The 57,671-nt window shown below is 59.7% G+C and carries 51 protein-coding genes (1 of these 51 running past the window's edge); 26 read left to right on the forward strand and 25 right to left on the reverse strand.

The features are described 5' to 3' along the window. Positions 1-182 precede the first annotated feature (182 nt). The gene (gene tyrS, locus FHK92_RS05490; RefSeq protein ID WP_181287185.1) at positions 183-1,382 is read right to left on the reverse strand and encodes a tyrosine--tRNA ligase; all 1,200 of its coding nucleotides are present in this window, start codon (positions 1,380-1,382) and stop codon (positions 183-185) included. 212 nt (positions 1,383-1,594) lie between these two features. Here tyrS and FHK92_RS05495 point away from each other — a divergent pair, with 212 nt between their 5' ends. Together FHK92_RS05495 and FHK92_RS05500 are read left to right on the forward strand one after the other, a co-directional pair. Beyond that, complete coding sequence (locus FHK92_RS05495) at positions 1,595-3,016, forward strand: peptidoglycan DD-metalloendopeptidase family protein (RefSeq protein ID WP_181287399.1); 1,422 nt, start codon at positions 1,595-1,597, stop codon at positions 3,014-3,016. A 3-nt stretch (positions 3,017-3,019) separates the two neighbouring features. After that, positions 3,020-4,111, forward strand: a complete 1,092-nt coding sequence (locus FHK92_RS05500; protein WP_181287186.1) for an anhydro-N-acetylmuramic acid kinase — start codon at positions 3,020-3,022, stop codon at positions 4,109-4,111. Positions 4,112-4,178: 67 nt separating this feature from the next. Here the strand turns inward: FHK92_RS05500 and erpA are convergent, their stop codons facing one another. Both erpA and argC read right to left on the reverse strand, forming a co-directional pair. Beyond that, on the reverse strand, positions 4,179-4,529 hold the full coding sequence (erpA, locus tag FHK92_RS05505) for an iron-sulfur cluster insertion protein ErpA (protein WP_003177727.1): 351 nt from the start codon (positions 4,527-4,529) through the stop codon (positions 4,179-4,181). Positions 4,530-4,678: 149 nt separating this feature from the next. Beyond that, entirely contained in the window at positions 4,679-5,713 is a 1,035-nt protein-coding gene (argC, locus tag FHK92_RS05510) for an N-acetyl-gamma-glutamyl-phosphate reductase (RefSeq protein ID WP_181287187.1), read from the reverse strand. A gap of 133 nt (positions 5,714-5,846) precedes the next feature. Between argC and hemJ the strand changes: the two genes are divergently transcribed. The 6 genes from hemJ to coq7 all read left to right on the forward strand — a co-directional run bounded on the left by hemJ (position 5,847) and on the right by coq7 (position 10,280). Then, positions 5,847-6,278: a protoporphyrinogen oxidase HemJ gene (hemJ, locus tag FHK92_RS05515; protein WP_122566709.1), complete on the forward strand. Its 432-nt coding sequence runs from the start codon at positions 5,847-5,849 to the stop codon at positions 6,276-6,278. A 35-nt stretch (positions 6,279-6,313) separates the two neighbouring features. Continuing rightward, the gene (locus FHK92_RS05520; RefSeq protein ID WP_181287188.1) at positions 6,314-7,282 is read left to right on the forward strand and encodes an NAD(P)H-dependent flavin oxidoreductase; all 969 of its coding nucleotides are present in this window, start codon (positions 6,314-6,316) and stop codon (positions 7,280-7,282) included. A gap of 44 nt (positions 7,283-7,326) precedes the next feature. Further along, a complete protein-coding gene (locus FHK92_RS05525; RefSeq protein WP_181287189.1) occupies positions 7,327-8,289 on the forward strand; it encodes a DUF805 domain-containing protein in 963 nt (320 codons plus the stop codon). A gap of 61 nt (positions 8,290-8,350) precedes the next feature. Continuing rightward, positions 8,351-9,139: an SDR family NAD(P)-dependent oxidoreductase gene (locus tag FHK92_RS05530; protein WP_181287190.1), complete on the forward strand. Its 789-nt coding sequence runs from the start codon at positions 8,351-8,353 to the stop codon at positions 9,137-9,139. A gap of 81 nt (positions 9,140-9,220) precedes the next feature. Beyond that, entirely contained in the window at positions 9,221-9,559 is a 339-nt protein-coding gene (locus FHK92_RS05535) for a histidine triad nucleotide-binding protein (protein ID WP_181287191.1), read from the forward strand. A gap of 73 nt (positions 9,560-9,632) precedes the next feature. Beyond that, positions 9,633-10,280, forward strand: coding sequence for a 2-polyprenyl-3-methyl-6-methoxy-1,4-benzoquinone monooxygenase (gene coq7 / locus FHK92_RS05540; protein WP_181287192.1), 648 nt, complete (start codon positions 9,633-9,635; stop codon positions 10,278-10,280). A gap of 93 nt (positions 10,281-10,373) precedes the next feature. On the opposite strand, the gene speD is transcribed toward coq7, so the two are convergent. Next, complete coding sequence (gene speD, locus FHK92_RS05545) at positions 10,374-11,168, reverse strand: adenosylmethionine decarboxylase (RefSeq protein WP_181287400.1); 795 nt, start codon at positions 11,166-11,168, stop codon at positions 10,374-10,376. A 238-nt stretch (positions 11,169-11,406) separates the two neighbouring features. After that, positions 11,407-11,829, reverse strand: a complete 423-nt coding sequence (locus FHK92_RS05550) for an OsmC family protein (RefSeq protein WP_008061600.1) — start codon at positions 11,827-11,829, stop codon at positions 11,407-11,409. Between the two features lie 233 nt (positions 11,830-12,062). On the opposite strand from FHK92_RS05550, the gene crp reads away from it, so the two are divergent. Then, positions 12,063-12,707, forward strand: a complete 645-nt coding sequence (gene crp / locus FHK92_RS05555) for a cAMP-activated global transcriptional regulator CRP (protein ID WP_030139205.1) — start codon at positions 12,063-12,065, stop codon at positions 12,705-12,707. Here the strand turns inward: crp and FHK92_RS05560 are convergent. The 14 genes from FHK92_RS05560 to FHK92_RS05625 form a co-directional block, all read right to left on the reverse strand. Continuing rightward, entirely contained in the window at positions 12,704-13,396 is a 693-nt protein-coding gene (locus FHK92_RS05560) for a lipoate--protein ligase family protein (protein WP_181287193.1), read from the reverse strand. The two genes, crp and FHK92_RS05560, sit on opposite strands and share 4 nt — an antisense overlap. 4 nt (positions 13,397-13,400) lie before the next feature. After that, the gene (trpC, locus tag FHK92_RS05565; protein WP_181287194.1) at positions 13,401-14,237 is read right to left on the reverse strand and encodes an indole-3-glycerol phosphate synthase TrpC; all 837 of its coding nucleotides are present in this window, start codon (positions 14,235-14,237) and stop codon (positions 13,401-13,403) included. After that, entirely contained in the window at positions 14,234-15,283 is a 1,050-nt protein-coding gene (trpD, locus tag FHK92_RS05570) for an anthranilate phosphoribosyltransferase (RefSeq protein WP_181287195.1), read from the reverse strand. The genes trpC and trpD overlap by 4 nt, the downstream gene beginning before the upstream one ends. A gap of 9 nt (positions 15,284-15,292) precedes the next feature. Then, positions 15,293-15,886 carry an aminodeoxychorismate/anthranilate synthase component II gene (locus FHK92_RS05575; RefSeq protein WP_181287196.1) on the reverse strand — a complete coding sequence of 198 codons (594 nt, stop codon included), beginning with the start codon at positions 15,884-15,886 and terminating at the stop codon, positions 15,293-15,295. A gap of 84 nt (positions 15,887-15,970) precedes the next feature. Beyond that, complete coding sequence (trpE, locus tag FHK92_RS05580; protein ID WP_181287197.1) at positions 15,971-17,452, reverse strand: anthranilate synthase component I; 1,482 nt, start codon at positions 17,450-17,452, stop codon at positions 15,971-15,973. A gap of 70 nt (positions 17,453-17,522) precedes the next feature. Beyond that, positions 17,523-18,341, reverse strand: a complete 819-nt coding sequence (locus tag FHK92_RS05585) for a phosphoglycolate phosphatase (RefSeq protein ID WP_030139211.1) — start codon at positions 18,339-18,341, stop codon at positions 17,523-17,525. Next, positions 18,338-19,012: a ribulose-phosphate 3-epimerase gene (gene rpe, locus FHK92_RS05590; RefSeq protein WP_181287198.1), complete on the reverse strand. Its 675-nt coding sequence runs from the start codon at positions 19,010-19,012 to the stop codon at positions 18,338-18,340. Before rpe ends, FHK92_RS05585 begins: the two co-directional genes overlap by 4 nt. Before the next feature lie 78 nt (positions 19,013-19,090). Beyond that, positions 19,091-20,239: an iron-containing alcohol dehydrogenase gene (locus FHK92_RS05595; protein WP_181287199.1), complete on the reverse strand. Its 1,149-nt coding sequence runs from the start codon at positions 20,237-20,239 to the stop codon at positions 19,091-19,093. 216 nt (positions 20,240-20,455) lie between these two features. After that, positions 20,456-21,280 carry an ABC transporter permease gene (locus tag FHK92_RS05600; protein ID WP_181287200.1) on the reverse strand — a complete coding sequence of 275 codons (825 nt, stop codon included), beginning with the start codon at positions 21,278-21,280 and terminating at the stop codon, positions 20,456-20,458. A 12-nt stretch (positions 21,281-21,292) separates the two neighbouring features. After that, positions 21,293-22,540 carry an ABC transporter permease gene (locus FHK92_RS05605; protein WP_181287201.1) on the reverse strand — a complete coding sequence of 416 codons (1,248 nt, stop codon included), beginning with the start codon at positions 22,538-22,540 and terminating at the stop codon, positions 21,293-21,295. Between the two features lie 226 nt (positions 22,541-22,766). Further along, positions 22,767-23,810 (reverse strand): ABC transporter substrate-binding protein, encoded by a 1,044-nt coding sequence (locus FHK92_RS05610; RefSeq protein WP_181287202.1) that lies wholly within the window; start codon positions 23,808-23,810, stop codon positions 22,767-22,769. A gap of 49 nt (positions 23,811-23,859) precedes the next feature. Continuing rightward, on the reverse strand, positions 23,860-24,984 hold the full coding sequence (locus FHK92_RS05615) for an ABC transporter ATP-binding protein (protein ID WP_181287203.1): 1,125 nt from the start codon (positions 24,982-24,984) through the stop codon (positions 23,860-23,862). 344 nt (positions 24,985-25,328) lie between these two features. After that, a complete protein-coding gene (locus FHK92_RS05620) occupies positions 25,329-25,958 on the reverse strand; it encodes a response regulator (protein WP_003206156.1) in 630 nt (209 codons plus the stop codon). 123 nt (positions 25,959-26,081) lie between these two features. Beyond that, entirely contained in the window at positions 26,082-28,478 is a 2,397-nt protein-coding gene (locus FHK92_RS05625; RefSeq protein WP_181287204.1) for a PAS domain-containing sensor histidine kinase, read from the reverse strand. A 74-nt stretch (positions 28,479-28,552) separates the two neighbouring features. On the opposite strand from FHK92_RS05625, the gene FHK92_RS05630 reads away from it, so the two are divergent. Next, positions 28,553-29,542, forward strand: a complete 990-nt coding sequence (locus tag FHK92_RS05630) for an alpha/beta hydrolase family protein (RefSeq protein ID WP_181287205.1) — start codon at positions 28,553-28,555, stop codon at positions 29,540-29,542. Positions 29,543-29,706: 164 nt separating this feature from the next. Here the strand turns inward: FHK92_RS05630 and FHK92_RS05635 are convergent, their stop codons facing one another. The 3 genes from FHK92_RS05635 to FHK92_RS05645 are packed head-to-tail and all read right to left on the reverse strand — an operon-like array spanning position 29,707 to position 32,169. Then, on the reverse strand, positions 29,707-30,474 hold the full coding sequence (locus FHK92_RS05635) for a TerB family tellurite resistance protein (protein WP_181287206.1): 768 nt from the start codon (positions 30,472-30,474) through the stop codon (positions 29,707-29,709). Between the two features lies 1 nt (position 30,475). Continuing rightward, positions 30,476-31,147 (reverse strand): N-acetylmuramate alpha-1-phosphate uridylyltransferase MurU, encoded by a 672-nt coding sequence (gene murU, locus FHK92_RS05640; RefSeq protein ID WP_181287207.1) that lies wholly within the window; start codon positions 31,145-31,147, stop codon positions 30,476-30,478. Beyond that, a complete protein-coding gene (locus FHK92_RS05645) occupies positions 31,144-32,169 on the reverse strand; it encodes an aminoglycoside phosphotransferase family protein (protein ID WP_181287208.1) in 1,026 nt (341 codons plus the stop codon). Before FHK92_RS05645 ends, murU begins: the two co-directional genes overlap by 4 nt. Before the next feature lie 130 nt (positions 32,170-32,299). On the opposite strand from FHK92_RS05645, the gene FHK92_RS05650 reads away from it, so the two are divergent. From FHK92_RS05650 to FHK92_RS05700, 11 genes are all read left to right on the forward strand, one after another. After that, positions 32,300-35,113, forward strand: coding sequence for an LPS-assembly protein LptD (locus FHK92_RS05650; RefSeq protein ID WP_181287209.1), 2,814 nt, complete (start codon positions 32,300-32,302; stop codon positions 35,111-35,113). Next, positions 35,094-36,410 carry a peptidylprolyl isomerase SurA gene (gene surA, locus FHK92_RS05655; protein ID WP_181287210.1) on the forward strand — a complete coding sequence of 439 codons (1,317 nt, stop codon included), beginning with the start codon at positions 35,094-35,096 and terminating at the stop codon, positions 36,408-36,410. The genes FHK92_RS05650 and surA overlap by 20 nt, the downstream gene beginning before the upstream one ends. Next, positions 36,407-37,396, forward strand: a complete 990-nt coding sequence (pdxA, locus tag FHK92_RS05660; RefSeq protein WP_181287211.1) for a 4-hydroxythreonine-4-phosphate dehydrogenase PdxA — start codon at positions 36,407-36,409, stop codon at positions 37,394-37,396. The genes surA and pdxA overlap by 4 nt, the downstream gene beginning before the upstream one ends. After that, positions 37,393-38,211: a 16S rRNA (adenine(1518)-N(6)/adenine(1519)-N(6))-dimethyltransferase RsmA gene (gene rsmA / locus FHK92_RS05665; protein ID WP_181287212.1), complete on the forward strand. Its 819-nt coding sequence runs from the start codon at positions 37,393-37,395 to the stop codon at positions 38,209-38,211. The genes pdxA and rsmA overlap by 4 nt, the downstream gene beginning before the upstream one ends. 107 nt (positions 38,212-38,318) lie before the next feature. Beyond that, on the forward strand, positions 38,319-38,699 hold the full coding sequence (gene apaG, locus FHK92_RS05670; protein ID WP_181287213.1) for a Co2+/Mg2+ efflux protein ApaG: 381 nt from the start codon (positions 38,319-38,321) through the stop codon (positions 38,697-38,699). After that, on the forward strand, positions 38,699-39,574 hold the full coding sequence (locus FHK92_RS05675) for a symmetrical bis(5'-nucleosyl)-tetraphosphatase (RefSeq protein ID WP_181287214.1): 876 nt from the start codon (positions 38,699-38,701) through the stop codon (positions 39,572-39,574). Before apaG ends, FHK92_RS05675 begins: the two co-directional genes overlap by 1 nt. A 33-nt stretch (positions 39,575-39,607) precedes the next feature. Continuing rightward, positions 39,608-39,937 carry a thiosulfate sulfurtransferase GlpE gene (gene glpE / locus FHK92_RS05680; RefSeq protein WP_181287215.1) on the forward strand — a complete coding sequence of 110 codons (330 nt, stop codon included), beginning with the start codon at positions 39,608-39,610 and terminating at the stop codon, positions 39,935-39,937. 299 nt (positions 39,938-40,236) lie between these two features. Then, positions 40,237-42,159: a PrkA family serine protein kinase gene (locus FHK92_RS05685; protein WP_109754979.1), complete on the forward strand. Its 1,923-nt coding sequence runs from the start codon at positions 40,237-40,239 to the stop codon at positions 42,157-42,159. A gap of 120 nt (positions 42,160-42,279) precedes the next feature. Further along, a complete protein-coding gene (locus FHK92_RS05690) occupies positions 42,280-43,551 on the forward strand; it encodes a YeaH/YhbH family protein (RefSeq protein WP_181287216.1) in 1,272 nt (423 codons plus the stop codon). Further along, entirely contained in the window at positions 43,548-45,113 is a 1,566-nt protein-coding gene (locus tag FHK92_RS05695) for a SpoVR family protein (RefSeq protein ID WP_181287217.1), read from the forward strand. Before FHK92_RS05690 ends, FHK92_RS05695 begins: the two co-directional genes overlap by 4 nt. Positions 45,114-45,177: 64 nt before the next feature. After that, a complete protein-coding gene (locus FHK92_RS05700; RefSeq protein ID WP_181287218.1) occupies positions 45,178-46,404 on the forward strand; it encodes a multifunctional CCA addition/repair protein in 1,227 nt (408 codons plus the stop codon). Positions 46,405-46,548: 144 nt separating this feature from the next. Here FHK92_RS05700 and folK read toward each other — a convergent pair whose 3' ends face one another. Together folK and folB are read right to left on the reverse strand one after the other, a co-directional pair. Continuing rightward, the gene (gene folK / locus FHK92_RS05705; protein WP_181287219.1) at positions 46,549-47,067 is read right to left on the reverse strand and encodes a 2-amino-4-hydroxy-6-hydroxymethyldihydropteridine diphosphokinase; all 519 of its coding nucleotides are present in this window, start codon (positions 47,065-47,067) and stop codon (positions 46,549-46,551) included. Next, the gene (gene folB / locus FHK92_RS05710) at positions 47,058-47,411 is read right to left on the reverse strand and encodes a dihydroneopterin aldolase (protein ID WP_181287220.1); all 354 of its coding nucleotides are present in this window, start codon (positions 47,409-47,411) and stop codon (positions 47,058-47,060) included. Before folB ends, folK begins: the two co-directional genes overlap by 10 nt. A gap of 74 nt (positions 47,412-47,485) precedes the next feature. Between folB and plsY the strand changes: the two genes are divergently transcribed. Next, positions 47,486-48,055 (forward strand): glycerol-3-phosphate 1-O-acyltransferase PlsY, encoded by a 570-nt coding sequence (gene plsY / locus FHK92_RS05715; protein ID WP_181287221.1) that lies wholly within the window; start codon positions 47,486-47,488, stop codon positions 48,053-48,055. A gap of 8 nt (positions 48,056-48,063) precedes the next feature. On the opposite strand, the gene tsaD is transcribed toward plsY, so the two are convergent. Then, entirely contained in the window at positions 48,064-49,089 is a 1,026-nt protein-coding gene (gene tsaD, locus FHK92_RS05720; protein ID WP_181287222.1) for a tRNA (adenosine(37)-N6)-threonylcarbamoyltransferase complex transferase subunit TsaD, read from the reverse strand. Between the two features lie 199 nt (positions 49,090-49,288). On the opposite strand from tsaD, the gene rpsU reads away from it, so the two are divergent. From rpsU to FHK92_RS05740, 4 genes are all read left to right on the forward strand, one after another. Next, the gene (gene rpsU, locus FHK92_RS05725) at positions 49,289-49,504 is read left to right on the forward strand and encodes a 30S ribosomal protein S21 (RefSeq protein ID WP_002551877.1); all 216 of its coding nucleotides are present in this window, start codon (positions 49,289-49,291) and stop codon (positions 49,502-49,504) included. Positions 49,505-49,983: 479 nt separating this feature from the next. Continuing rightward, the gene (dnaG, locus tag FHK92_RS05730) at positions 49,984-51,942 is read left to right on the forward strand and encodes a DNA primase (RefSeq protein ID WP_181287223.1); all 1,959 of its coding nucleotides are present in this window, start codon (positions 49,984-49,986) and stop codon (positions 51,940-51,942) included. A 67-nt stretch (positions 51,943-52,009) separates the two neighbouring features. After that, the gene (rpoD, locus tag FHK92_RS05735) at positions 52,010-53,857 is read left to right on the forward strand and encodes an RNA polymerase sigma factor RpoD (protein WP_181287224.1); all 1,848 of its coding nucleotides are present in this window, start codon (positions 52,010-52,012) and stop codon (positions 53,855-53,857) included. Between the two features lie 121 nt (positions 53,858-53,978). Continuing rightward, positions 53,979-57,671, forward strand: the 5' portion of a protein-coding gene (locus FHK92_RS05740; RefSeq protein WP_181287225.1) for a bifunctional diguanylate cyclase/phosphodiesterase. 51 nt of this gene lie beyond the right edge of the window; 3,693 of the gene's 3,744 nt are visible here — the first part of the coding sequence; its start codon is at positions 53,979-53,981; the stop codon falls past the right edge of the window.

Genomic DNA, 57,671 nt, shown 5'->3' on the forward strand with positions numbered 1-57,671 from the left:
TCGCCGATAGAGCCAAACAACACCGCTCTATCAACTCCTTCAGCGCTTCGATGAACTGAAGCGCCTGACCTATCGAAACTTACTTAACTAATTGAAACTCAAGGAGTTTTCCGTTTCGACTGCGCCGGAAGTGGGGCGAATTATAGACACCTGGAATCTGCCGTCAACCCTTTATTTCAGTTTTACTCAGATTTCAGCGTGATACGTGCGAAAGCTTTCTTGCCGGCTTGGCATACATGGGTCGAACCCAGCTCATATATATAGGAGCGATCCACAACCTCTCCATCTATACGCACACCACCCGAGCCCAAGAGATCTCGCGCCACTGCTGCATTCTTGACCAAGCCAGCCTTATTAAGAACCGCCGCAATCGGCATATCCTCAACAGCAGTCAGCTCGATCTCTGGCAGATCATCCGGCAGCTCACCGTCCTTCATGCGATTACCCGCCGCACGATGAGCGTTGGCCGCAGCTTCCTCACCATGGAAACGAGCAACGATCTCCTCAGCCAACTTGATCTTGATGTCCCGTGGATTGGCGCCCGCCTCTACATCAGCACGGAACGCATTGATCTCATCCATGGACCGGAAGCTCAACAGCTCAAAGTAACGCCACATCAGAACATCGGGAATGGAAACCAGCTTGCTGTACATGACGCCCGGCGCTTCCTGGATACCTACGTAGTTGCCCAGCGATTTGGACATCTTCTTCACGCCATCCAGACCCTCAAGCAATGGCATGGTCAGAATGCACTGCGCCTCTTGGCCATAACCGCGCTGCAACTCACGCCCCATCAAGAGGTTGAACTTCTGGTCTGTACCACCGAGCTCTACGTCGGCACGCAACGCAACCGAGTCATAGCCCTGCACAAGCGGATAGAGGAACTCATGAATGGCGATGGGTTGATTGGTCGTATAACGCTTGTCGAAATCATCGCGTTCGAGCATGCGAGCCACAGTGTACTGAGACGTCAGGCGAATGAAATCCGCCGGCCCCATCTGATCCATCCAAGTGGAGTTGAACGCCACTTCGGTCTTGGCCGGATCAAGAATCTTGAAAACCTGAGTCTTGTAGGTCTCGGCGTTATCGAGAACCTGCTCGCGGGTGAGGGGTGGGCGCGTAGCACTCTTCCCGCTCGGATCACCGATCATGCCGGTGAAGTCCCCTATAAGAAAGATGACCTGATGCCCAAGATCCTGGAACTGGCGCAGCTTATTAATAAGCACGGTATGACCCAGGTGCAGATCAGGCGCCGTCGGATCGAAGCCAGCCTTGATACGCAGCGGCTGCCCGCGCTTGAGCTTTTCGATCAGCTCGGACTCGACCAACAGTTCTTCCGCACCACGTTTGATCAGCGCTAGCTGCTCTTCAACCGACTTCATAACAGACCCGTAAGGCTCAGATTCAAAGGGCCCCAACCATACAAGATCGCGCACCAAATACAAGGTTTGCCCGGCGCACGGACGCCGATCCATAGAACAGAGCGTTCGCGGGCTTGCTTCGCAGGGGTTTTGGTTATATTTTATACAGTTATTTCGTCTTCATCATGTCATTCATCTTTTCCAATTCATTTTTTCAAAAGCCAAAATTACTTATGACCACCGAACCGTCTAAAGCGCCGCCGCTTTATCCGAAGACCCACCTGCTTGCCGCAAGCGGCATCGCAGCCCTCCTTAGCCTGGCACTGCTGGTGTTTCCCTCCAGCGATGTTGAAGCAAAAAAGACGACTCTGAGTCTTGAACTGGAAAGTCCTGCTGAACAACTGACACAAGAACAAGACGCCGCCGAAGCCGTTCAAGCCACAAACGAGCCGGCCGCCTCTCCATTCGCGCAGATTGAAAATAGCGCGGAAGACGCTGCCACGGCCGCCGCCCAGGCAGAAGCGCCCGCAGTCGCAGAAGAAAAGAAAGGGCCTGACCATCGCGAAGTGATTGTCGCCAAAGGCGACACACTTTCCACTCTGTTCGAAAAGGTTGGCCTGCCCTCGGCCTCGGTCCATGAGATCCTGGCCAGCGACAAGCAAGCCAAGCGATTCACTCAACTGCAACGTGGTCAGAAACTGGAGTTCGAACTTAACCCAGAAGGTCAGCTGACCAACCTGCACACCAAGCTGAGCGACTTGGAAAGCATCACCCTGACCAAGAATGACAAGGGTTATGTGTTCAACCGCGTCACGGCAAAGCCCACCGTCCGATCAGCCTACGTCCATGGCGTCATAAACAGCTCATTGTCCCAGTCGGCAGCGCGCGCGGGGCTCTCCCATAGCCTGACCATGGACATGGCCAGCGTATTTGGCTACGACATCGACTTCGCCCAGGATATTCGCCAGGGCGACGAATTCGACGTCATCTACGAACAGAAAGTGGTCAACGGGAAGAGCGTCGGTAACGGCCCGATTCTTTCCGCGCGTTTTACCAACCGCGGCAAGACCTACACTGCGGTGCGCTACACCAACAAGCAGGGCAATAGCAGCTACTACACCGCCGACGGCAATAGCATGCGCAAGGCATTCATCCGTACGCCAGTGGACTTCGCCCGTATCAGTTCAAAGTTTTCCGCCGGTCGCAAGCATCCGATCCTGAACAAGATTCGCGCCCACAAAGGTGTCGATTACGCCGCCCCCCGTGGCACACCGATCAAGGCGGCCGGCGACGGCAAGGTCTTGCTGGCCGGACGTCGGGGCGGTTATGGCAACACCGTTATCATCCAGCACGGAAACACCTACCGCACGCTGTACGGCCACATGCAAGGCTTCGCCAAGGGCGTGAAGACGGGTGGCACCGTCAAGCAAGGCCAGGTTATCGGTTACATCGGCACCACCGGCCTGTCCACCGGCCCGCATTTGCACTATGAGTTCCAGGTGAACGGCGTCCACGTCGATCCGCTCGGCCAGAAATTGCCGATGGCCGACCCGATCGCCAAAGCCGAGCGCGCGCGATTCCTGGCCCAAAGCCAGCCCTTGATGGCTCGCATGGATCAAGAAAAAGCCACGATGCTGGCTTCGAGCAAGCGCTAAGCCATGACGCTCTATATCGGTGTGATGTCCGGGACCAGCCTCGATGGCTTGGATATCGCACTGGTCGAACTAGCCCCGGCGATCAAACTGATCGCCACGCACTACATTCCCATGCCCGCCACTCTGCGCACCGAACTGCTCGAATTGTGCAGCAGCGGGCCCGATGAGATCGCACGTTCCGCCATGGCTCAGCAATGCTGGGTAAAACTGGCCGCGCAGGGTATCCATGCCCTACTCAACGAACAGAAACTCAAGCCTCTAGACATCACGGCCATTGGCAGCCACGGCCAGACGATTCGCCACGAGCCGTCCCGGGGCTTTACCGTGCAAATCGGTAATCCGGCGCTGCTGAGTGAGTTGACCGGCATCAGCGTCGTCAGTGACTTCCGCAGCCGCGATGTAGCCGCTGGCGGGCAAGGCGCCCCACTGGTTCCAGCGTTTCACGAAGCTCTGTTCGAAGAACGAGTCGGTCATCGTGCCGTGCTGAATGTCGGCGGCTTCAGCAATCTCAGCCTGATAGAACCTGAAAAGCCGGTCGCCGGTTTCGATTGTGGCCCAGGCAATGTGCTGCTCGATGCATGGATACATCAACAACGAGGCGAACACTTTGATCGCAATGGCCAGTGGGCTGCCAGCGGGAAAGTCGAGCCAACCTTGCTCAAGACGTTGCTCAGCGACCCCTTTTTTGTCACCAAGGGGCCGAAAAGCACCGGGCGCGAAGTCTTCAACCTTCCCTGGCTGAACCAGCATCTGTCGCAGTTGCCAGCCTTCGCTCCGGAGGACGTACAGGCAACGTTGCTTGAGCTGACTGCCCTGACCATCGTCGAATCACTGCAACATGCCCAATCGAACACTCAAGAGTTGCTGGTCTGCGGCGGTGGCGCGCACAACCAGACGCTCATGAAACGCCTGGCTGACTTGCTGCCGAACGCCAAGGTCAGCAGTACGGCGGTATACGGCGTGGACCCGGACTGGGTAGAAGCCATGGCTTTCGCCTGGCTTGCCCATTGCTGCCTTGAAGGTATTCCAGCCAACCGTCCAAGTGTTACCGGCGCCCGAGGGTTACGCGTACTCGGCGCAATCTATCCGGCATGAATCGATATCTTCAGGCAATAAAAAAACCGCAGGGCCGTAAGGCACTGCGGTTTTTTTATTGAAGCATTCAGATCGAGAACGAAGAACCGCACCCACAGGTAGTGGTCGCGTTAGGGTTCTTGATCACGAAACGCGAACCTTCCAAGCCTTCCTGATAGTCCACCTCGGCACCTGCCAGGTACTGGAAGCTCATCGGATCGACCACCAGGCTGACACCTTCGCGCTCAACGATGGTGTCGTCTTCGGCCACTTCTTCATCAAAAGTGAAGCCATACTGAAAACCGGAACAACCGCCGCCCGTTACGAATACGCGCAGCTTCAAACGATCATTGCCCTCTTCATCGACCAGGCTCTTCACCTTGTGCGCGGCACCGTGGGTGAATTGCAAAGCCGTGGGGGTGAAGGTTTCGACGCTCATGCTGAATATCTCCCGGCGCTTACGCCGCCATAATGCGTGATGGCGGGCATTATCCGCTTCTCCTACAAAATTGGTCAACTATTTAGACGAGCAGCGGCGAGCTATAGGCTCCAGGCTTATAGCCGCCAACCTGACGCTTGTGACTGCCCTTACGGCAACATCCCCGCATGGGACAATCCCAGGCGCTCATCCAGACCGAACAGGATGTTCAGGTTCTGCACCGCCTGGCCGGACGCACCCTTGACCAGGTTATCGATGACCGACAACACCACCACCAAGTCTCCATCCTGCGGACGATGCACGGCGATCCGGCAAACGTTCGCACCGCGCACGCTACGGGTTTCCGGATGGCTGCCGGCCGGCATCACGTCGACGAACGGTTCGTTGGCGTAGCGTTTCTCGAACAGCGCCTGCAAGTCGACGGAACGATCGACCACCGTTGCGTAAAGAGTGGAATGGATTCCACGAATCATCGGCGTCAGGTGCGGCACGAACGTCAGGCCGACGTCCTTGCCCGCCGCCTGACGCAACCCTTGGCGGATTTCTGGCAAGTGGCGATGCCCTTTTACCGCATAGGCCTTCATGCTTTCCGACGTCTCGGAATACAGCGAGCCGACACTGGCGCCTCGACCGGCGCCACTGACACCGGATTTGCAATCAGCGATCAGGCGCGAAGTGTCAGCAAGACCGGCCTCGATCAACGGCAGGAACCCGAGCTGTGTCGCGGTCGGATAGCAACCGGGCACGGCGATCAATCGTGCCTGCCTGATTTTCTCGCGATTGACTTCCGGCAAGCCGTAGACAGCCTCGTCCAGAAGCTCCGGTGCCCCGTGGGGCTGGCCGTACCACTTGGCCCATTCGTCCGCGTCCTGCAGGCGGAAGTCAGCCGACAGGTCGATCACCTTGGTCCCGGCCGCCAACAGCTCCCCCGCCAAGGCGTGGGCAACGCCATGAGGGGTGGCAAAGAACACCACATCGCAAGCACCGAGGGTCTTGATGTCCGGAACGCTGAATGCCAGGCCGTCGTAATGGCCTCGCAGGTTCGGATACATGTCGGCGACGGCCAGGCCGGCCTCGGATCGGGAGGTGATGACCACCACCTCAGCCTGCGGATGCTGCGCCAACAGACGCAGCAGTTCGACACCGGTGTAACCCGTGCCGCCGACGATACCGACCTTGACCATAAACCTGCCCTCAACGAACCACTGGAAAGCCGTCGATAATAGGGGCCGCAGGGCGTGGCGACAACCGTCAAGGTGACGTGTGGCCGCTCTAACCTCTACTATCGGGCTACCGTGAATCTGGGAATAACCAAAAATGCTCTATCTATGGCTCAAGGCACTTCACATTGTCAGCATGGTCTGCTGGTTCGCCGGCCTGTTCTACCTGCCGCGCCTGTTTGTCTATCACGCCCAAAGCGAAGACAACGTCAGCAAGGAGCGCTTCAGTGTCATGGAGCGCAAGCTGTATCGCGGCATCATGGGCCCGGCGATGATTGCCACGCTGGTATTTGGCATCTGGCTGCTCAGCCTCAATGCCGGCGCCTACTTCACCCAGGGTGGCTGGATGCACGCCAAGTTGACCCTGGTCGTCCTGCTGATCGGTTATCACCACATGTGCGGCGCCCAAGTGAAACGCTTCGCCCGCGGCGAAAACACCCGCAGCCATGTCTTTTATCGCTGGTTCAACGAGGTGCCAGTCCTGATATTGCTGGCTATCGTAATTCTCGTCGTGGTCCGGCCGTTCTAACGTCCAATAGCACTATTCGATCGGGGGTACATCCCATGCCGTTGCCCGCTTTGCTTGAAGAACGTCTGCGGCTGCCTGCCGTTGCTGCGCCGATGTTCCTGATTTCCAATCCCCAGCTCGTGCTTGCCTGCTGTCGCAATGGCATTGTCGGCAGTTTCCCGGCGCTGAACCAACGTGAGAGCAGCGGTTTCAAGGCTTGGCTGGAGGAAATCGAAGCGGGCCTGGAAACGATGGAAAGGCCGGCACCCTACGCGGTCAATCTGATCGTCCATAACAGCAACCCGCGGCTCCAGGACGACCTGGCGATCTGCATCGAGCATAAAGTGCCTATCGTCATCACCAGCCTGGGCGCGGTAAAAGAGCTGGTGGAGGCGGTGCATGGCTATGGCGGCCTGGTATTTCACGACGTGACCACTCGCCGCCACGCCGAAAAAGCCGCAGAAGCAGGTGTAGACGGTTTGATTGCCGTCGCGGCTGGCGCCGGAGGACATGCGGGAACGTGGAGCCCTTTCGCGCTGATTGCCGAAATCCGGCAGTTCTTTGATAAAACCCTGCTGCTCGCAGGATGTTTGAACCACGGCCATCAGATTTTGGCAGCGCAACTGCTCGGCGCGGATCTGGCCTACTTTGGAACGCGATTCATTGGTACGGCAGAAAGTCACGCGTCCGACGCTTATAAAGAGATGTTGCTCACATCCAGAGCCGCAGACATCGTGCATACTCCCGCAGTATCCGGCGTGCCAGCCAGTTTCATGCGCCAGAGCCTGGAGGATGCCGGCTTCGACCTGCTTGCCTTGCAGAACAAAAGCGCGGCAGATCCCGGATCGAAACTCAAACCGCTGAACAATGAAGCCAAGGCCTGGAAGACCGTATGGTCTGCGGGCCAAGGTGTTGGTGAGATCAATGATTTACCCAGCGTCGATCAACTGATCGCACGCCTGGATAAAGAATACCGCCAGGCGCAAGCCCGAGCGGCACAGCTCGGAGGCCAATGGCCCCGCTGAATCCCAGAAATATAAATCAACTTTGAAAGACAAGGATGCCAGGCATGAGCGAAACCCGCTTCAACATCGTATTCGACGGAGCCCTGTTGCCAGGCGTCGATACCACCACCGCCAAGCTAAACCTCGCGGAGCTGTTCAAGAGTGATGTCAGTGCCATTGAACGTTTGTTCAGCGGTCGCAAGGTGTCGCTTAAAAACAACCTGTCCCAGGGCGACGCACAGAAGTACCTGGAAGCGCTGCACAAGAGCGGCATCGATGCCCGAATCGAAGCAGAGCCATCCCTCCAGCTAGACCTCGGCGAGGTGCAGGACTCACCGTATCAGCCAAGTGGCCGCCACCCGGACTCCATCATCGACCCCGTTTCCCCCTATGCCCCTCCCCGTGCCCCGGTTGGCGAAACGCTTGCCGAATACGGCCCGCTCAAGCCCTTCAGTTTCGACGGCCGTATCGGGCGCCTGCGGTACCTGGCCTGGACCATGGTCCTGACGCTGGCGGTAATGCCCGTGGTCGGGATTGCGTTCTGGTTGAGCCTGTCCTGGCTGCTCGTCGCCACCTCGACGACCGCGATGGTCATCGGCGGACTCGTCGCCGTAGCCATCTTCCTCGCGTTTGCCTACGTAAGCATCCAGTTCAGCGCCCAGCGCCTGCACGATCTCGGCTGGTCCGGATGGCTGTGGTTGCTCAACCTGGTGCCATTTGTGGGCAGTCTTTTCCCATTCGTGCTTATTTTCGCTCCAGGTAATAGTGGCGCGAATCGCTACGGTCCGCCGCCGCCGCCCAACAGCACTGCGGTCAAGGTTCTTTCATGGCTGTGGGTCGTCCTGATCGTCCTGATTTTCATCGGTGCATTGGCTGGCGCATTCAGCAGCATCGGCGAGGAGTACGGCAGCAGCTCGTTGAGCAGTTATGAAAGCAGCGAATCCATTGACGAATCGGCTGAAGAACCCGCCGCCGAAGCAGCCGAGCCAGCCGCACCTTCTGTAGACTACGAAGAAGAGGAACAATAAACGCGCTTAGCGCCGGTGACAGCTCAGTCCACCGGCGCCCTGCGCGGCGATGGAGAATTGCATGACCCGTTACGCTCTGATCACTGGTGCTTCCAGTGGTATCGGCCTGGCCATGGCCGAAGCATTGGCCCGGCGTGGGCGCAACCTGATATTGGTGGCTCGACAGCGTGATCGGCTGGAAAGTATTGCAATAGAGCTGACTCAACGGTTTGGCGTAGAGGTGTTGTTTCGCGCCTGCGATCTGGGGGAACCCCTGCGACTCTCAGGCTTCCTGCTGGAATTGGAGGAAGGCGAACGCCAGATCGATCTGCTCGTCAATTGCGCCGGCATCGGCACCAGTGGTCCGTTCCTGGCCCAGGACTGGATGACCGAACAAGACCTGATCGAAGTGAATATCCTTGCTCTCACCCGTCTCTGCCATGCAATAGGCAACAGCATGGCGTTGCATGGCGGCGGCCAGATCCTCAACGTCGCGTCGACTGCTGCCTTCCAACCCGGCCCCTGGATGAGTACTTATCACGCCAGCAAAGCCTATGTACTGCATTTCTCCGAAGCCCTGCGGGTCGAATTGAAAAAATGCGCAATCAACGTCTCGGTGCTGTGTCCCGGGCCGACTCGCACGGACTTTTTCGCCAAGGCACAACTGGATGAACAGAAACTCAACGGCAAGAAGAAATTGATGAGCCCCGAGGAAGTTGCGCTCTATGCCGTTCGCGCGCTGGACAGGAATCGAGCCATTATCATTCCCGGACGCCGCAATCGCTGGTTCGCCGCGCTGCCTCGATTGGGACCACGCTGGCTGGTCCGGACCGTCAGCGGCATGTTCAACAAGGCCTGCTGTCCGCACTGATTTCTTCAAGCTGAAAAACCCGGGCCAGCACACCGGGCCTTCAGTACACTCGACCTCGACCAACCCAACGGAGAGACAGCTGTGGATACCCTGTTTACCAAGATCATCAACCGGGAAATACCGGCGAAGATCATCTATGAGGATGACCAGGTCCTGGCCTTCCACGACATCGCTCCACAGGCACCGGTTCACTTCCTGGTCATTCCAAAGAAGCCGATCCGCACCCTCAATGACCTGACCGAGGACGACAAGGGCCTGGCTGGGCATATTCTCTTCACGGCCCAGCGCCTGGCCCTCGAGCTGGGTTGCGAAGAAGGCTTCCGGGTGGTGATGAACTGCAATGAACTCGGTGGACAAACCGTCTATCACATTCATATGCATGTGCTTGGACAGCGCCAGATGAATTGGCCGCCGGGCTGATCCATGATCCAACGCAAATCCCCAGCGGCCGATTGAGTTAAACTGGCCGCCGAGATTTTTTCCGGAGGTAAGCATGACTACCCAACGTCACTACTCGCCCATCGATCGCCTGCTGCTGCAGGCCGACACCGCGATGCGTACGCTGTTGCCCTTCAGCGGTCAGCCGTACCGTCCATCACCGGCCATCGTGCAGCCGGACGTGCAGATGAGCGATGACGAGACTCGCCATGTTGCCGGGCTGATGCGTATCAACCATACCGGTGAAGTCTGCGCCCAGGCGCTCTACCAGGGCCAGGCGCTGACAGCGAAATTGCCGCAGGTACGCGAAGCGATGGAACAGGCCGCCGAGGAAGAAATCGATCATCTGGTCTGGTGTGAACAACGCATTCGCCAGTTGGGCAGCCACACTAGCGTGCTGAACCCCCTGTTTTATGGCATGTCGTTCGGGATCGGCGCCGTGGCGGGCCTGATCAGTGACAAGGTCAGCCTTGGTTTTGTCGCGGCGACCGAGCACCAAGTATGCAAGCACTTGAATGAGCACCTGCAGCAGTTGCCCGTCGAGGATGAAAAGTCCCGGGCGATTCTTGAACAGATGCGTGAAGACGAGGAGCACCACGCCGAAAGTGCGTTGGAAGCGGGCGGCTTCCGCTTCCCGGCTCCCGTCAAATTCGGCATGAGCCTGCTGGCCAAAGTCATGACCAAGAGTACCTATCGGATCTGATAGGGAAAACGGCGCTAGGCCTGACCCGCCTGGCTCACAAAAATAAAAAAGGCGACTGTCCATGGACAGTCGCCTTTTTTCATAGCCGAAACTTTAGCGCGGCATATTGCGCGCGTAAAAAATTTCCAGCATTTCGTGCTTGACCCGCTCTTCCACCTGCCCACGCTGTTCAGCAGACAGGTTGCTGGTGGCATCGCCAAACAGGTAGTTATCCAACTCAAAGTCCTTGAGCAGCATTTTGGTGTGGAACAGATTCTCCTGATACACGTTCACGTCCGTCATCTGGTAGGCGTCGCGTGTGTCTTCGGAGAGATAGTTCTGGATCGAATTGATCTCGTGGTCGATGAAGTGCTTGTGGCCTTCCACATCCCGGGTAAACCCGCGCACGCGATAATCCACGGTCACGATGTCGGAATCGAATTGGTGAATCAGGAAGTTGAGTGCCTTGAGCGGTGAAATGACGCCACAGGTCGACACGTCGATGTCCACTCGGAACGTAGCGATGCCATCCACTGGATGGATTTCCGGATAGGTGTGGACCGTGATATGGCTCTTGTCGAGGTGGGCCAGGATAATTTCAGGCAACGGGCCCGGGGACTCTTCGATTTGGCTGTCGGTCGGTGTCACCGGCTCTTCCGAAATCAAGATAGTCACGCTGGCGCCCTGGGGCTCATAGTCCTGACTTGCAATGTTCAGGATGTTGGCACCAATGATATCGACAACTTCCGTGAGAATCTGCGTGAGGCGCTTGGCGTTGTACTCTTTATTGATGTACTCGACGTAGGCCTGCTGGTCTTGCGGGGTTTCCGCATAGCAGATGTCATAGATGTTGAAGCTCAAGGTCTTTGTCAGGTTATTGAACCCATGGAGCTTGAGTTTGCTTTTCACCGTTTGAAAACTCTCTATGTATTGCGGCCCGGCCGCGTGATCAAGCATGCCCGTCAGATGCGAACGACGCACCTGCGTAGGACGGTTAACACCTCTTCGCGATGGCGATTTTGGTTGTCTGTCCAGGCAAGGGACCGGCCGCAAGCCGATCACTGCCCTGAAAAAAGTGGCGCATTATGCAGACGTCAGCTTCTGATCGCCAGAGCTTGCACCGCTTTTGTGATGGTTGGATGTCGATTCAACCCAATTCGATGATTTCATAATCATGAGTAATTTCAACACCGGCGGCGCCGAGCATGATCGAGGCCGAACAGTACTTCTCGGCCGACAGCTCGATGGCGCGCTTGACCTGAGCCTCTTTCAGTCCGCGGCCCTTCACCACAAAGTGCATGTGGATCTTGGTGAAAACCTTTGGATCCTCGGTCGCACGCTCGGCTTCCAGGAAGGCTTCGCAACTTTCGACCGCTTGGCGCGACTTCTTGAGGATGCTGACCACATCGAAATTGCTGCAGCCACCAACCCCCAGCAGCAACATTTCCATTGGCCGAACACCCAGGTTCCGACCTCCGGCGTCCGGCGGGCCATCCATGACGACCACATGACCGCTGCCCGACTCACCGAGGAACATGGCTTCGCCAGCCCATTGGATGCGTGCCTTCATCGTCAAGACTCCACTGTCATAAAAAGGGGCGCCAGCTTAGCACAGCCCCCCGCAATGGCGGGTCCCGCCTGAAGACGCCAGGCGCAGATGCGCCTCGGTAAATTCTCAAATCAATTAAGGAAGCCTCTGTTAAGCTGGCGCCCAGTCGCTGGCGTATGGCCAGCTTTCGCGATAGCTATTCGCCTTCATAAAAAATCAAACCACTAAACTGCGCAGTTTTTCGGGACACAACCATGGTTGCCATTACTCCCACGTCCAAGATCAAGAATCTCGACAAGCTCTTGATGCATTGCCAGCGTCGTCGCTATCCCGCCAAGCACAACATCATTTGCGCGGGGGACCGTTCCGACACGCTGTTCTTCATCATCAAGGGATCAGTCACTATCCTGATCGAGGACGATGAAGGTCGGGAGATGATCATCGCCTACCTCAATTCAGGGGACTTCTTCGGCGAGTTGGGTTTATTCGAACAGGCCGGCAAGGAGCAAGAGCGCAGCGCTTGGGTACGGGCGAAGGTCGAATGTGAAGTCGCAGAAATCGGCTACAGCAAATTTCGAGAACTGTCGCAGCAGGATCCGGACATTCTTTTCGTCCTCAGCGGACAAATCGCACAGCGCCTGCGCAACACCACGCGCAAGGTAGGCGATCTCGCTTTCTTCGACGTAACCGGTCGTGTCGCCCGTTGCCTTTTGGACCTGTGCAAGCAGCCCGACGCCATGACTCACCCCGACGGCATGCAGATCAAAGTGACGCGTCAGGAAATCGGCCGCATTGTCGGCTGCTCTCGCGAAATGGTTGGCCGTGTGCTCAAGGACCTGGAGGAACGCAACCTGGTCAGCGTAAAAGGCAAGACCATGGTGGTGTTTGGCACTCGCTAGAGACCATCCAGCAGTTTCTGATACAAAGTCTCAAGTCGCTCGAGGGCGTGGGGCGCGGGAAATTTTTCATGAAGGGCAATGTGGCTCTCGGCACGCACGCGTTGCTCCAGGCCACAGGCTTCATTGAAGCGATTGACCGCCGCAACCATGGCTTCGCGTTCGTCGTCCAGCAGTAGCGCGCCATGTACCAGGCCTACCGGACGCTGCCCTCCTTTGCTCTGTCGCCAACGCTGGGCGGTGCCTACCATTTTCCGACCATCCAGATTGACATTGAAGCGCCCATCACAAAAAGCGCCCGCCACCTCCCCTAGCGACGCCACCCCGCCCAACTCATCCAGCAATTGGCAGACAGGATCGCACAACCGACGATAGGCGGTTTCGATCCGCCCATGATCGCCTTCACTGCGCGGCGGTGCGTAGACCAGTGCGATATTGACCGTCGCAGCTGATTGAGGCACCGGCTCGCCACCGGTTTCGCGCAGCAGCACCGGCCAGCCATTGGCGGCAGAAACTTCACAGGCGATGTCGAAACCCGGCAAGCGACTCAGGCGACGCGGCATGACCAGCGCGCGGTCATTCGGTTGCCAGAACAGCAAGCCCGAATCAGCGTCACCGGCGCAGACGCTCGCCAGCAAATCCTGCTCGGCTTGCAAGCCGTTTTCGACAGTAAAGGAAATGGCTGGAGGCATTCGTTCAGTCCAACGTCGAGCCGGTCACCGGAACGCCGCGCTCGGGAAAGAACAACCGTTGCAACTCCATGCCAGGGCTTTCGGCCCGCATGAACGCTTCACCTACCAGGAACGAATACACGTCGCTGACTTCCATCAACTCGACATCGGCCCGGTTGAGGATGCCGCTTTCGGTGATGACCAGCCGATCACGGGGGATCCGTGGCAACAGGTCCAAGGTCGTTTCCAGGCTGACTTCAAAAGTGTGCAGGTTGCGATTGTTCACGCCGACCAGCTTGGTATCCAGGGTCTTGAGAGCGCGCTCCAACTCTTCCCCGTCATGGACTTCCACCAAGACATCCAAGCCGACGCCCTTCGCAACCGCAGCCAACTCGGCCATCTTCACATCATCCAGGGCGGAAACGATCAACAGCACGCAATCGGCGCCCAAGGCCCGGGCTTCGACGATCTGGTACGGGTCGATCATGAAATCCTTGCGGATCACCGGCAGCTTGCACGCCGCCCGCGCCTGCTTGAGATAGTCGTCGGCGCCCTGGAAAAAATCCACATCGGTCAGCACCGAAAGGCAGGTCGCGCCGCCCTTCTCGTAGCTCTTGGCGATGTCGGCCGGAACGAAATGCTCCCGAATCACACCTTTGCTGGGGGAAGCCTTCTTGATTTCGGCAATCACCGCCGGCTGCTTCTTCTTCGCCTGATCGATCAGCGCCTGGGCAAAGCCGCGAGGCGCATCGGCTGAACGTGCAAGATTTTCCAACTCGGCCAGGCTGACCCGGGCACTGCGCTCGGCGACTTCCTGCTTCTTGCGAGCCAGAATGTTTTCCAGAACCGTTGGCACGCTCATCCTTCATTCTCCACTTTGAATACGGCGGTAAACGCGCCCAATTCTTCCAATTTTTCACGGGCCAGGCCGGTGTGCAGCGCATCATGGGCGAGCTCGACACCTTGCTTGAGGCTGCTTGCATGATCGGCGGCGTACAACGCGGCGCCCGCGTTGAGCACGATCATCTCGGCAGCCTTCTGGCCATTCTCGGTTTTACGACGCCCCAAGGCATCTCGGATCAACTCCAGCGACTGGGCCGGTCCATCCACTGCTAGCCCATGCAGGCTCTGGCTCTTCATGCCCAGGTCCTCAGGTTCGACCCAGTATTGCGTAATCTGATCATTTTTCAGCTCAGCCACGAAGGTGGGCGCCGCCAAGCTGAACTCATCCAGGCCATCCTTCGAATGGACCACAAGGACATGCTTGCTGCCCAGACGTTGCAGAACCTCGGCCAGAGGCCGGCACAACGCCTCGCTGAACACCCCAACCACTTGATGTTTCACACCGGCCGGATTCGTAAGCGGGCCGAGCATGTTGAACAGCGTGCGCAAGCCCAACTCCCGACGGGGCGCGGCGGCATGTTTCATGGCACTGTGGTGGGTCTGGGCGAACATGAAGCCGATGCCCACGCTATCGATACAGCGAGCCACCTGAACCGGCGTCAGGTTAAGGTAGACACCGGCAGCCTCCAGCAGGTCGGCACTGCCGCTCTTGCCCGAGACCGCACGGTTGCCATGCTTGGCGACGGTGCAACCCGCCGCGGCAACGACAAATGCAGAGGCGGTGGATACGTTGAAGATATTGGCACCATCACCGCCGGTACCCACCACATCCACCACGCCGTCCAGCGTCTTGAGTTCGACCTTGTCCGCCAGTTCCCGCATGGTGGTCACGGCGCCGACGATTTCGTCGATGCTCTCGCTCTTCATGCGCATGGCCATCATGAACGCGCCAATCTGCGCATCCGTGCACTGGCCAGTCATGATTTCGCGCATCACGTCGCGCATCTCGTCGGTGCTCAGGTCGAGCTGGCCGACGATACGGTTCAGGGCTGTCTTGATGTCCATGAAAAGTCCTTAGCGCGTGCCGCCGGTTTGTTTGAGAAAGTTGGCGAACAGCTCGTGGCCCTGTTCAGTGAGGATAGACTCCGGATGGAATTGCACACCTTCGATATTTAACGTCTTGTGTCGCAACCCCATGATCTCGTCGACCGAGCCGTCTTCGAGCTGGGTCCAGGCGGTCAACTCCAGGCAATCGGGCAAAGTATCGTGCTTGACGACAAGGGAGTGATAGCGGGTGACGGTAAGCGGATGATTCAGGCCTTCGAATACGCCCTTGTCTTCATGGAATACCGGGCTGGTCTTGCCATGCATGACTTGCCGGGCGCGCACGACATGGCCACCGAACGCCTGGCCAATCGACTGATGGCCCAGGCACACGCCGAGGATCGGCAGCTTGCCGGCAAAATACTTGATGGCGTCGATGGAAATGCCCGCTTCGGTCGGCGTACACGGGCCTGGGGAGACCACGATGCGCTCGGGCTTGAGGGCCTCGATTTCGGCGACGGTCAGTTCGTCGTTGCGCACCACCTTGACCTCGGCACCGAGTTCGCCAAGGTACTGCACAACGTTGTAGGTAAAGGAGTCGTAATTATCGATCATCAGCAACATGGCGTAGCAACCTTTTGATTCACTGACTTTAGAAACGGCCGCTGGGGCGCAAAAGCCCTAGGCCACAGGTTGTTGGGAAGGACTTCAGTCGCCTGAGGTCTGCTCCGCCAACGCCACGGCACGGAACATCGCCCGACGCTTGTTCAGGGTTTCTTCCCACTCCAGTGCCGGCACCGAGTCAGCAACGATCCCACCGCCAGCTTGTACGTGCAGTTCGCCGTTCTTGATGACGGCAGTGCGGATCGCAATGGCGGTGTCCATGTTGCCGTTCCAGGCGAAGTAACCCACCGCCCCGCCGTACACACCGCGCTTGACCGGCTCCAGTTCGTCGATGATTTCCATCGCCCGGATTTTCGGCGCGCCGGACAACGTGCCGGCCGGCAGGATCGCCCGCAAGGCGTCCATGGCCGTCAACCCGGCTTTCAACTGCCCGGTCACGTTGGACACGATGTGCATCACGTTGGAATAGCGCTCGATGACCATTTTCTCGGTGAGCTTCACCGAGCCGATCTCCGAGACACGCCCGGTATCGTTGCGCCCCAGGTCGATCAGCATCAGGTGCTCGGCGATTTCCTTGTCATCCGACAGCAGGTCCTCTTCGAGGGCCCGGTCCGCCTCCCCCGTGGCGCCACGGGGGCGAGTACCGGCGATCGGTCGCACGGTGATCAGGTTGTCTTCGACCCGCACCAGCACTTCCGGCGAACTGCCCACGACGTGGAAGTCGCCGAAATTGAAGAAATACATGTAGGGCGTCGGGTTGAAGCAGCGCAACGCCCGGTAGAGATCGATGGGCGCGGCCTTGAAGTCGATGGACATCCGTTGCGACGGCACCACTTGCATGCAGTCACCGGCGAGGATGTACTCCTTGATGGTATCGACGGCCCGTTCGTAGTCATTCTGGGTGAAGCTGGAACGGAACACCGGGTCGGCGGCCGACTGCTTGCTGAAATCCAGGCCTGACCGCGGCGTGATCGGTTGACGGAGCTTTTCCAGCAGCGCCTGCAGACTTTTCTGACCTTGCTCGTAGGCATCTTCCTGGGATGGGTCTGCCAGGACAATCGCGTGCATCTTGCCGGCGAGGTTGTCGAAGACCACCACAGCGTCGGAGACCATCAACAGGATGTCCGGCACGCCCAGCGGGTCAGGGTTCGGGCAGGTGCCGAGACGTTTCTCCACATAGCGCACGCAGTCGTAGCCGAAATATCCCACCAGTCCACCGTTGAAACGGGGCAGGCCCGGGATGGTTGGCACGTTGTAGCGGGCCTTGAAGGTTTCGACGAACGCCAGCGGATCCTCGACTTCGAGGCTTTCGATCTCGACGCCGTCGTGGGTCACGCTGATGCGATGGTCATGCACCCGCAGCACCGTACGGCACGGCAAGCCGATCATGGAATAACGGCCCCATTTCTCGCCGCCCTGCACCGATTCGAGCAGGTAGGAGTTGGGCTGGTCGGCCAGCTTGAGGTAGATCGACAGCGGCGTGTCGAAGTCGGCCAGGGTTTCGCAGGCGAGCGGGATGCGGTTGTAGCCGGCAGCGGCTAGACGCAGGAATTCTTCGCGGATCATGGTATGCCTCGTGGCAAGAGGAGCTGACAGTCAGGTATGCAAACGCGCCGGATAACCGGCCAGGATCAAGTCAGGCGCGCCAACGCCAGCGGGCCAGGGCCTTCATGACTTTCATCCAGAGTTTGCGAGTGACCACCACGATGGCGTTTCCAGAAGAGGATTGAACAGCGTCGGGCAACGTTATCTCAGCCGCCGGGTCCAGGCAACCGGGAATTAACAGACGCAAGTCATCGATCACCAACGTCGGAAACTCTTCGGCGATCGGCCGGCCATGGTTATAGCCGTAGCTCAACGCCACGCACTTGACGCCTGCCGCTTTCGCCGCCAGCACATCGCTGCGCGAATCACCGACGAATAACGATTGCGAGGCCGGGATGTTGGCCATTTTCATCACGAAGAACAGCGCGGCCGGGTCGGGCTTTTTCTGCGGCAACGTATCGCCGCCGATGATCCAGCGGAAATACCGGCCGATTTTCATCTGGTCCAGCAGCGGCGCGACGAAGCGCTCCGGCTTGTTGGTGATCAGCGCCATTTCCACGCCTTGCTTGTGCAGCCATTTGAGCGCGGAACGCACACCGGGGTAGACCACGGTCAGTTCGTGGTTGCCTTCGTAGGCTTCGTTGAACAGCTCCATCGCCCGTTCGGCTTCGGCTTCATCGACGCCTTGGGCATCGATGTGGTTGGCCAGGGCCCGGCGTACCAGCATGGGCGCACCGTTGCCTACCCACTGGCGCACCGCGTCGATGCCGGCGGGTGGGCGTCCGAGCTTGAGCAGCATGCTGTCCACGGCGGCAGCGAGATCCGGGACCGAATCGACCAGCGTGCCATCCAGGTCGAACATCACCAGGCGCGGCAGGCTGCCGGGAAACAGCTGCTCGAAGCCGCTCATGGACGCGCCAGGGCCAGTTCGGCGCGCATTTTTGCAATCACCTCTTGGTAGTCCGGTGCATTGAAGATCGCCGAACCGGCGACAAAGGTGTCGGCGCCGGCCGCGGCGATTTCGCGGATATTGTTCACGTTCACGCCACCGTCGATTTCCAGGCGGATGTCACGGCCCGAGGCATCGATCAGCGCACGGGCTTCGCGCAACTTGTCGAGGGTACCGGGGATGAATTTCTGCCCGCCGAAACCAGGGTTGACGCTCATCAGCAGGACCATGTCGACCTTGTCCATCACGTACTTGAGCACGTCCAGGGGCGTAGCCGGGTTGAACACCAGGCCGGCCTTGCAACCGCCTTCGCGGATCAATTGCAGGGAGCGATCGACATGCAGCGTGGCTTCGGGGTGAAAGGTGATGTAGGTCGCGCCAGCCTCGATGAAATCGCCGACGATGCGGTCCACCGGGCTGACCATCAGGTGCGCGTCGATCGGCGCGGTGATGCCGTACTTGCGCAGCGCCGCGCAGACCATCGGGCCGATGGTCAGGTTGGGCACGTAGTGGTTGTCCATGACATCGAAGTGAACGATGTCGGCCCCGGCGGCCAGAACGTTGTCCACTTCCTCGCCCAGGCGGGCGAAGTCGGCGGAGAGAATCGACGGAGCAATAGCGAAGGGCTGCATGACGCACCTGTTTTGAGCGAAATCACGATGGCGCGCATTGTATACCTCAAGATTTGGCGCGCCCACCGCGACAGTCGATCAATACGCCGCGCGGTAGATCTTCTCGATGTCGGCGGCGCTCAGTTGGCGCGGATTGTTGCGCATCAGCCGCTCGATCCCCGCCGCCTCCACCGCCATGGACGGGATCACATCTTCGGTCACACCCAGCCCGCTGAGGCCTTGGGGGATCTGCACGGCGGTGCACAAGGCGGCCATCGCATCGACAGCCTCGTCCGCAGCTTCAAGGTCGCTCAGGTGAGCGGTCCTGATGCCCATGGCCTCGGCGATGTCGCGCATGCGCTCGACACAGGCCATTTTGTTCCACGCCATCACATAGGGCAGCAGCAACGCATTGGCGACCCCGTGGGATACGTGGAAACGCCCGCCCAACGGATAAGCCAGTGCATGCACCGCCCCGACCCCGGCATTGCCGAACGCCATGCCGGCCATCAGGCTGGCGGTGGCCATGTCTTCGCGAGCTTGCAGGTGCGATGGATTAGCGTAAGCCTTGGGCAACGCGCGAACGATGAGTTTGATTGCGCCGATGGCCAGGGCATCGGTAATCGGCGAGGCGTTGAGCGACAGGTAGGCCTCGATGGCATGCGCCAGCGCATCGACGCCACTGGCAGCCGTTACGCCGCGCGGGCATGTGAGGGTCATCTGCGGACTGACCAGCGCCACGTCGGGCAACAGAAAATCGCTGACGATGCCTTTTTTCAGCTGGGCGGCCTTGTCGGAGAGGATCGCCACGTTGGTCACTTCCGAACCGGTACCGGCGGTGGTAGGAATGGCGATCATCGGCGGGCCTTTGCGCGGCACCTGATCGACACCGAACATATCTTGCAACTCGCCGTGGTAGCCGGCGTAGACGCCCACGCACTTGGCGATGTCGATGGCACTGCCGCCGCCCAGGCCGATCAGGCCATCATGCCCACCGTCGCGGTAGGCTTGCATGCAATCTTCGACGATGGCGATCTCCGGGTCCGGCATGACCCGGTCGAAAATCTCGTAGTCACGTCCGCCCAGGTGCTGCAGCGCCAGCTCCACCGTGCCTGACTTGACCAGCGCTGCATCGGTCACGATCAATGGATTGTCGACGTCCAGGCGCGTCAGCTCCGCCGCCAGTTGCTCGATGGCAGCGGCACCAGTGATCAGTTTATGGGCGATCTTGAATGAGGAAAGACTCATGTGCGCGGCCTCTTGTTCGAGTATGGGCTGGCACAAGGATAGCTCGGTATTGGGGGTTGTCTGCGATTCAGCTTATGAACGTAATTAAGGAGCCTTCGGATAAGCCCCTGTGGGAGCGAGCTTGCTCGCGATAGCGGATCAACATTCAGCATCTGCTTTGAATGTAACACCGCTATCGCGAGCAAGCTCGCTCCCACAAGGGGCCAACATTGCCCGTCAGACTTGGGTAGTACGCAACTTCTCGCTACGTCCACGCAACCATTCCAGCGTCAGCAGCAGGATCACCGAGAAGGCAATCAGCAGTGTCGCCGCCGCGGCGATGGTGGGGCTGAGGTTTTCGCGGATACCGCTGAACATCTGCCGTGGCAGCGTTGCCTGCTCAGGGCCGGCCAGGAACAGCGTCACCACCACCTCGTCGAACGACGTCGCAAAAGCGAACAGCGCACCAGAGATCACGCCGGGTGCGATCAACGGCAGGGTTACCCGACGAAACGCCGTCAATGGCGACGCCCCGAGACTTGCAGCCGCCCGGACCAGGTTGTGGTTGAAGCCCTGCAGCGTCGCCGAGACAGTAATGATGACAAACGGTACGCCCAGCACGGCGTGGACGATGATCAAGGAGAAGAAGCTGTTACCCATGCCCAGCGGTGCGAAAAACAGATAACTCGCCACGCCGATGATCACCACCGGCACGACCATCGGGGAAATAACCAGGGCCATCACCAGCGCCTTGCCCGGGAAGTCGCCACGGGTCAGCCCGATGGCGGCCAATGTGCCAAACACCATCGCCAACAGCGTTGCTGCCGGGGCGACGATGATGCTGTTCTTCAAGGCCCGCATCCATTCCGCCGAAGCGAAGAAATCGTGATACCACTGCAACGAAAAGCCCTGCAGCGGGTAGACCAGGAAGCTGCCAGAGTTGAACGACAACGGAATGATCACCAGTACCGGCAGGATCAGGAACAACAGGATCAGCCCGCAGAGTATGCGCAAGCTGTAGAACCACACCCGTTCGACGGGGGACATGTAAGGACTCAGCATTTCGATCTCCCCTTAGCTCAGGCGCAGGCGACTGGCGCCCACCAGCCAGCTGTAAATCAGATAAAGCACGATGGTCGCGAGCAACAGCAGCCCGCCGAGCGCCGTGGCCATGCCCCAGTTGATGCTGGTGTTGGTGTAGAACGCGACGAAGTAACTGACCATCTGATCGTTCGGGCTGCCCAGCAGCGCCGGGGTGATGTAGTAGCCGATGGCAAGGATGAATACCAACAGGCAACCGGCGCCGACACCGGCATAGGTCTGGGGAAAGTAGACCCGCCAGAAACTGGCGAACGGGTGGCAGCCCAAGGAAATCGCCGCCCGCATGTAGGTGGGCGAGATGCCCTTCATCACGCTGTAGATCGGCAGGATCATGAACGGCAGCAGGATGTGGACCATGGAGATGTACACACCGGTGCGGTTGAATACCAGCTCCAGCGGTTTGTCGATGACACCCATGGCCAACAACGCGCTATTGATCAACCCACCGGACTGCAGCAGCACGATCCACGCTGCCACCCGCACCAGGATCGAGGTCCAGAACGGCAGTAGCACCAGGATCATCAGCAGGTTGCTTTGGCGCGACGGCAGGTTCGCCAGCAGGTAGGCCAACGGATAGGCGAGTACCAGGCAGATCGCGGTGATCACCAGGCCCATCCAGAAAGTACGGGTAAAGATGTCCAGGTAGATCGCCTGGTCGGGGGTGGCTGGCGCCAGCTCGCCGAGATCGTCGATCCGGTGGTCGACAGCCGCCAACAGATAATACGGCGTGACGTTACTGGTGTTGCGGCGAATCACTTGCCAGTACGCCGGATCGCCCCAGCGCTCGTCGAGACCTTCCAGCGCTTCTTTATAAGAGGCGGGCTCAGTCGCGAACGGCAGCGCCCTGGCCGTTTTTGTCAGCAGGCTGCGATAGCCGGCCGATTCCATGTTCAGTCGCTTGGACAAGTCGCCCAGCGTTTGATTTTTGCGGGCTTCAGCCAGGTCTTCGCTGGCAGCCTTGTACACCGGCTCGCCGGGCAAACCACGTCCGTCCCAGGTAGCGACGGCAGCGACGGTGCGCGGCATGGCGCCCACGACTTCCGGGTTGCTGACGCTTTTGAACAGCAGCGCGACGATCGGCACCAGGAACACCAGCAACAGAAACAGCACCAGCGGCGCGATCAGGGCCTGGGCCTTCCAGCGGTTGACCCGCTCGGCGTGTTTTAGCCGCTGCTTGAGGGTGGGGCTGGTGCCCGCGTTCAGTGGAACGGCGATGGCCATGGCGAACTCCGCAAAACTTCTTGATCGTTACAGGGGCGGCGAGCCGCCTCTGTTCTGTTGAAACCGCAACCTGGAGGTCCGCGTGATCGTGGCGAGGGAGCTTGCTCCCGCTGGGCCGTGAAGCGGCCCCAAAAATTGTCGGCAATGCCTATCTTGTGAGTGCTGCGCACTCAAGCGGGAGCAAGCTCCCTCGCCACAAAAGCCTCGCCTCCCAGGAAGACGTGGGTTACTTCGCTGCCCAGGAGTTGAAGCGCTGCTCCAGTTGCTCGCCGTTGTCAGCCCAGAAACTGACGTCGATCTGCACTTGGTTGGCGATGTTTTCCGGGGTGGTCGGCATGTCTTTCAGGACATCCTTGGCCAGCAACGGCACTGCCTGGGTATTGGCCGGGCCATAGGCGATGTTTTCCGAGTAGGTCTTCTGCTGTTGCGGAGCCACCGAATAGGCGATGAATTTCTTCGCCGCTTCGGCGCGGGTCTTGTCCAGGCCACGCGGGATCGCCCACGCGTCGAAGTCGTAGATACCGCCGTTCCACACCACTTTCAGGTTGCTTTCCTTCTGCACCGCAGCGATCCGGCCGTTGTAGGCCGAGCTCATGACCACGTCACCGGAAGCGAGGTATTGCGGCGGCTGCGCACCGGCTTCCCACCACTGGATGTTCGGCTTGAGTTCGTCGAGCTTTTTGAAGGCGCGGTCCTGGCCATCCTTGCCGGCCAGCACTTTGTAGACGTCCTTCGGCGCCACGCCGTCGGCCATCAGGGCGAATTCCAGGGTGTACTTGGCGCCCTTGCGCAGGCCGCGCTTGCCCGGGAATTGCTTGGTGTCCCAGAAGTCCGCCCAACTGGTCGGTGCGGTCTTCAGCTTGTCGGCGTTGTAGGCCAGCACCGTGGACCACACGAAGAAACCTACGCCACAAGGCTGGATGGCGCCCTTGACGTAATCTTCGGCCTTACCGAACAGGGCCGGATCGAGTTGCTCGAACATGTCTTCGTCACAACCGCGGGACAATTCCGGGGATTCGACTTCAACCAGGTCCCAGGAAACGCTCTTGGTGTCGACCATGGCCTTGACCTTGGCCATTTCGCCGTTGTATTCGCCCGCCACGATCTTGCCGTTGCCGGCCGCTTCCCACGGTGCGTAGAAGGCTTTGACCTGAGCCGCCTTGTTCGCCCCGCCGAAAGACACCACGGTCAGGTCCGGGCCCGCCGCCATCGCGCTTGCCGCACCCATCATGCCCAGTGTCAGGGCTGTGAACTTCAGGGATCTCAACATTTATTGTTCTCTCCACGTGCAGGGTTGGTGTTGGTACAGCAGGGGGCGATCAGTTCGCCTCTAGAAGGGGGTCGAGCGCACGCACATGCTCGACTTGCCAGCCAAGCGGAACCACGTCGCCGACAGCGAGCGCGGGATCGAGCTCGGCAATCGGCTGTTTCACGAAGAAGTCGTTCTTGCCGCAGACTTCCAGGCGAACCCGGACGTGGTCGCCCAGATAGATGAATTCCGCCACCCTCCCTGAGAAGCGGTTGACACATTGTTCACTGGAGCCGTTAAGGCTCACCCGCTCCGGCCGGATCGACAGCGTGACCGGCTCGCCAGGCTTGCCTACATTGACGGCCAGGGCCTCGACTTTCTCGCCGCGTCCCAGTTCCACCAGGCAACGGTCGCCGGTCTGGCTGTGCAGACGTCCATTGAGGCGGTTGTTTTCGCCGATGAAGTTGGCGACAAAGGTGTTTTTCGGTTCTTCGTAGAGTGTGCGCGGCGGAGCAATCTGCTGGATTTCGCCCTGGTGGAACACCGCCACGCGGTCAGACATGGTCAGGGCTTCGCCCTGGTCGTGTGTCACGTACACCACGGTCACGCCGAGACGCTGGTGCAGGTGCTTGATTTCCATCTGCATGTGTTCGCGCAATTGCTTGTCCAGCGCGCCGAGGGGTTCGTCCATCAGCACCAGCTGCGGTTCGAACACCAACGCCCGGGCCAAGGCCACCCGCTGCTGCTGGCCGCCGGACAACTGCGCGGGATAGCGTTGGGCGAAGGTGTCCAACTGCACCATGCTCAGGACGCGCTTGACCCGGTCACCGACGTCGCTCTTGTTCAAACCGCGCACCGTCAAGGGAAAGGCCAGGTTCTCGGCCACGGTCATGTGCGGGAACAACGCGTAATTCTGGAACACCATGCCGATGTCACGCTTGTGCGGCGGCACATTGTTGATCGAACGACCGGCTAACTGGATCTCGCCAGCGGTCGGGGTCTCGAACCCGGCGAGCATCATCAGGCTGGTGGTCTTGCCGGAACCGGAAGGTCCGAGCAGGGTCAGGAATTCGCCTTTGCGAATGTCCAGGTTGAGGTCCTTGACGATCAGGTTCTCGCCGTCGTAGCTCTTTTGCACACCACGAAAGCTGACCAGCACATCGCTGGTCCCCGCGCTTGAATCGACCTGGCTCATACCCGCACCTTTTGTATTTGATGACTGCTTGTGAATCAAGCCTAGTGGAGCCTGGGGCCCGCGCAAATCGGGGCGCAGGAGAGAATCGCCTCAGCCGGATGGAAGAGTCGGTGTAGGGATTGCCCTACACCGATGGCGGGATTGGATAAATGCAGCGGTGGGTTTCAAGCAGCGAGCTGCAAGTAGGGGCAAAAGCGCTGCCGTGGCGTGTCGCAAATGGATATGCCAACACAAACCCTGTGGGAGCGAGCTTGCTCGCGATGACGGTCTGTCAGCCACCTATGTGCTGAATCATCTGACGCTATCGCGAGCAAGCTCGCTCCCACAGTGGATCGTGGTGGGGGTTAGAGCAGCTTGTGCTCCATGGCATATTTCACCAATTCAGCCAGCGAAGTGATGTTGAGCTTCTGCATCAGCCGCGCCTTGTGGGTGCTGATGGTCTTGCTGCTCAAGGCCAATTGCTGGGCGATGTCGTTGACGTTGGCGCCCTGGGCGAGGCGTTCGAAGACCGAGAATTCGCGCTCCGACAACAGGGAGTGCAGCGGTCGGGTGTCGGTCAGGCCGACTTCGAAGACCATGCGGTCGGCCAGGTCTGGATCAATGTAGCGCCCGCCCGCCGCGACCTTGCGAATCGCCATGAGCAACAGCGCCGGGTCGCTGTCCTTGGTGGCGTAGCCGGCGGCACCGACCTTCAGGGCGCGCGCGGCCATTTGCGCCTCGTCATGCATCGACAGCACCAGGATCGCCGGTGGGTTGTTCAGCGCCCTGATCCGTGGAATCGCCTCCAGGCCATTGACCCCCGGCATGGAGATATCCAGCAGCACCACTTCGCAGGGCACGTGGCGCAGGGTCTCGAGCAACTGCTCGCCGTTGCTCGCCTCCCCCACTACCACCAGATCCTTGGCCAGGCCGATCAACTGCTTGATGCCTTCACGGACAATGGTGTGGTCTTCGGCTACCAATACACGGATCACGTTTTTCTCCAGGTTCGAAATCTCATCGCGAGCAAGCTCGCTCCCACAGGGTTATGTATGAATATCAATCACTGTGGGAGCGAGCTTGCTCGCGATAGGGCCAGCCCAACCGCCCCACTTTCATCAAGCCTCACGCAACGGCACACGCACCGACAGGGTCGTCCCCTCCCCCGGCTCACTGTCGAGGGTCAACTGCCCGCCCATGATCAACACGCGCTCACGCATGCCAACCAGGCCAAAGGACGTTGGCCGTCCCTCATCAGTAATGAATCCTACACCGTCGTCACTAATTGTCAGACACAGCCGGTCGTCTTCGCGCACCAGCGTCAACTCTACGGTATGCGCCTGGGCATGGCGCATCACGTTGGTCAGCGCCTCCTGGAGAATCCGGAACAGGCCGATGGCCTTGGCGTCGCTCAAGGGCGGAAGGTTGTCAGGTACCTGCACCAGGCAAGGAATCTGCGTACGCGCCTCGAAACGCCGGGCCTGCCATTCGATGGCCGAGGCAATACCCGCGTCGAGGATCGGCGGGCGCAACGCCGTTGCCACGTCGCGTACCAGTTGGAACAGCTGGGCGATCAGGCGCTTCATGCTGTTGAGCCGTTCCTGCAGACCCGGATCGAGCTGCGCGTAGGCCAATTCACACATGGAAGTTTCAAGCTTCAGTACCGTCAGCATCTGACCCAGTTCGTCGTGTACTTCCCGGGCAATCCGCGCCTTTTCCTCTTCCCGCACACTTTCCAGGTGCGCGGACAGTTCCCGCAGTTGTTCCCGGGAGCTGGCCAGCTCCAGTTCGATGCGCTTGCTTTCGGTGATGTCCCAGACGATACCGTCCCAGACGTAGGCGCCGTCTTCGAGGCGACGGGTGATCGCCTTGATCTCGGCCCAGCGCTCCAGGCCTTCGCGGGTCAGGATACGTCCCTGCCAAGACCAATCGCTGTCGCTGTCCAGCGCCTGGTCCTGGGAACGGTGATAGCCAGCCTTGTCTTCGGGGTGCACCAGGCTGCGCAGTCCGGTATCGCTGCGGGCCAGGGTTGCCGGGGAATAACCCACCAGGCTTTCACTGCCTTCACTGATGTAGGCAAAGTCGATTTGCCCGGTCACCGGCGCCCGCTCCAGACGAAAGACCAGTCCCGGAACGTTGGCGGCGATGCCCTGCAGGCGCGCCTCGCTTTCGCGCAAAGCCGCCAGCGCACGTCGGCGTTCCGTCACGTCGTTGAGGTAGACCACCAGGTATTCCGCATCGCGAAAACGCAGGAAACTCAAGGAAACGTCAGCCGGCAGGATGCTGCCATCTGCCCGCACGCACTCGGTCTCGAAACTCTGCGGTCCCTCCTCACTGGCACGGGCACGCTTCCACAGGTTCAGCCAGCGATCCATGTGCAGGCCCGGTTCGAAGTCGATCAGTGGCCGGTCGATGATCGCGCCCGGCGCGTAGCCGAGCATGGTTTCGGCAGCGCGGTTGGCGTAGCGCACATGACTGTCCCAATTGACCCAGAGGATGCCGACGGTGCTCTGGTCGATGGAAAATTGAGTCAGGCGCAAGGCCTCTTCGCTGGCGGTGCGTTGGGCGATGTCTTCCCGCGCGGCACGCAGGCGACGCTCCACCGAGCGCTGCTGGCGGCGCTGCCAGAATATGATGGCCACGCTGCTGAGCAGCATCGCCAGCAGCAACAGCGTCAGGTTCTGCCAGAAGCCCGGGGTCTCGGTCAGGCGTGGATATTTTGGCTTGAGCCAGCGACTGTGCAGTTGCTCCAACTCCTTGGCCGGGATGGCCTGCAAGGCGCTGTCGATGATCTCGGCCAACTGCGGCCAATCACGGCGCGTGGCGACCCGTAGCAATTGCGGCGAACCGATGTCACCCACCACCGCCAACTCGGCGAATTCGGGTTCGACCATCAGCCGCCCAAGTTGCGCCTCGTCGACCACCGCATAACGGGCCTGCTGGGTCAGCAGCAGCTGCAAGGCTTCACGCTCCATCGGCACACCCTGCAAATTGAGCGCCGGATAGTTGCTGCGCAGGTAATCGGCCGTGGCACTGGGCATGCGTACCGCAACCCGGCTCTGGGTGTCGAGTTTTTCCAACTCCACGCCCTCGGCGCCTTTCTGCGCGCCGACGATGAGTTGCGGCACGCGCATGTAAGGATCGGAAAACTGCCAGAGCCTGAGCCCCATCGGGGTCTGGGTCAGGCCCGGCGCGACATCCACTTCGCCATCGCGCACCGCCTCCTCCAGTTGCGCGACGTCTTGAAAGTTGCGCCAGGTCAGTTCGACATTCAACGCCTTGCCCAGCCACTGCATCAACTCGACGCTGGTCCCGGACAAACGTTGCAAGCGCCGGTCGTATTGCGCATACGGTGCCTGCAGCACCAGGCCGACCCGTAACTGCGGATGCTCCGCCAGCCACTGGCGCTGGACGCCATTGAGTTGCACATCATGGGTCTGCGGCGCAGGCGCGGCCCAGGCCATCAAGGGAAGCCATAAACAGCCGATAACCCACAGGCAGCAAAAACGCATCATCGAAGTCTCATGCACTGACAAATACTGACCAACCCATTAGGCTGCCGGAAATACTTCTGGTCATGGAATATCCGATGCCCTCTGTTTACCGCCTGGCGTTGCCAGCATTGTGCCTGTCGCTGATCCTGCCGAGTGCATTTTCTGTGCACGCCGGCGAACCAGCCCCCGCCGCTGCGGAACAACCCGCCGAAGAGAAGCCGGCCGAACGTCAACCCTTGCTCGAGCGTAGCCAGGAAGAAGCGGCGGCGCTTGCGCGAAAAGTCCCGTCCCTGGAACAACAACAGCTACAAACCGGCACCGATGCTTTTCTTGCGCTGTGGAAGCCAGCCAACACCAGCGATCCCAAGGGCGCGGTCATCATAATCCCCGGCGCTGGCGAAACAGCTGACTGGCCTCAAGCAATCGGCCCGTTGCGCAAAAAGTTGCCGGATGCCGAATGGGGCAGCCTGAGCATCACGCTGCCGGACCTGCAAAGCGACGTCATTGCACCCCGCACTGTGGAAACACCGCCCGAGACCAAACCGGCGGACGTAGCGACCGCAGCGCCGGACGCCACCACCGCCGCCCCCATCGAACAAGTGGCCGGGGGCGAAGCCGACGCGGCGGATCCTGCCATCGCCGAAACCGATGAAGAACACGCCAAGGCCGACGCCGAACGGATATTTGCCCGCATCGATGCGGCGCTGGCCTACGCCGAACAGCAGAGCGCCCGCAGCATCGTGCTGCTGGGCCACGGCACCGGCGCCTATTGGGCGGCGCGCTACCTCAGTGAAAAGCAGCCGGCGCAGATCGAGCGCTTCGTGATGGTCGCGGCCCAGACGCCCGTCACCGCCACGCCGGGCCTGGCCGAACTGACGCCCACCCTGAAGCTGGCGACTGCCGATATCTTCTATATGGATAAGCCGCTGGACCGCAACGCGGCCCTGGAACGCCTGCAAGCGAGCAAGCGATTGAAGGGATCGAATTTCAGCCAGGTCGCCCTCAAGGCCCTGCCCAACGCAACGGCGGAGCAGGAACAGTTGTTCCGGCGGGTTCGGGGTTGGTTGAATCCGCAAACGGACTAACACTTCAAGTGAACCATTATTGTGGCGAGGGGATTTATCCCCGCTGGAGTGCAAAGCACTCCCAAGACCATTTATCAGGATTCCCCACACCCGTGTCGACAATTTGGGGCTGCTTCACAGCCCAGCGGGGATAAATCCCCTCGCCACAAATGCTCGGCGCTCGGCTAGCGGAAATCCCGCCGTTCGCGAATCAGCCGATAGGCGTTGTGCAGCTCCCGGGTCTTGTCGGTGGCTTCACGCACCTGCAACGGCGTCGCCCCGCTACCGGCGATCTTGTCCGGGTGATGACGGCTGAGCAGCCGACGGTAAGCCCGCTTGATCTGCGACGGTTCACTGGTGGCGGAAACGCCCAGCAGCCGCAACGCCTCCTGATAAGTCACGCCGCTGGCGGGCCTCGACAGTTTCTGCGGTTCGTAATCGATCGCCAGCGCCTGGACCTGCTGCGGCGTCCAGCCCAGCCACTTGCCCCACTGGGCAAGCAACTCGCGCTCACTTGCACCTGCGCGGCCATCGGCCCACACCATCCGCCAGCAAGCCCGTAGCACCCCTTCAGCCGCATGCGGCTGGAGGGCGAGGCGACGCAGATAACCGCGCAAGCGATCATGCTCGGACTTGCCCCGGTTGAACGCCGCGATCGCACGACGTTGCGCCGGTTCGCTCAAGTCCAGCGCACGCATTTCCTGGCGAGCCTGCTGGATATGCCCGTCCACGACTCGCCCATCGCTTTTCGCCAGACGTCCGAGCAACACGAACAACAATTCATCGTTGCGCAACGCCGGACGACCGCCCAGGCGCTCACGCACTTGCGCCCAACTGTGCAGGTCCAGGCGCCGGTCCAGCGCCTGTCCCAGCAACGCACCGAGCATGGCCCCCGGGATGCTGGCTATGGCAAAGCCCGCTCCCGCTCCGATCAGAGTCCCTGGCCACCACATATCAACGGCTCGCTTCTATCAATGTTTCAACCTGCGCCAAGCGTTCATGAGTCCCGACATCTATCCAATGCCCGTCCAGGCGTTCGCCGCTGACCTGCCCCTGGCCCATGGCCCGGCGCAGCAACGGCGCAAGCTTGAACGCGCCGTCAACGCAACCGTCGAACAGCCGCGGGTGGAGGACCGAGATGCCGCTATAGGTCAGTTTGTCGGCCGGCGGCGCGCCTTCATGAACCTTTCCGTCGGCCAGGATGAAGTCCCCGCCGGGGTGATGCTCGGGATTGTCCACCAACACCAGATGAGCCATGCCGTCGAGCGGCCGATGCAAGGTGCTGAAATCGAAGTCGGTCCAGATGTCACCATTGACCACCACGAACGCTTCGTCGCCCAGCAACGGCAGCGCGCGGAAGATGCCGCCACCGGTTTCCAATGGCTCGCCCTCCGCCGAATAGGCAATGCGCATGCCGAACCGCGAGTCGTCTCCCAGGTAGTCCTCGATCTGTTGGCCGAGCCAGGCGTGATTGATCACGACTTCGCTGAAGCCGGCGGCAACCAGCGCTCGCAAGTGATATTCGATCAACGGGATACCAGCGACGCGGATCAACGGCTTGGGCGTGGTCAGCGTCAGAGGCCGCATGCGCTCGCCCTTGCCTGCCGCCAGGATCATCGCCTTCATGCGGTCGCTCCGGTCGATTGGCGCAGGCTGCAAAGCAATTCATCGAGCGGCGCCAATTCAGGACGACGGGCGATGACCGCTTCTATATAAGCAAAGAAACGCGGCACATCCCCCAGGTATCTCGGTTTACCGTCGCGATGGCAGATACGCGCGAAAATGCCGATCACCTTCAAATGGCGCTGGACCCCCATCAAGTCGCTGGCGCGCAGGAAATCTTCGAAATCCGGCTGGACTGGAATGCCAAGCGCGCCGGCTTCTTGCCAATAGCTTTCCAGCCAACCACGCACACGCTCCTCGGGCCAACTTAGGAAAGCGTCCTTGAACAGGCAGGTCACGTCGTAGGTCACCGGGCCATAGACCGCATCCTGGAAATCCAACACGCCTGGATTGGGCTCGCTGAGCATCAGGTTGCGCGGCATGTAGTCGCGGTGCACCAGTACTTTCGGTTGCGCCAGGGCGCTGTTGATCAACAGGTCGGACGCTTGCTGCCAGAGTTGTTGCTGGGTCGTATCGAACTCGGTACCCAGCTCGCGCTTGACGTACCACTCGGGGAACAGCTCCAGCTCGCGACGCAGCAACGCAACGTCATAGCTGGGCAGCGGCGCCACCATCGGCAGTTGCTGAAAAGCCAACAAGGCTTGCAGGGCATCGCGGAACAAATCGTCGGCATTTTCGCCGTTGATCACGTCCAGATACGTCTGGTTGCCCAAATCGTTGAGCAAAAGAAAACCGCGATCGAGGTCTTCGGCATAAATTTTTGGCACGTTAATGCCGGATTTCGCCAGTAAAAATGCAATATCCACGAAGGGTTTGCAATTTTCCTGAGGGGGTGGCGCGTCCATCACGATCAGGCTGCGGCCCGCGCCTTCCCAACGGAAATACCGCCGGAAACTCGCGTCGCTGCTGGCCGCGGTCAATGTGGCCGGGGGCACGGCGCCCCAGCCTTGTTGGGAAAAAAGGATCGGGAGTTGCTCATCGAGCCAAACTTTCAGGTGTTGCAAGCGTACATCTTGGTCAGGCATTGCAAGGGTCTCCGACGGCGCTAGCCGTCAAGCGGGTCATGCTTTATTATCCAGCATCTTTTTCAGACCATCGAGAGGCGTGCGGCCCACACCGCGGGCAGATGGCACGCAGGAAGCCCGGACTAATAAGATGGCATTGAAATCCCCCGCGTTTCGTAAAAAATTTCCGTTGCTGGTCACCGGCAGTCTGCTGGCCCTGCAACCTTTGGCCTCTTCATTCGTCGTCGCGGCGCAGCAGTATGACTGCTCCGTCTCCGCTTCGGGTGCCTGGGACTGTTCACCCAAGACGCCGGCCGCTGCATTGCCGCCGCGCCCCGTGCATGAAGGCAGTGCGGTTGCCGATAGCGGCAGCACCCCGGCCGAAAGCGGTTCTGGTGAAGAAGCCGGCGAAAAACCGATGCTGGTCACCGAAGCCAAGGGCCGCGGCCTGAAGTCGCGCAGTGCAGACTACAGTCACCTGGACTGGGTTCCCCGCGAGAACCTCACGCCCGCTCAATTGGCTGAAACCGGTCCCTACTGCGCTGGCGCGTATATCGAACCGACGCGCCCAGGCATGAACGACAAGACCGCCAAGAGCGACGCCCCGACCTTCCTGGGCGCCAAGGCCTCGCGTTACGAGCAGGAACAGCAAGTAGCGACCCTGGCCGGTGACGTGGTCATGCGCCAGGGCAGCATGCAGGTCGAAGCCGACGAGGCCAGCCTGTACCAGGCCGAGAACCGTGGTGAACTGAACGGTAACGTACGGGTTCGCGACAACGGTGCGCTGATCGTCGGCGACCACGCCGACGTGCAATTGGATACCGGTGAAGCCAAGGTCGACAACGCCGAATACGTGATGCACAAGTCGCGCATCCGCGGTAACGCGCTGTATGCCAAGCGCGCCGAGAACGCGATCATCCGTCTCAAGGACGGCACATACACCACGTGCGAACCGAGCAGCAACGCCTGGACGCTCAAGGGCAACAACATCACCTTGAACCCGGCCACCGGTTTCGGTACTGCAACCAACGTGACATTGCGGGTCAAGGACATCCCTGTCCTGTACACGCCGTACATCTACTTCCCGATCGACGACCGTCGCCAGTCCGGCTTCCTGCCGCCGACCATTGGCAGCGGCAGTGATACCGGCTTCCTGCTGGTTACTCCGTACTACTTCAACCTGGCTCCAAACTACGACGCCACGTTGTACCCACGCTACATGGGCAAGCGCGGCCTGTTGATGGAGGGTGAGTTCCGTTACCTGACCAAGTCCAGCGAAGGTCAATTCGGCGCCGCGTACCTCAACGATGAAGACGATGAACGTAGCGGGCAGACCGATTACGACAAGACCCGCTACATGTACAACTGGCAGCACAAGGGCGGCCTCGACTCGCGCGTGCTGACGGAAGTCGACTACACCAAGATCAGCGATCCGTATTACTTCCAGGATCTGCAGACCGACCAGATCGGTGTGGAATCGCGAGACTATGTGAACCAGCAAGGTACCGTCAGTTATCGCGGCGACAACTACACCGCGCGGTTGAATGCCCAGGCTTACCAGATGGCGACGATTTCGAAGATCACGCCTTATAACCGCCTGCCTCAGATCACCTTTAACGGCTCTCTGCCCGAACATCCGTATGGATTGGATTTCGCGTACAAGACCGAGCTGGTGCGGTTTGATCGTGATTTGCGGACCGGTCAGTACACCGACGAGGACGGTAACAGCGACGACTTCCTCGATACTCGTGTTGCGGGCTTGGCACGAGCAAACGGCGACCGCATGAACCTGGCACCTGTCGTCAGCCTGCCGATGACCGCAAGCTATGGCTATATCAAGCCGTCGCTCAAGTACCAATACACTCAGTATGATTTGGACTTGGATAGCACGGGTAAAAATCAAATCATTGCTCAACAAGCGGCAGCGGCAGCAGCGGGTACTGAATACATTAGAGGCGAGTACAGCGGTAGCCAGAGTCGCGCAGTTCCAATCGCCAGCATTGATAGCGGCCTTTATTTCGATCGCGACACCCAATTCTTTGGCACAAATTACCGCCAAACCTTGGAGCCGCGCCTGTTCTATCTGTACGTGCCGGAAACCAATCAAGAAGATATTCCTGTCTTCGACACCAGCGAATACACCTTCAGCTATTCCTCCCTGTTCCGCGATAATCGTTTCTCCGGCTCCGACCGTGTCGGCGACGAGAACAAACTGTCCTTGGGCGTGACCAGCCGCTGGATCGAAGAAAACGGTTTCGAGCGCCAGCGCGTCAGCGTCGGCCAGGCCCTTTACTTCAAGGATCGCGAAGTCCAGCTGCCAGGCATCGACTTCAAGACGCGTGAAGACGCCAAGTCCGACGTGTCCCCATATGCCTTGGAATACGAATACCGCTGGAACCGCGATTGGCGCACCACGGCGACCTACAACTGGGACCCGGACACCCGCAGCCCTCGTTCGGGCAGCGCGATGTTCCATTACCAGCCGGAAGACAACCCGAACAAGGTCATCAACGCCGGTTACCGTTATCGCAACGACCAGGTCCGCTACGACGAAGCCACTGGCCAATGGCAAGTGGGCGGTGGCGACTACGGCCGGCCGGGCGATCCGAACTACGTGAAGGACTACTACAAGATCAAGCAGCACGACTTCTCGGTCATCTGGCCGATCGTGCCGCAGTGGAACGCCATCAGCCGCTGGCAGTATGACTACAACCGCAACCGTACTTTGGAAGCCTTCGGTGGTTTCGAATACGACAACTGCTGCTGGAAACTGCGCCTGATCAACCGCTACTGGGTCGACTATGAGGAATTCAGTCAGGCCGCCCCGGAAAACGAAAAGGGCGACCACGGCGTCTTCCTCCAAATTGTTCTGAAGGGACTCGGCGGCCTCACCGGCGCCAAGGTAGAGAGTTTCCTCGACAAAGGCATTCAAGGTTATCGTGAACGTGAAGACCAAGCTTTCTGATTGTCTGCGCCCGCTGATGCTGGGCGCGCTGTTCCTGGGTACCGCGGCCAACGCCGCGGTGCAATCCATCGACAAGGTCGTGGCCATCGTCGACAACGACGTGGTCATGCAAAGCCAACTGGACCAGCGTGTCCATGAAGTCCAGCAAACCATTGCCAAGCGTGGCGGTGGCTTGCCGCCGCCGGGCGTGCTGGACCAGCAGGTGCTTGAGCGCCTGATCGTTGAAAACCTGCAATTGCAGATCGGCGAGCGTTCCGGCATTCGCATCACCGATGAAGAACTGAACCAGGCCGTGGGCACCATTGCCCAGCGCAACAACATGACCATCGACCAGTTCCGCGCCGCCCTGGCTCGCGACGGCCTGTCTTTTGACGACGCCCGCGACCAGATCCGTCGCGAGATGGTCATCAGCCGAGTACGGCAACGTCGTGTGGCCGAACGCATCCAGGTGTCCGAGCAGGAAGTGAAGAACTTCCTCGCTTCCGACCTGGGCAAAATGCAGCTGTCCGAAGAGCTGCACCTGGCAAACATCCTGATCCCCACGCCGGAAAGCGCCAACTCCGAAGCGATCCAGAGTGCGTATCGCCAGGCAACGGACGTTTACCAGCAACTCAAGCAAGGCGCTGACTTTGGCCAGATGGCCGTGGCGCGCTCCGCCAGTGAGAACGCCCTGGAAGGCGGCGACATGGGCTGGCGCAAAGCTGCTCAACTGCCCCCTCCGTTCGATCGCGAACTCAGCTCCATGGCCGTGGGTGACATCACCCAGCCAGCCCGTACACCGGGCGGCTTCATCATCCTGAAGCTACTGGAAAAACGCGGCGGCGGCACCCAGGTGCGCGATGAAGTGCATGTTCGCCACATCCTGATCAAGCCAAGTGAAATCCGCAGCGAAGCCGAGACCAAGCGCCTGGCCGAGAAGCTTTACGAACGGATCACTTCTGGCGAAGACTTCGCCGAGCTGGCCAAGAGTTTCTCGGAAGACCCGGGGTCGGCCCTGCACGGTGGCGACCTCAATTGGGTCGACCCGAATGCGCTGGTTCCCGAGTTCCGCCAGGTCATGGCCGAAACACCGCAGGGCCAACTGTCCAAGCCGTTCAAAAGCCCTTATGGCTGGCACGTACTGGAAGTCCTTGGCCGCCGCGCCACCGACAGCACGACCCAGGCGCGCGAGCAGCAAGCCATGACGGTATTGCGTAACCGCAAATACGACGAAGAGTTGCAAACCTGGCTGCGTCAGATTCGCGACGAAGCCTACGTCGAAATCAAACTCCCTGGCGCAGACCAGGCAGCGCAGTGAAACCCAAGCGTTTCGCGCTGACCCCCGGCGAGCCAGCCGGCATTGGTCCCGACCTGTGCCTGTTGCTCGCCTCGCAAGCCCAGCCGCACCCTCTGATTGCCATCACCAGCCGCGACCTGCTCCTTGAGCGGGTCGCGCAGTTGGGGGTGGCGGTCGACCTGCTATCGGTCACACCGGATGCCTGGCCGGATGCTCCGGCGCCTGCCGGCAGCCTGTATGTCTGGGATACCCCGTTGGGCGCCCCGGTCATGACGGGGAAGTTGGACACCGCCAACGCGGCGTTCGTCCTGGAGACCCTGACCCGCGCAGGCCAGGGCTGCCTGGACGGTGCCTTCGCTGGCATGATCACCGCCCCGGTGCACAAGGGCGTGATCAACGAATCCGGCATACCGTTTTCCGGCCACACGGAGTTCCTGGCTGACCTGACCCAGACCGCGCAAGTGGTGATGATGCTTGCCACCCGAGGCCTTCGCGTGGCGCTGGTCACCACTCACCTGCCCCTGAAGGACGTCGCCGACGCCGTAACACCGCAACGCCTGGAACGGGTCACGCGGATACTGCACGCCGACCTCCGGGAAAAATTCGGCATCGCCCAGCCTCGTATCCTGGTGTGTGGACTGAACCCCCATGCTGGCGAAGGCGGACACCTGGGCCGCGAAGAAATCGACATCATCGAACCCACATTGGAACGCTTGCGCAGCGAGGGCATGGATCTGCGTGGCCCGCTGCCTGCCGACACTCTGTTCACCCCCAAATATCTGGAGCACTGCGACGCGGTGCTGGCGATGTACCACGACCAAGGCCTGCCCGTGCTGAAATACAAAGGCTTCGGCGCGGCGGTCAACGTGACCCTGGGCCTGCCCATCATCCGCACCTCTGTGGACCACGGTACTGCCCTGGACCTGGCCGGCAGCGGCAAGATCGATACCGGCAGCCTGCAAGTCGCGCTGGAAACCGCCTACCAGATGGCCGAGACCCATTTATGACCGAGCAATACCAACACCGCGCGCGCAAGCGCTTCGGCCAGAACTTCCTGCATGACGCTGGCGTGATCGATCGCATCCTGCGCTCCATCAATGCCAAGGTGAATGACCGCCTGCTCGAGATCGGGCCGGGCCAAGGCGCCCTGACCGAAGGTTTGCTCGGCAGCGGCGCACAGCTGGACGTGGTGGAACTGGACAAGGACCTCGTCCCGATCCTTAACCAGCAATTCGCCGGCAAGAGCAACTTCAACCTGCACCAAGGCGACGCCCTGAAATTCGACTTCAACAGCCTGAACGCCGCGCCGGGCAGCCTTCGAGTCGTGGGCAACCTGCCATACAACATCTCCACGCCGTTGATTTTTCACCTTCTGAACAATGCCAGCCTGATCCGTGACATGCATTTCATGTTGCAGAAGGAAGTAGTCGAGCGCCTCGCCGCCGGTCCTGGCGGCGGTGACTGGGGGCGTTTGTCGATCATGGTCCAGTACCATTGCCGCGTGGATCATCTGTTCAACGTGGGCCCGGGCGCGTTCAACCCACCGCCAAAAGTCGACTCCGCCATCGTCCGGCTTGTCCCCCACACGGTCCTGCCACATCCGGCAAAGGATCATCGCTTGCTGGAACGCGTGGTGCGCGAAGCCTTCAACCAGCGTCGCAAAACCCTGCGCAACACCTTGAAGCTGTTGCTCAGCAGCGCCGAAATCGAAGCCGCCGGCGTCGATGGCAGCCTGCGTCCCGAGCAGCTGGACCTGGCGGCTTTCGTGCGCCTGGCCGACAAGCTCAGCGAACAAGTCGCGCCCACGACGGCTGCCAACTAACAGGCCATGACCGCTATCGGGCAGTACGCCGGTCTGGTTTACTACCCGATACGTGGCCTAGACTAATCTCTTGAGTCATGTCCGCGTCCCGCTTAAGGCCTTTTTGCATGTCTGATCCTCGTTATCAGGTCGACGTCAGCGTCGCCACCCGCTTTCTGGCAGAACAGTCGCAACCCGAACACAACCGTTTCGCTTTCGCCTATACCATCACGGTGCGCAACAACGGCTCCTTACCAGCCAGGCTATTGTCGCGGCACTGGGTCATCACCGACGGCGACGGACACGTCGAGGAAGTCCGCGGCGAGGGCGTGGTCGGCCAACAACCGTTGATCGATGCAGGTAAAAGCCACAGATATAGCAGCGGTACCGTGATGACTACCCAGGTCGGCACCATGCAGGGCACCTACCAAATGCTGGCCGAAGACGGTAAACGCTTCGACGCCATCATCAAGCCCTTTCGCCTGGCGGTGCCCGGAGCGCTGCACTGATGGCCACGTATGCGGTGGGCGACCTGCAAGGCTGTCTCGACCCGCTCAAGTGCCTGCTGGAACGGGTAGCGTTTGATCCACAGAAAGACACGCTGTGGCTGGTCGGCGACCTGGTCAACCGCGGCCCGCAATCACTCGAAACCCTTCGCTTTCTCCATGGCATCCGCGATTCGCTGGTCTGCGTGCTCGGCAATCACGACCTGCATTTGCTGGCCGCCTGGCAGAACATCGAGCGCCTGAAAAAATCCGATACCTTGAAAGAGATCCTGGACGCGCCTGATTGCGTCGAGCTGCTCGAATGGCTGCGCCAGCAAAAGCTCATGCACTACGACGAAGCGCGAAACCTTGCGCTGGTCCATGCCGGTATCCCGCCCCAATGGTCCCTGCGCAAGGCGCTCAAGTGCGCCGGCGAAGTGGAACAGGCGCTACGGGACGACAACTTGTTCGGCCCCTACCTGGACGGCATGTACGGTAACGAACCGGTCAAATGGGACAATGACCTGACCGGCGCGGCCCGCCTTCGGGTTATCACCAACTATTTCACCCGCATGCGTTTCTGCACCCGCGACGGCAAGCTGGATCTCAAGGGCAAGGAAGGCATCGAGACCGCCCCACCCGGTTATGCGCCATGGTTCAAGCACAAGGAGCGCAAGACCCGTAACCTGAAAATCATTTTTGGCCATTGGGCGGCCCTTGAAGGTCAAAGTGACGAGCCCGGCGTCTTTGCCCTCGATACCGGCTGCGTATGGGGCAGCGCGCTGACGCTGATGAACGTCGACAGCGGCGAGCTGCTGCGCTGCGATTGCGACGAGAAAGGCCACGCCAAACCACATCCATCGACCATTGCATCATTGCCGGCCGGCACTGCCCTTTGATCGGCTTTGCGCTTCAGGCCACAGGAGTCCTAAATGACCGAATTCAAACGCATCCCTACCGAACAGGCCCAGGCCCTGCGTGAACAAGGCGCCGTTGTCGTCGATGTGCGCGACCCCGCCACTTTCGCAGCGTTGCACATCAGTGGCTCCAAGCACCTGGATAACCATTCTCTTCACGCTTTCATCCAGGCCGCTGATCTCGATGCTCCTACCATCGTGGTCTGCTACCACGGCAACTCCAGCCAGAGCGCGGCGGGCTATCTGGTCAGCCAAGGCTTCAGTGACGTCTACAGCCTGGACGGTGGTTTTGAGCTGTGGCGTTCGACTTACCCGGCAGAAACAGAGCAAGGCACCCCAGAATAATTTTTTATGACGTCCAAGCCCACGCGAACCGCGGGCTTGGGCGATGGCAGACGAACGGTCTGCCATAACTAATTACGTATTCCACCTTTACCTCTCCGATTCCGAACTATCCTTAGCCTCAGGCCATCCAAAACAGGGGAGAGCCGGTACACCGGCGCGCGGGTCATCGGGAGTCAGCTTCCAGGAGTCATATTCCTGAAAGCATTCTGGGGGGTAAAACGGCAACTGGGTTCCCAGCGGCTGTCCAGCATCGACTGATTGATCCGACACCGGCTCCACGTATCGAGCGAGGTGACGTCATGAGTATTTTTAGCCACTTCCAGCAACGTTTCGAGTCCACGCGGCAGGAGGAGTACTCGCTGCAGGAATACCTCGAACTCTGCAAGCAGGACCGCAGTGCCTACGCATCGGCCGCGGAGCGTCTGTTGCTGGCCATCGGAGAACCGGAACTGCTGGATACCTCGACCAACTCGAGGCTCTCGCGAATTTTTTCCAACAAAGTGATCCGCCGCTACCCGGCCTTTGCCGACTTCCACGGGATGGAAGAATGCATAGAGCAGATCGTGTCCTACTTCCGCCATGCCGCCCAAGGCCTGGAGGAGAAGAAGCAAATCCTCTACCTGCTCGGCCCCGTCGGCGGCGGTAAATCGTCCCTGGCCGAGAAGCTCAAACAATTGATTGAGAAAGTACCCTTTTATGCAATCAAGGGTTCGCCGGTGTTCGAGTCCCCACTGGGGCTGTTCAACGCCACGGAAGATGGCGCCATCCTCGAGGAAGATTTCGGCATTCCGCGCCGCTACCTCAACACCATCATGTCGCCATGGGCCACCAAGCGCCTGGCCGAGTTCGGCGGTGACATCAGCCAGTTCCGGGTGGTCAAGCTCTACCCATCGATCCTCAATCAGATCGCGGTGGCCAAGACCGAGCCTGGGGATGAAAACAACCAGGACATTTCCGCCCTGGTGGGCAAGGTCGATATTCGCAAGCTGGAGGAATTCCCACAGAACGACGCCGACGCCTACAGCTATTCTGGCGCGCTGTGCCGGGCCAACCAGGGCCTGATGGAATTCGTCGAAATGTTCAAGGCGCCCATCAAGGTGCTTCACCCATTGCTGACCGCCACCCAGGAAGGTAACTACAACAGCACCGAGGGGTTGGGGGCGATCCCGTTCACCGGCATCCTGCTGGCGCACTCCAACGAATCGGAATGGCACACCTTCCGCAACAACAAAAACAACGAAGCCTTCATCGACCGGATCTACATCGTCAAGGTGCCTTACTGCCTGCGGGTCACCGACGAGGTGAAGATCTACGACAAGCTGCTGTTCAACAGCTCGCTGTCCAAGGCCCATTGCGCGCCCGACACACTGAAGATGCTCGCTCAGTTCACCGTATTGTCGCGCCTCAAGGAGCCGGAAAACTCCAACATCTATTCGAAGATGCGGGTCTACGACGGCGAAAACCTCAAGGACACCGATCCGAAAGCCAAGTCGATCCAGGAATACCGCGACAACGCGGGCGTGGACGAAGGGATGAACGGCCTCTCCACCCGTTTCGCGTTCAAGATCCTGTCCAAGGTCTTCAACTTCGACCCTCATGAAATCGCCGCCAACCCGGTCCATCTGTTGTATGTGCTTGAGCAACAGATCGAGCAGGAACAATTCCAGGCGGAAACCCGTGAGCGCTACCTGCGCTTCCTCAAGGAATACCTGGCGCCCCGCTACATCGAGTTCATTGGCAAGGAAATCCAGACCGCATACCTGGAGTCCTACAGCGAATACGGCCAGAACATCTTCGATCGCTACGTGCTGTACGCAGACTTCTGGATCCAGGACCAGGAATATCGCGATCCCGAAACCGGCGAGATCCTCAATCGCGTGGCGCTCAACGAAGAACTGGAGAAAATCGAGAAACCGGCGGGCATCAGCAATCCGAAGGATTTCCGCAACGAGATCGTCAATTTCGTCCTGCGCGCCCGGGCCAACAACAACGGCAAGAACCCTACGTGGCTCAGCTACGAGAAGCTGCGGGTGGTCATCGAGAAGAAAATGTTCTCCAACACCGAAGACCTGCTGCCCGTCATCAGCTTCAACGCCAAGGCCAGCAAGGAGGACCAGCAAAAACACAACGACTTCGTTACACGCATGGTCGAACGTGGCTACACCGACAAACAGGTACGACTGCTGTCCGAGTGGTACCTGCGGGTCCGCAAATCACAGTAGCGCAGTGACAAGCCGCAAGCGGCAAGCTGCAAGAGAAAAGCGCGTAGGCCCCGGGGTTCGGGCAACCGCTTCCACTTGCAGCTTGAAGCTCACAACTTGAAGCTGCCCAGAGGGCTACTTATGAGCTATGTGATCGACCGACGCCTCAATGGCAAGAACAAGAGCACGGTAAACCGCCAGCGTTTTTTGCGGCGCTACCGTGATCACATCAAGAAAGCCGTCGAAGAGGCGGTCAGCCGGCGCTCCATTACCGACATGGAACACGGCGAACAAATCAGCATTCCCGGTCGCGACATCGACGAGCCGGTGCTTCATCATGGACGCGGCGGCAAACAGACCGTTGTGCACCCTGGAAACAAGGAGTTCACCAGTGGCGAGCACATTCCTCGCCCCCCGGGTGGAGGCGGCGGCAAAGGCCCCGGCAAGGCTGGCAATTCCGGCGAAGGCATGGACGAATTCGTGTTCCAGATTACCCAGGAGGAATTCCTTGAATTCATGTTCGAGGACCTGGAATTGCCGAACCTGGTCAAGCGCAACCTGACCGGCACGGACACCTTCAAGACCGTGCGGGCCGGCATCAGCAACGAGGGCAACCCCTCCCGTATCAACATCATCCGCACCCTGCGCTCAGCCCACGCCCGACGCATTGCCCTGTCAGGCAGCAGCCGGGCGAAACTGCGCGAAGCCAAGGAGGAACTGGCGCGCCTAAAGCGCGAGGAACCCGACAATTTCGGCGACATTCAGAACCTGGAAGCGGAAATCGAGAAACTCAGCGCGCGCATCCACCGCGTACCGTTCCTTGATACCTTCGACCTCAAGTACAACCTGCTGGTGAAACAGCCAAACCCCAGCTCCAAGGCCGTGATGTTCTGCCTCATGGACGTGTCCGGCTCCATGACCCAAGCAACCAAGGACATTGCCAAGCGCTTCTTCATCCTGTTGTACCTGTTCCTGAAGCGGAACTACGACAAGATCGATGTGGTATTCATCCGGCACCACACCAGCGCCCGGGAGGTCGACGAAGAAGAGTTTTTCTATTCACGGGAAACCGGCGGCACCATTGTTTCCAGCGCCTTGAAGTTGATGCAGGAAATCATGGCCGCACGTTATCCAGCCAATGAATGGAATATCTATGCGGCGCAGGCGTCCGACGGTGATAACTGGAACGACGATTCGCCCATCTGCCGCGACATCTTGATCAACCAGATCATGCCGTTCGTCCAGTACTACACCTATGTGGAAATAACTCCACGGGAACATCAGGCCCTGTGGTACGAATACGAACGCATTGCCGAAGCCTTTTCCGACACGTTTGCCCAACAGCAACTGGTCTCGGCCGGGGATATCTACCCGGTCTTCCGTGAACTCTTCCAGCGCAGGTTAGTGACATGACCGCCAAAAAAGAGCAGAAGCGCCAGCCCATCTCCACCGGTTCCGAATGGACATTCGAACTGATCCAGGCCTACGACCGCGAAATCAGCCGTATCGCGGACCGTTATGCCTTGGACACCTACCCGAACCAGATCGAAGTGATCACAGCCGAGCAGATGATGGACGCCTATGCGTCAGTCGGCATGCCGCTGGGCTATCACCACTGGTCCTATGGCAAACACTTTCTCAGTACGGAAAAATCCTATAGCCGGGGCCAAATGGGGTTGGCCTACGAAATCGTGATCAATTCCGACCCATGCATTGCCTACCTGATGGAAGAAAACACCATTTGCATGCAGGCCTTGGTGGTGGCGCATGCGTGCTATGGCCATAACAGCTTCTTCAAAGGCAACTATCTGTTCCGTACGTGGACCGATGCCAGCTCGATCATCGATTACCTGGTATTTGCCAAGCAGTACATCATGCAGTGCGAAGAGCGCCACGGCATCGACGCCGTGGAGGACTTGCTGGATTCCTGCCATGCCTTGATGAATTACGGCGTGGACCGCTACAAGCGCCCCTATCCGATTTCCGCTGAAGAAGAGCGGCGCAGGCAGAAGGACAGGGAAGAACATCTGCAGAAGCAGATCAACGACCTATGGCGGACCATCCCCAAGGGCGCGGATAAATACAGCGAGAAGGACAACGCGCGTTTCCCTGCCGAGCCTCAGGAAAACATCCTCTATTTCATCGAAAAGCATGCGCCGCTGCTGGAGCCTTGGCAGCGGGAAATTGTGCGGATCGTGCGCAAGATCGCCCAATATTTCTATCCGCAGCGCCAGACCCAGGTCATGAACGAGGGTTGGGCAACGTTCTGGCACTACACGCTGATGAACGACCTGTATGACGAAGGCCTGGTCACCGACGGCTTCATGATGGAGTTCCTCACATCCCATACCAGCGTGGTGTTCCAGCCCGGCTTCGACAGCCCCTATTACAGCGGCATCAACCCTTATGCGTTGGGCTTTGCGATGTACCGCGACATCCGGCGGATGTGTGAAAACCCAACCGAAGAGGATCGACGCTGGTTTCCTGAGCTGGCCGGGTCGGATTGGTTATCCACGATCAAATTCGCGATGAGCAGTTTCAAGGATGAAAGCTTTATCCTGCAGTACCTTTCGCCCAAAGTGATTCGCGACCTGAAGCTATTCAGCATCCTTGACGATGATCAGAAAGACGACCTGCTGGTACCCGCCATACATGACGAAAGCGGTTATCGCATCATCCGTGAAACCCTGGCGGCGCAATACAACCTGGGCAATCGCGAGCCCAACGTGCAGATCTACAGCATCGACCGCCGCGGGGATCGCTCGCTGACGCTCCGTCATCAACAGCACAATCGCAAGCCACTGGGCGATTCGACCGATGAAGTCCTCAAGCACCTGCATCGCCTCTGGGGATTCGATATTCACCTCGAAACCCTGCAAGGGGACCAAGTGATGAAAACCCACCACGTCCCTCCGCGAAACGAACAAGCCGAAGGAGACTATGGCCGCCTGGACTTGGCCGTCATACATCTTTGATACCGTTTTCGCCTCCGGCGGTCCGGCGTAAAGGTTTATCCTGTCGGCCCAACGGAGGTTTTTTATGCAGATCTACAAAGTTGGCGGCGCCGTTCGCGACCGTCTCCTGGGCATTCCCGTCACTGACATTGACCGGGTGGTGGTGGGTGCCACCGCCGAGGAGATGCTCGCCAATGGCTTCCGCCCCGTAGGGGCTGATTTCCCGGTATTTCTTGACCCGAAGACGGGCGAGGAATATGCCCTCGCCCGCACGGAACGCAAGAGCGGCAGGGGTTATGGCGGCTTCGTGTTCCATGCCAGCCCCGAGGTGACGCTCGAACAAGACCTGATCCGCAGGGACCTGACAATCAACGCGATTGCCGAAGATGACCACGGCAATCTCATCGATCCCTATCATGGCCAGCGTGATATCGAAGCACGCATGCTGCGTCACGTTTCCACGGCTTTCGCCGAAGATCCTCTCAGAGTCCTGCGTGTTGCTCGTTTTGCCGCGCGCTACGCCCCGCTGGGCTTCAAGGTTGCAGACGAGACTCTTGAGCTGATGCGGCAACTGAGCGGTTCAGGCGAGCTGGAAGCACTGACGGCCGAACGCAGTTGGAAAGAAATCTCCCGCGCGCTGATGGAAAGCCAGCCGCAGGTATTTATTCAAGTGCTTCGTGACTGTGATGCGCTCAAGGTCCTGATGCCCGAAGTCGACGCATTGTTCGGCGTACCACAACCCGAAGCCCATCATCCCGAAATCGACACCGGCGTTCATACCTTGGGCGTGCTGGAACAGTCAGCACGGTTCAAGCAGCCGCTGTCGGTCCGCTGGGCTTGCCTGCTGCATGATTTGGGAAAAGGCCTGACACCTGAACATGAATGGCCACGACACATCGCCCATGAGCACACCGGACTGAAACTGATCAAAGCGGTCAACGAGCGTTTCAAGGCGCCCCGCGACTGTCAGGAATTGGCGCTACTGGTGGGCCAATACCACACCCATGGTCACCGCGCGCTGGAACTCAAGGCATCCACTTTGCTTGATCTGCTGCAGAGTTTCGATGTGTACCGGCGCCCCCAGCGCTTCGAGGAGTTCATTGCCGCATGCGAGATGGATGCGCGAGGGCGCAAGGGGCTTGAAGAGCGAAGTTATCCACAGGCTGATTATCTGAGGGGCGCTGCGGCAGCGGCGCGCGCAGTGGCGGTGCAACCTTTGCTGGAGAAGGGCTTCAAGGGGCCGGAGCTGGGAGAGGCGATCAAGCGTGAGCGCCTCAGGGCACTGAAGGCCTACAAGGAAACGGCGAGCTGACGGGGTTCGTCAGTTTGCCTTTTTGCTGGATGTTCCGTCGCCATCGCGAGGAAGCCCCCACATTAAAATTTCAACGAGCACATAGCTTGTGTTCAACCGAGATCCACTGTGGGAGCGAGCTTGCTCGCGATGACGGCAGCTGCCTCACAACAGATTCGACGGCGTAAGCGCCTGGCCTCGCCACTCGAAAGCCACCGGCGCCAGCACCTGGTCGATCTGCGCTTCTTCCCACAACGTGGCAAAGCTTTTACCCACACCGGGGTGAATCCGATCCGGCGCCATCAGCGACAACGGCCACAGGACGAAGGCGTTCTTGAGAATTTCCGCGCGCGGAAGGATCAACCCATCGAAGTTGCCAACCTGTTCCCCATACAACAACACGTCGATATCCAGCGGCAGACCCTTGCGGTCCGGCGCATATCGGCCATTGTCGGCTTCGATGAACTTGAGGCGACGATCCAGCTCCATCAGCGGCAGGTCTGTGAAGGCCGACACGACAAAATTGAAAAACGGCCCGCTCTTGATACCCACCGGCTGGCTTTCGAACACGGCTGAGCAACGCATATCGACCAGAAAACCGGCCAATGCCTCAAGCCCTGCGCACAAATGGGTTTCGCGCTCGATATTGCTGCCGAGCCCGAGGAAAACCTGTGTCAGCGACATCCGCGCTCGATCTCCACGCCAACCCCACTGGCAGCCGGAACGGCGCCAGGCTTGGTGACTTTCAGCCGCAGCCAGGTAATCTCGAACTCGTCCATGAGCTCCTTGGCCAAACGCTCTGCAAAGGTCTCGACCAACTGGAACTGCGCCTGCTCCGCGAACGCCTGGATACGCGCCGAAACGCTGGCGTAATCGAGAGCCAGGGCAAGGTCGTCGCCTGCGGCAGCCGGGCGATTGTCCCAGGCGAAGCTCAGGTCAAGCCGCAGGCACTGTCGGATGCCTCGCTCCCAGTCGTAGGCACCGATTACCGTGTCGACTTCCAGGCCCTCGATAAACACTCTGTCCAAGCACTTTTCTCCGCAGCACGACAAGGGCGCAATGCGCCGTTAGAATCAGGGCGTCCTCGCCCGGAATGGTTAGCATGTTTTGGTTACTGGCGATCCTCGCCTACCTGCTCGGCTCACTGTCCTTCGCCATTTTGCTCAGCCGCCTGACCGGTCGCCCGGACCCGCGAATGAGTGGCTCGGGCAATGCCGGCGCCACCAACATGCTGCGCCTGGCCGGACGCAAACTCGCCATCCTGACCCTGCTTGGCGACCTCTGCAAAGGTCTTGTCCCGGTATTGATCGCCAGCCTTGCAGGGCTCTCGTTGCAGCAACAGGCCTGGATCGGCGTTTGCGCCGTCATCGGCCACCTGTTCCCGCTGTACTTTCGCTTTCGTGGCGGCAAGGGTGTCGCCACCGCAGCCGGCATGCTGCTGGGTCTCTATCCCCCTGCCGCCCTGCTGGCTGTCTGCGCCTGGCTGCTGACCTTCTACCTGACTCGCACCAGTTCCCTGGCCTCGTTGATCGCCACGCCATTGACCCTGCCGTTGCTGGCCTGGCAAGAGCCGGCGGCCTTGCTGCCGATGACCGCGCTCGTCGCACTGATCGTCTGGCGCCACCGGGGCAATCTACGCGACCTGTTTGCCGGGCGCGAACGGCATTTTTAAATGACGCCTCACAGTGGCGCCAACTGCTCCATCGGCCAACGCGCCTGCACGCTGATCGCCAGGCTTTCCTGCTGGCCGGCCTGCAAACGCTGGCAGCCGGCATAAGCGATCATCGCGCCATTATCTGTGCAGAACTCCGGCCGAGCGTAGTAAACGTCGCCCTTCATGTCGCCGAGCATTTTTTCCAACGACAGCCGCAAGGCTTTGTTTGCACTCACCCCGCCGGCGATGACCAGGCGCTTGAGCCCAGCCTGCTTCAAGGCGCGCTTGCACTTGATGGTCAAAGTCTCCACCACGGCCTGCTGGAACGCCAGGGAGATGTCGCAACGGGCTTGCTCACTGTCGTCCCCGGCGCTAACGCACTGTTGCCAGGTATTCAACGCGAATGTTTTGAGGCCGCTGAAGCTGAAATCCAGTCCAGGTCGATCACACATCGGACGCGGAAAGACGAAACGTCCTTCGGCCCCTTGGGTTGCCAGCCGCGCGATCTCGGGTCCGCCCGGATAATTGAGGCCCATCATCTTCGCGGTCTTGTCGAAGGCTTCCCCGGCGGCATCGTCGAGCGACTCCCCCATCAGGGCGTACTGACCGATTCCGTCCACCCGGACAAGCTGTGTATGACCACCCGATACCAACAAAGCGACGAACGGAAACTCTGGCGGCTGCGGTTCCAGCATCGGCGCCAGCAGATGGCCTTCCATGTGGTGCACGCCCAGGGCCGGAATGCCCCAGGCAAAGGCCAGCGCCTGGGCACAGGAAGCGCCAACCAGCAGGGCACCGACCAGGCCCGGCCCGGCGGTATAGGCGATGGCATCGATTTCGGTCGGCACACAGCCGGCCTCGGCCAGGACCTGGCGGATCAAGGGCAGCATGCGCTTGACGTGATCACGGGACGCAAGCTCGGGCACCACGCCGCCATAGGCGCGGTGCAGGTCTATTTGACTGAACAAGGCGTCGGCCAGCAGGCCGCGCTCGCTGTCGTAGAGTGCGACGCCGGTTTCGTCGCAGGACGTTTCTAATCCCAGTACTAGCATGGGTTTGCGCCTTGTAGAGGCTGAATTCGAAGGCGCGCATAATAGTCGCCGCGTTGTGCCCCGACCAGCGGTTTTCGATCAGAGGCTTTGCATTCCGAGCGTTGAGGGGTTAACATCCGCAACCCTTAAAAACCGACGTCTTCAAGTGCTCTTTTGCCGCGAGGATGTTGACCCCGGTAATGAATGAAGGTAGCTCTGGATGCCAGCCGTCAAAGTAAAAGAGAACGAACCCTTCGACGTAGCTCTGCGTCGTTTCAAGCGCTCCTGCGAAAAAGCCGGTGTTCTGGCTGAAGTTCGTAGCCGCGAATTCTACGAGAAGCCGACTTCCGAGCGTAAGCGTAAAGCAGCAGCCGCTGTTAAGCGTCACGCCAAGAAAGTTCAGCGCGAACAGCGCCGCGCCGTACGTCTGTACTAATACACAGACGTCCGTCGCAAGCTTCTTGCCAAGCCCGGCCCTCAAGCCGGGCTTATGGCATTTGCGGAAAACGCTTGATGCTTCACTGTCAAAGCCGCAGACGCGACCTAGACAACCCGCTTCACCGCGTCAGACCTGGCTCTTTTGCCAGCGGTGCACGTCTCTTCTGACGAGCCTTCCAAGGCTACTGACGAGCACACCCTGATTCCTCTAACGACGATCAGCCCAAGGCACCCGCTTGCGTGCCCGCTTGATGAGCTATCCGTGGCCAGACCGGCCGTTACCGGACTCAGCGCAACACATTCATACAGTCGAATACTGATAGTAATTAACGTCAGTGGATAATCGGCAGATACACTTCCCGACAGCAATGATGCAGACGACCCGGTCGAGCCACCTGTTTTCCGTGCCTCAGAACCAGGAACCGATGACGCCTGCTGATCTCGGGCCTTATTTCGCGCAGTGATGATGAGAACGCCATGGCCGGGCTAATTCCCCAGAGCTTTATTGACGACCTCCTGAACCGCACCGACATCGTCGACGTGGTCAGCTCTCGCCTGCAAATGAAGAAAGCGGGCAAGAATTACACGGCCTGCTGTCCGTTCCACAAAGAAAAAACCCCGTCCTTCAGCGTCAGCCCCGACAAGCAGTTCTACTACTGCTTTGGCTGCGGCGCGGGCGGCAACGCCCTCGGCTTCATCATGGACCACGACAACCTGGACTTCCCCCAGGCCGTCGAAGAATTGGCCAAAGCCGCCGGCATGGAAATCCCTCGCGAGGAAAGCGGTCGCCAGCACAAGCCGCGCCAACCGACCGACTCGCCGCTTTATCCGCTGCTGACCGCCGCGGCTGATTTTTATCGCCAGGCCCTGAAAAGCCATCCGGCCCGCAAGGCGGCGGTGGATTATCTCAAGGGCCGCGGCCTGACCGGCGAAATCGCCCGGGATTTCGGCCTCGGCTTCGCCCCGCCCGGCTGGGACAATCTGTACAAGCACTTAAGCAGTGACACACTGCAGCAGCGCGCGATGATTGACGCCGGCCTGCTGGTCGAGAATGCCGAGACCGGCAAGCGCTACGACCGCTTCCGTGACCGCGTGATGTTTCCGATCCGCGATACGCGCGGGCGGATCATCGCCTTTGGCGGCCGGGTACTGGGCGACGACAAGCCCAAGTACCTGAACTCCCCGGAAACCCCGGTGTTCCATAAAGGCCAGGAGCTTTATGGCCTGTACGAAGCACGCAAGAACAACCGCAACCTCGACGAGATCATTGTCGTCGAAGGCTACATGGACGTCATCGCCCTGGCGCAGCAAGGCTTGCGCAACGCCGTCGCGACCTTGGGCACGGCCACCAGCGAAGAACACATGAAACGCCTGTTTCGCGTCGTGCCGAGCGTGCTGTTCTGCTTCGACGGCGACCAGGCCGGGCGCAATGCCGCCTGGCGTGCGCTGGAGGCAACGCTGCCATGCTTGCAGGACGGACGACGCGCACGCTTTCTATTCCTGCCCGAGGGCGAAGACCCGGATACCCTGGTGCGTTCCGAGGGCACCGATGCATTTCGTGCACGGATCAACCAGCACGCGCAGCCGCTGGCCGATTATTTTTTCCAGCAACTGACCGAAGAAGCCGATCCGCGCTCCCTCGAAGGCAAGGCGCACATGGCCACCCTCGCGGCGCCGCTGATCGACAAGGTGCCAGGCGCCAACCTGCGCACGCTCATGCGTCAACGCCTGAGCGAAATCACCGGCCTCAACAACGAAGCGATGAACCAGCTGGCGCACAGCGCGCCTCAGGAAGCGCCGCCAGCGTATGACCCGGGCATCGACTATGACGCGATGCCGGATTTCGCCGACTATCATCAACCTCAGCAGGATTACGCTCCTCAGCAGGAATGGACGCCGAAAAAAACCGCCGGTGGCGGCAAGAAATGGGACAAGAAACCCTGGGACAAGAACGGCAAGCGCGGCGATCGCGACCAGCCACGTGCCCCGCGCGTGCCGGCCGCCGTCGAACCACCAACACTGGCCGCCTTGCGCACCTTGCTGCATCACCCGCAACTGGCTGAGAAAGTGGAGGACGCCGGGCACTTCGCCGCCGAGGACCACAGCAACACACAATTGCTGGTGGCGCTCCTTGAAGCCGTGCAGAAGAACCCCAAGCTAAACTCATTCCAGTTGATCGCGCGGTGGCACGGCACCGAGCAAGGGCGCCTGTTGAAGGCGCTGGCCGAGAAGGAATGGCTGATAGAGGGAGACAACCTTGAACAACAGTTTTTCGACACCATTACTAGCTTGTCCGCCCGCCAACGCGAGCGAAACCTGGAACAACTTCTGCGCAAAGCTCGCCAGAGCGAGTTGACCAGCGAAGAGAAAAACCAATTGCGGGATTTACTCAGCCGCAATGTTTGCGCATCAAACCCGACCTCAACTGGCGCGTGAGGTCACAGCTCAGGTATAATCCTCGGCTTGTTTTTTGCCCGCCAAGACCTTCAGTGGATAGGGTGTTATGTCCGGAAAAGCGCAACAGCAGTCTCGTATCAAAGAGTTGATCCTATTGGGTCGTGAGCAGGGCTACCTGACTTACGCGGAGGTCAACGACCACCTGCCGGAGGATATTTCAGATCCGGAACAGGTGGAAGACATCATCCGCATGATCAACGACATGGGGATCAACGTATTCGAGGTTGCTCCAGATAAGGATGCCCTTATGCTGGCCGACGCCGATACCGACGAGGCGGCCGCTGAAGAAGCGGCCGCAGCGTTGGCAGCGGTCGAGACCGACATTGGTCGCACCACGGACCCCGTGCGCATGTACATGCGTGAAATGGGTACGGTAGAGCTCCTCACGCGTGAAGGCGAAATCGAAATCGCCAAGCGTATTGAAGAAGGCATCCGTGAAGTGATGGGCGCGATCGCGCACTTCCCTGGCACGGTTGACCATATTCTCTCCGAGTACACCCGCGTCACCACCGAAGGTGGCCGCCTGTCCGACGTTCTGAGTGGCTACATCGACCCGGACGACGGCATTGCGCCGCCTGCCGCCGAAGTGCCGCCACCGATCGACGCGAAAGCCGCCAAGGCCGACGACGACACCGATGACGACGACGCCGAAGCCAGCGACGACGAAGAAGAAGCCGAAAGCGGTCCGGATCCCATCATCGCTGCCCAGCGCTTCGGCGCCGTGGCCGACCAGATGGAAATCACCCGCAAGGCGCTGAAAAAGCACGGTCGCAACAACAAGCAGGCCATCGCCGAGCTGTTGGCGCTGGCCGAGCTGTTCATGCCGATCAAGCTGGTACCCAAGCAGTTCGAAGGCCTGGTCGAGCGCGTTCGCAGCGCCCTGGATCGCCTGCGTCAGCAAGAACGCGCAATCATGCAGCTGTGCGTTCGTGATGCGCGCATGCCGCGTGCAGACTTCCTGCGCCAGTTCCCTGGTCACGAAGTCGACGAAAGCTGGACCGATGCATTGGCCAAAGGCAAGAGCAAGTACGCCGAAGCCATTGCCCGCCTGCAACCGGACATCGTTCGTTGCCAGCAGAAGCTGAGCGCGCTGGAGGCCGAGACTGGCCTGAGCATCGCCGAGATCAAGGACATCAACCGTCGCATGTCGATCGGCGAGGCCAAGGCCCGTCGCGCGAAGAAAGAGATGGTCGAAGCGAACTTGCGTCTGGTGATCTCCATCGCCAAGAAGTACACCAACCGCGGCCTGCAATTCCTCGACCTGATCCAGGAAGGCAACATCGGCCTGATGAAAGCGGTGGACAAGTTCGAATACCGTCGCGGCTACAAGTTCTCGACTTATGCCACCTGGTGGATCCGTCAGGCGATCACTCGCTCGATCGCCGACCAGGCCCGCACCATCCGTATTCCGGTGCACATGATCGAGACCATCAACAAGCTCAACCGCATTTCCCGGCAGATGTTGCAGGAAATGGGTCGCGAACCGACGCCGGAAGAGCTGGGCGAACGCATGGAAATGCCTGAGGACAAGATCCGCAAGGTACTGAAGATCGCCAAAGAGCCGATCTCCATGGAAACCCCGATCGGTGATGACGAAGACTCGCATCTGGGTGACTTCATCGAAGACTCCACCATGCAGTCTCCGATCGATGTCGCCACTGTCGAGAGTCTCAAGGAAGCGACTCGCGAAGTACTCTCCGGCCTCACTGCCCGTGAAGCCAAGGTACTGCGCATGCGCTTCGGCATCGACATGAATACCGACCATACCCTTGAGGAAGTTGGTAAGCAGTTCGATGTAACCCGTGAGCGGATTCGTCAGATCGAAGCCAAGGCGTTGCGCAAACTGCGCCACCCGACGCGAAGCGAGCATCTGCGTTCGTTCCTCGACGAGTGACCTTCAAACCCCCGGCCCTGCCGGGGGTTTTGCTATCTGCAGATAAAACGCCCTTCATTGCCCCCCCGCCCTGTTGCCCGTCTACACTCGAAACATCCTCCCAAGCCATGACGAGACCGTGATGCCCAGACTGACGGCCGTGCTTTTGCTGTCATTGATGACCTGGACCGCGACGGCCGGCGCGTTGACGCTCACCGATGAAGAGCGCCGCTGGCTCAAGGACCACCACGACCTGCGCCTGGGCGTCGATGCCTCGTGGCCGCCATTCGAGTTTCGCGACGATCAGGGGCGCTACCAAGGCCTGGCTGCCGACTACGTAGAGATTATTCGTCGGCGACTGGCTGTCACGTTGACGCCCATTGAACCGGTGAGTTGGACCGTCGTGCTGGAACAGGTCGCGCAGGGCAGGATCGACCTGTTGCCGGGCATCATGTCCACCCCTGAACGCCAGAACTACTTGGCCTTCACCCGTCCATACCTGGACTTTCCGATTGTCATCCTGGCCCATCACGGCGGCGCCCAGCCGCGCAATCTTGAAGACCTGTACGGCCTGAAAATCGCCGTTGTGGAGAACTATGCCCCCCACGAACTGCTGCGCAATCACCATCCCGACCTGAACCTGGTGGCATTGCCCAACGTCAGCTCAGCCTTGCAGGCGCTGGCAACCGATGAGGTGGATGCCGTTGTCGGCGATTTGGCCTCCAGCGTCTGGAGCTTGCGGCAACTCAAGCTCGACGGACTCTATGTCAGTGGCGAGACCCCTTATCGTTACCAGCTCGCGATGGCCGTCCCGCAGGAAAACAAGATATTGGTGGGGATCCTGGACAAGGTGATGGCGGACATGTCCCCTGCCGAGGTCAGCGAAATCCAGGAAAAATGGATCGGCAACGTGCGCGACTATCGCCAGTTCTGGTCAGATTTATTGCTTTATGGCCTGCCAGGGCTGCTTTTACTGGTGGGTATCCTCGCGGTGGTGATCCGCATCAACCGCCGTCTCAGCTCCGAGATAGCCAGGCGAGTCGACCTGGAACAAGAATTGCGCAGCAGCGAATACCATTATCGCGGTCTGGTCGAGAGTCTATCGGCGATTGCCTGGGAAGCACGGGTCAGCGACTTCACCTACAGCTACGTCTCGCCCCACGCCGAAGAATTGCTCGGCTATCCGCTCAGCCATTGGCTCATCCCAGGGTTCTGGCGCAACATCATTCATCCGGCCGACCTCATACGCGCGCAGACCTATTGCGACCACGAAGTGCTTGCCGGGCGCGACCATTGCATCGACTACCGGGTGATAACCGCCGACGGTCGCTGCCTGTGGGTACGCGACATTGTCAGCCTGATCGAACACGGCCATGAGCCATTGATGCGCGGGTTGATGATCGACATCAGTGAAGCCAAGCACACCGAGGAAGCGCTGCGTCTTTCCGAACAAAAGTTCGGATCGGTGTTTCGCCAATGCCCGGACATCCTGGTCATCGCCCGCCTGCTGGACGGCTGCCTGCTGGAAGTCAACAAAGCCTTCGAAGAGCAGATCGGCCTGAGCGCCGAACAGGTGGTAGGCAAGAGCGCCACGGACCTGGATATCTGGGGCATACAGGGCGTGGGGCCGAGCTTGTTGCAGCGTCTGCAGGCCGGAAGTATTCGCAACCTGGAGATGCCCTTTCGGCGCAGTAACGGCCAAGTCTTCACCGGACTGATCTCTGCGGAACCGTTCGATCTCGACACCACCCCGGCGCTGGTCGTGGTGGTCCGTGATATCAGCCAGCTCAAGGAAACCCAACAACAGCTGCAGACCTCCGAAGAGAAGTTTGCCAAGGCCTTCCACGCCTCGCCCGATGGCCTGCTACTGTCCCGGCAGAGCGATGGCCTGCTGATCGAGGTCAACGACGGTTTCAGTCGTATCACCGGATTCAACAGCGCCCTGTCGGTGGACCGTTCAACACTCGACCTGGGCATCTGGGTCAACCTCAACGAACGCAAGCAGATGCTCGACCTGCTGCAACGGGACGGCTTCGTCAAGGATTTCAGCTGCCATATCCGCCGCAACGACGGGCAGATCCGGCTCTGCGAAGTGTCCAGCCGTCCGCTGCCCATCGGCAACGAAGACTGCATGCTGACCATCGCCCGGGACATCACCGAACGCCACCTCATGCAGGAAAAACTGCAACAGGCCGCCACGGTCTTCGAAAGCACCGCCGAAGGTGTATTGATCACCGACACGCAGCAGCACATCAGCGCCGTGAACCGCGCCTTCACCGAAATCACCGGCTACAGCGAAACCGAAGCCTTGGGCCACACGCCCCGCTTGCTCGCCTCCGGCCTCCATGACAGCGCGTTCTACGCCGCGATGTGGCATCAATTGACGGCCGAAGGACACTGGCAAGGCGAGATTTCCAACCGCCGCAAGAACGGCGAACTCTATCCCAGCTGGCTGACGATCAGCGCCGTCCGCAACCGGGAACAGCAGATCACCCATTTCGTCGCAGTGTTCGCTGACATCTCCAGCCTCAAGCACGCCCAGGCTCGCCTCGACTACCAGGCACACCACGATCCACTCACCGGTCTGCCGAATCGCACCCTGTTCGAAAGTCGGCTGCTGACCGCACTGAACAACCAGCAGGAAAACGGCGGCCAGGGCGCAGTCCTGTTTCTCGACCTGGACCGTTTCAAGCACATCAACGACAGCCTCGGCCACCCGGTCGGCGACCTGCTCCTCAAGGGCATCGCCGTGCGACTGCGTGAACAACTGCGCGATATCGACACCGTCGCGCGACTGGGCGGTGACGAATTCATCATCCTGTTGCCCGGCCTGCAACAGCCCAGTGATGCCGAGCACATTGCGCACAAGCTCTTGAATTGCTTCGCCGCGCCGTTCCAGGCCGGTGAACATGAATTCTTCATCAGCGCCAGCATCGGCACCAGCCTGTATCCGCAGGACGGCGGCGATGTCGCCACGCTGGTCAAGAATGCCGATGCGGCGATGTACCGTTCCAAGGCCAAGGGGCGCAACCGGGTTGAAAGCTACACCCGCGACCTCACGGCCCAGGCCAGTGAACGCGTCGCCTTGGAACACGAGCTGCGACGGGCGATTGAACGCAACGAGCTATCGCTGTCCTTCCAGCCGAAAATCAGCCTCATCGACAACCGATTGGTGGGCGCCGAAGCGCTCATTCGCTGGACGCACCCGACCTTCGGCGACGTGCCGCCCGAACATTTCATTCCCTTGGCGGAAGAAAACGGCATGATCCTGCAGATCGGCGATTGGGTTCTGGAAAGCGCATGCCGCCAGCTCTGCGAGTGGAACAGCAGCCATGAAAGCCTCGGCCCGCTGTCAGTCAACTTGGCCGGGGCCCAACTGCGCCAACCCAACCTGCTGGGCCGTATCGAGCAACTGCTGCGGGAAAACCAGCTTGAGCCTGGCTTATTGCAACTGGAAATTACTGAAAACTTCATCATGAGCCAGGCCGAGGAAGCGCTGACGGTGCTCCACCAGTTGAAAAAACTCGGTGTGCAACTGGCCATCGACGACTTCGGCACCGGCTATTCTTCCCTGAGCTATCTCAAGCGGCTGCCGCTGGACATCCTCAAGATCGACCAGTCATTTGTCCGCGGCCTGCCCGACGACCCCCACGATGCGGCCATTGTGCGAGCAATCATCGCCCTGGGGCGCAGCATGCAGTTCACCATCATCGCCGAAGGCGTCGAGACCTTGGCCCAGCAGCAATTCCTCACCGACGAAGGCTGCGAACAGATCCAGGGCTACATCGTCAGCCTGCCCCTCTGCGCCGAAGAATTTGCCGCAACGTTTCTGCGT

This window comes from Pseudomonas brassicacearum subsp. neoaurantiaca (assembly GCF_013608025.1).
Classification (GTDB): Bacteria; Pseudomonadota; Gammaproteobacteria; order Pseudomonadales; family Pseudomonadaceae; genus Aquipseudomonas.

Bases quoted from the DNA above. Each gene is read 5' to 3' on its own strand.
- trpE (WP_181287197.1), bottom strand. From the start codon at position 17,452: ATGATCCGCGAAGAATTCCTGCGTCTAGCCGCTGCCGGCTACAACCGC.
- plsY (WP_181287221.1), top strand. From the start codon at position 47,486: ATGTTTTGGTTACTGGCGATCCTCGCCTACCTGCTCGGCTCACTGTCC.
- FHK92_RS05500 (WP_181287186.1), top strand. From the start codon at position 3,020: ATGACGCTCTATATCGGTGTGATGTCCGGGACCAGCCTCGATGGCTTG.
- FHK92_RS05520 (WP_181287188.1), top strand. From the start codon at position 6,314: ATGCCGTTGCCCGCTTTGCTTGAAGAACGTCTGCGGCTGCCTGCCGTT.
- apaG (WP_181287213.1), top strand. From the start codon at position 38,319: ATGTCTGATCCTCGTTATCAGGTCGACGTCAGCGTCGCCACCCGCTTT.
- FHK92_RS05585 (WP_030139211.1), bottom strand. From the start codon at position 18,341: ATGAGCGGCTTCGAGCAGCTGTTTCCCGGCAGCCTGCCGCGCCTGGTG.
- FHK92_RS05645 (WP_181287208.1), bottom strand. From the start codon at position 32,169: ATGCCTGACCAAGATGTACGCTTGCAACACCTGAAAGTTTGGCTCGAT.
- dnaG (WP_181287223.1), top strand. From the start codon at position 49,984: ATGGCCGGGCTAATTCCCCAGAGCTTTATTGACGACCTCCTGAACCGC.
- trpC (WP_181287194.1), bottom strand. From the start codon at position 14,237: ATGAGCGTGCCAACGGTTCTGGAAAACATTCTGGCTCGCAAGAAGCAG.
- rsmA (WP_181287212.1), top strand. From the start codon at position 37,393: ATGACCGAGCAATACCAACACCGCGCGCGCAAGCGCTTCGGCCAGAAC.
- FHK92_RS05695 (WP_181287217.1), top strand. From the start codon at position 43,548: ATGACCGCCAAAAAAGAGCAGAAGCGCCAGCCCATCTCCACCGGTTCC.
- FHK92_RS05650 (WP_181287209.1), top strand. From the start codon at position 32,300: ATGGCATTGAAATCCCCCGCGTTTCGTAAAAAATTTCCGTTGCTGGTC.
- FHK92_RS05625 (WP_181287204.1), bottom strand. From the start codon at position 28,478: ATGATGCGTTTTTGCTGCCTGTGGGTTATCGGCTGTTTATGGCTTCCC.
- coq7 (WP_181287192.1), top strand. From the start codon at position 9,633: ATGACTACCCAACGTCACTACTCGCCCATCGATCGCCTGCTGCTGCAG.
- FHK92_RS05600 (WP_181287200.1), bottom strand. From the start codon at position 21,280: ATGCTGAGTCCTTACATGTCCCCCGTCGAACGGGTGTGGTTCTACAGC.
- crp (WP_030139205.1), top strand. From the start codon at position 12,063: ATGGTTGCCATTACTCCCACGTCCAAGATCAAGAATCTCGACAAGCTC.
- tyrS (WP_181287185.1), bottom strand. From the start codon at position 1,382: ATGAAGTCGGTTGAAGAGCAGCTAGCGCTGATCAAACGTGGTGCGGAA.
- argC (WP_181287187.1), bottom strand. From the start codon at position 5,713: ATGGTCAAGGTCGGTATCGTCGGCGGCACGGGTTACACCGGTGTCGAA.
- FHK92_RS05525 (WP_181287189.1), top strand. From the start codon at position 7,327: ATGAGCGAAACCCGCTTCAACATCGTATTCGACGGAGCCCTGTTGCCA.
- FHK92_RS05575 (WP_181287196.1), bottom strand. From the start codon at position 15,886: ATGTTGCTGATGATCGATAATTACGACTCCTTTACCTACAACGTTGTG.
- rpsU (WP_002551877.1), top strand. From the start codon at position 49,289: ATGCCAGCCGTCAAAGTAAAAGAGAACGAACCCTTCGACGTAGCTCTG.
- rpe (WP_181287198.1), bottom strand. From the start codon at position 19,012: ATGCAGCCCTTCGCTATTGCTCCGTCGATTCTCTCCGCCGACTTCGCC.
- tsaD (WP_181287222.1), bottom strand. From the start codon at position 49,089: ATGCTAGTACTGGGATTAGAAACGTCCTGCGACGAAACCGGCGTCGCA.
- glpE (WP_181287215.1), top strand. From the start codon at position 39,608: ATGACCGAATTCAAACGCATCCCTACCGAACAGGCCCAGGCCCTGCGT.
- hemJ (WP_122566709.1), top strand. From the start codon at position 5,847: ATGCTCTATCTATGGCTCAAGGCACTTCACATTGTCAGCATGGTCTGC.
- FHK92_RS05610 (WP_181287202.1), bottom strand. From the start codon at position 23,810: ATGTTGAGATCCCTGAAGTTCACAGCCCTGACACTGGGCATGATGGGT.
- FHK92_RS05595 (WP_181287199.1), bottom strand. From the start codon at position 20,239: ATGAGTCTTTCCTCATTCAAGATCGCCCATAAACTGATCACTGGTGCC.
- murU (WP_181287207.1), bottom strand. From the start codon at position 31,147: ATGAAGGCGATGATCCTGGCGGCAGGCAAGGGCGAGCGCATGCGGCCT.
- FHK92_RS05495 (WP_181287399.1), top strand. From the start codon at position 1,595: ATGACCACCGAACCGTCTAAAGCGCCGCCGCTTTATCCGAAGACCCAC.
- FHK92_RS05700 (WP_181287218.1), top strand. From the start codon at position 45,178: ATGCAGATCTACAAAGTTGGCGGCGCCGTTCGCGACCGTCTCCTGGGC.
- FHK92_RS05560 (WP_181287193.1), bottom strand. From the start codon at position 13,396: ATGCCTCCAGCCATTTCCTTTACTGTCGAAAACGGCTTGCAAGCCGAG.
- erpA (WP_003177727.1), bottom strand. From the start codon at position 4,529: ATGAGCGTCGAAACCTTCACCCCCACGGCTTTGCAATTCACCCACGGT.
- folK (WP_181287219.1), bottom strand. From the start codon at position 47,067: ATGTCGCTGACACAGGTTTTCCTCGGGCTCGGCAGCAATATCGAGCGC.
- FHK92_RS05605 (WP_181287201.1), bottom strand. From the start codon at position 22,540: ATGGCCATCGCCGTTCCACTGAACGCGGGCACCAGCCCCACCCTCAAG.
- FHK92_RS05635 (WP_181287206.1), bottom strand. From the start codon at position 30,474: ATGTGGTGGCCAGGGACTCTGATCGGAGCGGGAGCGGGCTTTGCCATA.
- FHK92_RS05685 (WP_109754979.1), top strand. From the start codon at position 40,237: ATGAGTATTTTTAGCCACTTCCAGCAACGTTTCGAGTCCACGCGGCAG.
- trpD (WP_181287195.1), bottom strand. From the start codon at position 15,283: ATGGACATCAAGACAGCCCTGAACCGTATCGTCGGCCAGCTCGACCTG.
- FHK92_RS05550 (WP_008061600.1), bottom strand. From the start codon at position 11,829: ATGAAGGCACGCATCCAATGGGCTGGCGAAGCCATGTTCCTCGGTGAG.
- FHK92_RS05675 (WP_181287214.1), top strand. From the start codon at position 38,699: ATGGCCACGTATGCGGTGGGCGACCTGCAAGGCTGTCTCGACCCGCTC.
- FHK92_RS05530 (WP_181287190.1), top strand. From the start codon at position 8,351: ATGACCCGTTACGCTCTGATCACTGGTGCTTCCAGTGGTATCGGCCTG.
- FHK92_RS05630 (WP_181287205.1), top strand. From the start codon at position 28,553: ATGCCCTCTGTTTACCGCCTGGCGTTGCCAGCATTGTGCCTGTCGCTG.
- rpoD (WP_181287224.1), top strand. From the start codon at position 52,010: ATGTCCGGAAAAGCGCAACAGCAGTCTCGTATCAAAGAGTTGATCCTA.
- FHK92_RS05615 (WP_181287203.1), bottom strand. From the start codon at position 24,984: ATGAGCCAGGTCGATTCAAGCGCGGGGACCAGCGATGTGCTGGTCAGC.
- FHK92_RS05690 (WP_181287216.1), top strand. From the start codon at position 42,280: ATGAGCTATGTGATCGACCGACGCCTCAATGGCAAGAACAAGAGCACG.